The organism is Morganella psychrotolerans (genome assembly GCF_965118875.1).
Lineage (GTDB): Bacteria > Pseudomonadota > Gammaproteobacteria > Enterobacterales > Enterobacteriaceae > Morganella > Morganella psychrotolerans_C.
This window is the reverse complement of record NZ_CBCPJD010000010.1, coordinates 173,014-230,684: the sequence shown is the minus strand read 5'-3', so window position 1 is coordinate 230,684 and position 57,671 is coordinate 173,014. Positions and strand designations below refer to the sequence as shown.

The following is a 57,671-nucleotide window of genomic DNA, read 5'->3' as shown; positions in this document are numbered from 1 at the left end:
TTGATTTGTAAGGGCTTAGAATGCAAAAACGGACCTCCGTGGAGGTCCGTTGATATGAATTTGGTGCCCGGACGCGGAATCGAACCACGGACACGGGGATTTTCAATCCCCTGCTCTACCGACTGAGCTATCCGGGCAACGGGGCGCATTAAACCGTATTCCGTGGTTTGCGTCAATGCCTTTTTGCCAAAAAAACATAAAAAAAGTGCGTGTGTTCTCTTTTTATGCAAAAGGTGCGCAGATATTATCCGCGCAACGCATAAATCAGCTGAGCGCTCCGTTTTTACGGCAGCGGGCGATGGTCAGTACATCTTCTGCCAGCCGCCGGGCCGTGGCGATATCATCCTGACTGCGCGATATCAGCAGTTTACTCAGGCAGCCTTCCAGAATCAGCTCTAACTGGCGTGCGACCATTTCACAGTCATCAATATCCAGCTCTCTGAGCAGCTCCAGCGTGAATGCAAAAGCACTTTGTTTCTGTTGGCAGGATAATTGGTGAATCGGGTGTTCAGCGTCAGGAAAGGCACTGCATGCAGCGATAAACAGGCAGCCGGGGAAGCGGTTTTCCCTGACCCGCTCTGCCAGTGCGGTATAACGCGCCAGCAGTTTATCTTCTCCGGATATGGATTCATCCAGCAGAACGCGGCGCTGCCAGATATCAATCTGGTTGCCATGATAACGCAGGCAGTCATAAACCAGATCGTTATGGGTCGGCCAAAAAATACGCAGGCGGGCGGTATCGGTGTTCAGGCTTTGAATCAGAGTGATTTCCGGCATCAGTATGCCGTGGGTTTCCAGCAGACTTAGTGCCTGGTTGAGGACTTCTTCGCGTTGCACAGCAAGCTCTCCCTTTAAAGATAGCAATACTTTTCAGAATAACGTGAGAGCCCGTGAAAGGCGAGAGAGCGGTGAAAATAAAATCAGGATGATCCGCCCGGACAGGGCGGATCATAAGAGGAAACGTTATAACACAAGGCTGCCTAACAGAAAGCCGAAGCAGACTGACAGGGTTACGCCAATAGTTCCCGGGATAAAGAACGGGTGGTTAAAGACCAGTTTACCGATACGTGTGGTACCGGTGTCATCCATCTGAACCGCTGCAACCAGAGTCGGGTAAGTCGGCAGGATAAATAAACCGGAAACGGCTGAGAATGATGCAATGGCGGTCAGTGGGGTGACTCCCAGCGCAAGCGCCATCGGCATGAGTGCTTTGGCCGTTGCTGCCTGTGAATACAACAATGCAGAGCAGAAGAAGAAAATAACGGCCAGCAGCCACGGATGTCCGGCGATTAAATCGCCTGCGGTCAGTTTGATCCAGTCCATATTGGCCTGAACAAACGTATCACCCAACCAGGCGACCCCGAGAATACAGATACAGGCGCTCATCCCGGCCTTAAAGGTGCTGGAATTGAGGATAACATCTGTTTCTACTTTACAAAGCAGTGTGATAAGTGTGGCGACACTGAGCATGATGATCAGAATCGCATTGGTTGTTGTCATGATTGGCTCTGACACCAGCCCGACACCTTTGCTGTTAATGATAGCGAAGGCCACAACAGACAGTACACCCAGCAGGAACAGAAACACGGAGAGTTTGGCGGCAGGCTTAATCGCCACTTTCTCACGGCGGTTCTGTTCAACCACACCTTCTGCAAGACGTTTCTGAAAGACAGGGTCATTTGCCAGTTTGTCATCAAACAACCAGGAAACGATAAACGACATCAGAATGATAGCGACAAAGGTCGACGGGATAAGGATCAGCAGCAGATGCAGATAACTTACACCCATAGGTTCCACAACAGATGCCATATAAACGACTGCCGCAGAGATAGGTGATGCGGTGATCCCTATCTGGGCTGCGACGACAGCGGTGGAGAGCGGACGGCAGGGCTTGATTCCCTGCTCTTTGGCGACTTCAGTAATAACCGGCAGGGTTGCCAGAGAAATATTTCCGGTTCCGGCAAACAGTGTCAGAAAATACGTAACAATGGGTGCGAGAATGGTGATGTAGCGTGGATTACGACGCAGCAGTTTTTCAGTTTGCTGAACCAGATAATCCAATCCGCCTGCAACTTGCATGGCAGATATTGCAGCGATAACAGCCATTATAATGGAGATCACGTCAAACGGGATACTGCCCGGTTTAACGCCGATGGCGGCGAGGGCAAGAACACCCAGACCACCGGCGAAACCGATGCCTATCCCGCCGAGGCGGGCACCAAGATAGATGGCCAGCAGTACGATAATAAATTCGATAGCCAGCATAATTGCTCCTGTAAAATCCCGGAAAGTAAATGTTAATTTTTTGTGCAGGGGAATAAAAGAGCACGTTACCTTGCGATGACGTGCTCTCTGTTTCTATATCTGTCTTATTATTATGGGTATATTAGTCATCAAAACGTTTTGCTTTATAAGCTGGGTTTTTTAAGTTCTCAATAGAGAAAATATCGTCCAGTTCCGCTTCTGTCAGCAGTCCGCGCTCTAATACAACTTCACGTACACTCTTACCGGTTTCTGCGCAAATCTTACCGACGATATCCCCGTTATGGTGACCGATGAACGGGTTCAGATAAGTGACGATACCGATGGAGTTGAACACATAAGCTTCACAAATTTCTTTGTTTGCTGTGATACCGGAAATGCATTTTTCACCCAGGTTACGGCAGGCATTATTCATCAGGGAGATGGATTCAAACATCGCCTGACCGATAGCCGGTTCCATCACGTTCAACTGTAACTGACCGGCTTCAGCCGCCATCGTTACACAGATATCGTTTCCGATAACTTTGAAACAAGCCTGATTAACCACTTCAGGGATAACCGGGTTCACTTTTGCCGGCATGATAGATGAGCCAGCCTGCATTTCAGGCAGATTGATCTCTTTCAGACCCGTACGCGGACCAGAGGAGAGCAGGCGCAGGTCATTACAGATTTTGGACAGCTTCACTGCCAGACGTTTCAGGGCGCTGTGCAGCATGACATAAGCACCGCAGTCTGAAGTGGCTTCAATTAAATCTTCTGCCGGTACACATGGCAGACCGGTAACTTCCGCTAATTTTTCAACCGCCAGTTTCTGATAACCCGGCGCGGTATTCAGTGCAGTACCAATTGCGGTTGCGCCGAGGTTCACTTCCAGCACGAGTTGCGCGGTGTAATGCAGGTTTTTTACTTCTTCTTTCATCAAAATGGCATAGGCGCGGAATTCCTGACCTAATGTCATCGGAACCGCATCCTGCAACTGTGTGCGACCCATTTTTAAAATATCTTTGAATTCAGTTGCTTTGGCGTCAAACTCACCTTTCAGATACTCAACTGATTTAATCAGATTAGTGATTGAGTTATAAACTGCGATACGAAAGCCGGTAGGATAAGCATCGTTTGTGGATTGCGCTTTGTTCAGATGGTCATTCGGGTTGAGAAATTCATATTCCCCTTTTTTATGACCCATCAGCTCAAGACCGATGTTTGCCAGAACTTCATTTGTATTCATGTTCAGTGAGGTGCCGGCACCGCCCTGGAATACATCTACCGGGAACTGATCCATGCATTTGCCGTTGATAAGCATCTCGTCACAGGCTTTAATAATCGTATCGGCAATCGCACGCGGGATAGTGTGCAGCTCTTTGTTCGCCATGGCAGCGGCTTTTTTCACCATCACCATTCCACGGATAAATTCAGGAACATCATTGATTGTACGGTCGCTGATATAGAAATTTTCGATAGCCCGCAGTGTGTGGACACCATAGTACACGTCGTCCGGCACTTCACGTTTGCCCAGCAGGTCTTCTTCGATACGAAAATTATTTGACATGAGAACCTTCTTTGGTTGAATGGTTGCCTTACTTAATAATCAAGGCAGCAATTATATTAATTTTTCCGATATTAATAGCGCGTATCACTCGGTTTTATGAATTCGTAATGATGATATGCTGAAATTAAGTTGAATCCTTTTAGCCAGATCACTTATTAACTGAAATATTTCCAACGTTATTACTTTTATGTGCGATAACTCACAAATGTTATGTGAGATTATCGCGGCTGCGACGCTTGAAAAATAATGAAATGACCCCATCATTATGTACAACTATTATGAAAAATCGAATTTATCGTACGTCTCTCAGAGGTAGCTCACAAAGGCTGATAAAGAGACGTTTTTTACATCACAGGGCACCTTAATAAGGAAGACGTTATGCGTTGGTTCCCCCTCATTCTGATTTGTCTGCTTATCTACATAGAAGCCGTCATTTTTGTTTACGTTGCATCGGGAATTGGTGTGTTCATGACACTGGTTCTTGTAGTATTGACTTCCTGTTTCGGGGTTTCTCTGGTTCGCAACAAGGGTATGCGTAATCTGAGCCTGATTCAGCAAAAAATTCAGGCAGGTGAAAGCCCGGCGGCAGAGATGATCAAGAGCGTTTCTCTGGTGCTTGCGGGTATCCTGCTGGTGCTTCCCGGGTTTTTTACTGATTTCTTAGGATTGTTGCTTTTGTTGTCACCGGTACAGCGATTCCTGGTTTCCCGTGTGCTGCCGTACATTAAAGTATATCAGCCGCGTACAGGGCCGTTCTCCGGTTCTGCCGCAAATCAGGGGAATATTTATGAAGGTGAGTTTGAGCATCGTCGTGACCATCCGTCACAGAGTCTCAATCAGCCGTCAGTACCCGGTAATGATGACAACCCGAAGGACAAACTCTGATTTTTTGACTGGTTTCGGTAAAGATGACTAAATTTATCTTTTTTTCGTCCTTACCCCCTTGAACTTGCCGGTGACTGACCCCATTTGCTGAATCATGGCAATGATAATTTAGTATCCGGCCTGAACCTTTAATCCACGTTATTTGATATGGACTTTTTATAGGAGATCTATCAATGAAAATTCGTCCTTTGCACGACCGTGTTATTGTTAAACGTAAAGACGCCGAAGCGAAATCTGCAGGCGGAATTGTCCTGACCGGCACAGCGGCAGGTAAATCCACCCGTGGTGAAATCCTTGCGGTAGGTAACGGTCGTATCCTGGAAAACGGCGAAATGAAACCACTCGACGTTAAAGTCGGTGATATCGTGATTTTCAATGATGGTTACGGCGTAAAAGCTGAAAAAATTGATAATGAAGAAGTGCTGATTATGTCTGAAAGTGACATCCTGGCGATTGTCGAAGCGTAATCATACCGTACTGAGTGTATTCAGATCTTCTTAAACCATAAAGCATTCGAAGGAATAGAAATAATGGCAGCTAAAGACGTAAAATTCGGTAACGACGCACGTATCAAAATGCTCCGTGGTGTCAATGTTCTGGCAGACGCGGTAAAAGTTACCTTAGGCCCGAAAGGCCGTAACGTTGTATTAGACAAATCGTTCGGCGCGCCGGTTATTACAAAAGACGGTGTGTCTGTTGCACGTGAAATCGAACTGGAAGATAAATTCGAGAACATGGGCGCACAGATGGTGAAAGAAGTTGCCTCTAAAGCGAATGACGCTGCGGGTGACGGTACCACCACTGCTACTGTTCTTGCACAGTCTATCATTACTGAAGGGCTGAAAGCCGTCGCTGCGGGCATGAACCCGATGGATCTGAAACGCGGTATCGATAAAGCCGTTATCGCAGCCGTTGCAGAACTGAAAAATATTTCTGTACCATGCTCTGATACTAAAGCTATCGCACAGGTAGGTACCATCTCTGCAAACGCAGATGAAACTGTCGGCAGACTGATTGCTGAAGCAATGGATAAAGTCGGCAAAGAAGGCGTTATCACTGTTGAAGAAGGCACCGGCCTGGAAGATGAGCTGGATGTTGTTGAAGGTATGCAGTTTGATCGCGGTTACCTTTCTCCGTATTTCATCAACAAACCGGAAACCGGTTCTGTTGAATTAGAAAACCCGTACATCCTGCTGGTTGATAAAAAAATCTCTAACATCCGTGAGCTGCTGCCGGTTCTGGAAGGCGTTGCGAAAGCAAGCAAACCACTGATGATTATTGCAGAAGATGTTGAAGGTGAAGCACTGGCAACGCTGGTAGTCAATACCATGCGCGGTATCGTGAAAGTTGCTGCGGTGAAAGCACCGGGCTTCGGCGACCGTCGTAAAGCGATGTTACAGGATATCGGTACGCTGACTAACGCAACTGTCATCTCTGAAGAGATTGGCATGGAGCTGGAAAAAGCAACGCTGGAAGATCTGGGTCAGGCGAAACGCATCGTTATTAACAAAGATACCACCACTATCATCGATGGTATCGGTGACGAAGAGACTATCGCTGCCCGCGTTGGTCAGATCCGTCAGCAGATTGAAGATTCAACCTCAGATTACGACCGCGAAAAACTCCAGGAGCGCGTAGCGAAACTGGCAGGTGGCGTAGCTGTTATCAAAGTCGGTGCAGCAACTGAAGTTGAAATGAAAGAAAAACGTGCCCGTGTTGATGATGCTCTGCATGCAACCCGTGCAGCAGTTGAAGAAGGTGTTGTTGCCGGTGGTGGTACTGCACTGGTTCGCGCTGCAAGCAAACTGCTTGAACTGACAGGTGATAACGAAGATCAGAACGTGGGTATCCGTGTTGCGCTGCGCGCGATGGAAGCACCTATGCGTCAGATCGTTGAAAACGCCGGTGAAGAGCCTTCTGTTGTTGTGAACAACGTGAAGAAAGCAGATCAGGATAACTACGGTTATAACGCTGCTACTGAAGAGTACGGCGATATGATCGCAATGGGTATCCTGGATCCGACTAAAGTAACCCGTTCTGCACTGCAGTTCGCAGGTTCTATTGCCGGTCTGATGATCACCACTGAAGCGATGATCACTGAAGCACCTAAAGACGATAAAATGGATTTAGGCGGTGGTGGTATGGGCGGCATGGGTGGAATGGGCGGCATGATGTAATCATGTAGTCTGAACACTATTGCTTCCAAAGAAAGCCTGTAACCTCATTGGTTACAGGCTTTTTTGTGCGTGTTAATTATGGGTGTATTTCATAATATCCCACTGTTTATCCAAATTATGAGGTATTATCGGAAGGTATTGCTGCTGAAAATGGAGATTGCCGGATATGCTGGATTTTCTGAAGAATTATGACAACTTAACCGTCAGTGAAAAAAAAGTATTAAAATATCTTACGGAAAATATCACCGATATTCCCTGGCTGAATATTAATGAATTAGTCGCCAAAACGTTTGTATCCAAAACGGTGATTATCAATTTATCCCAGAAATTAGGCTTTAGCGGGTTTAAAGAACTCAAGTTCCAGATTAATAATCACATCCTCTCACAAAACAAAGAAGATAAAAAAAAGCCGGCGTCCTATAAAAAACAACTCGAAAATAATATCCAGAAAACCTTCACATTGATTAATGAAGATCAGATCCGGGACTGTGCGAAAATATTGCATGGCTCACGGAATATTTTTCTTGTGGCACGGGGAACCAGTAAAGCGGTAGGTTATTACCTTGAGCATCTGTTGTTTTCTCTCGGGTTACACTGCTTTTTTATTAATGATTATAACCTTTCTGAGTCCTTTACCCGCCTTGTCAGCAAAGACGATACCGTGATTTTAATTTCCCTTTCCGGTGGCACCAAAAAGATTATCGAAACTGCGAAAATCGTCCAGCTAAAAGATGCTCATATCATTAGTATGACCGCCTTCCATACCAATGAGCTGACTACGTATGCGAATAATTCACTTTTTTGTTTTTCTGACAGTTATGACACTAAGCGGGATGACTCAAAGTCCAGAACGGGATTTTTTATTTTGGTGGACTTATTAATTAATGAACTGGAAAGTTTGCTGTAAATAAAATAATTAATTATTTAGCTTAAGTTGGTCTAATGGTTTTAATTCAACTATTTTTTCTATTTTTAAAATAACCATTCATTTAAATAATTATTAATATGTTTATTGAAAAATAAAAATTACTATGATTTTTAAACTGTTATTGTTTTTAAATGACCCGGGTCATAATTTAAGACCTGAGATAATATTTAAAACCGCACCATCATTTCATTTAAAAAATACAGTGCTAGTATCCGGATAACATCAATATTCTTCGTCATAAGGAAATAGTATGGCTAAAAGAAAGTTCGGGGACTCAATTCAGCGCTTTGGCCGGACGCTGCTCCTGCCAATCGGGGTTCTTGCTCCGATCGGTATGATACTGGGGATCAGTGGTGCGTTAGTACAAACCTACATGATCGCCCGGTTCCCTTTCCTCGGCAATGAAACGGTTAACGCACTGCTTGTCAGCATCCGCTCTATTGCGGGGGTTATTTTTGACAACATTCCATTGCTCTTTGCTATGGGGGTTGCCTACGGTATGAGTCAGCGGGATAAGGGGATCGCTGTCTTTGCCTCTGTGGTGGGCTATCTGTCGTTGATTATCACCATGAATATCTGGCTGGTGCTTACGGGTAAACTGGCAGATCCTGCTGTTATGGGGCAGGTCGGGCAAATTAAGGTTCTGGGGATCCAAACTTTAAATATCAGTGCCGCAGGGGGGATAATCACCGGTTTAATTGCTGCATGGGCAACAGACAAATTCTATAACCTTGAACTGCCGACTGCCTTTGCTTTCTTCTCCGGTAAAAAGTCCGTTTCCATCATCATGGTAGGTCTGATGATCATGGTCGGCGCGACATTACCGTTTATCTGGGAAGTCCTGGTTCAGGGGTTAATGAAGCTCTCTGCCGTATTCCTTAGCCCTGTAGGCCCGTTCTTTACTGCGGGTGGTGAGCGTCTGTTTATTCCGTTCGGTTTGCACCATGTCTGGAACGTATTATTCAGATTTACCGAAGCAGGTGGTACGTATGTGATTGACGGACAAACCTTTGTCGGTGTTGTTCCGGCCTTAACTGAAGTGTTATTCAAACAAGGTCCCGGCACTGAATACTGGGCAATGATGCCAAGCCTGACACGTTTCATGGCTCAGCAGCAAATGCTGGTCACGTTGTTCCTGTTCCCGGCAATCGCATTAGCTATTTATAAAACATCGAAGGCAGAAAACCGTGTTGAAGTTAAATCAATGCTGGTGACTATGGTACTGACTGCGATGCTTGGTAACGTCACGGAGCCGCTTGAATTTACCTTCGTGTTTATTGCACCACTGCTGTATTTAATCTATGCCATTATCGTGGGTATTGGTGCTGTATTACTGTCATTCGCTGGTGTCGCTATCGGTTATATCCGGGGTACGGTATTTGACTTCACTATCTTTGGTCTGCTGTACGAGCGCACTAACTGGATATTCTTAGTCCTTATCGGTACTGGTTTGGCACTCGTGACTTTCTTCATCTTCCGTTGGGCGATTCTCCGGTTTGATATCAAAACACCGGGCCGTGAAGAGTCAAGTAACCTGAAAAACACGTTAATTAAAGAAAAACGCTATGGAGAAATCGCAGAGCTCCTCATTGAAGCCTTAGGCGGTAAACAAAATATCCATAACGTAGATAACTGTATTACCCGTATGCGTATTGATGTCGCAGAAGTGAATAAAATTGATAAAAATTTAATGGCGGAATCAGGATGTACTGCATTCTTCTTTCCATCGGCAAACCACGTCCATGTTGTTTACGGACCGAAGGTTGAATTTGTTCGCAATGCTGTTGATGAAGCAATGAAGAAATAAAAGGATATATGATGAGAGCTTTATATGATTCCAAAAGTAAAACCATCGATGATCGCGGCATAAAAGCGCTGCTGTCGGATGAAGCCAAATACAAAACCTGGCTGATGTTTGAATCCGTATTAGCTCAGGCGCAGGCAGAACTGGGATTTATTCCCCTGTCAGCCGCCGGTGAAATTAAAGAAAAGGCCGTCATTGAGAATATTGACTTCGAAGAGATGAACCGTATTTATCAGAAAATCGGTCATGGTTTTGTTCCTTTCTTAAAAGTGTTAGTGAACGCTTGCTCTGAAGAGAGTGGTAAGTATATCCATTACGGTATTACCACTCAAAATATTCAGCAGAGCTCGCAGCTGTACATGATGAAGACAGTCCATAATAAATTTATGCTGCTGTTAAGTGAAATCATTGAAAACTTATCGGGTCTTGCAGAGAAAACCAAACACATGGTGATGGCGGGCAGAACTCACGGACGCCACGCCATTCCTATCACTTACGGTTATAAAGTATCTGTGTGGATCAGCGATTTTATCGACTGCTGCCAGCGCATGAAAGAGTGTGAAAAGCGGGTATTCACTATCATGATGGGCGGTGCAGTTGGTGCATTTAACACCATGCCGGGCGTTGGCCCGGAAGTACAAAAGCGTGTTGCTGAACTGACGGGCATGTATGCGATGGAAGTGCCGTCACGGAATCTGAGTACGCATAAATTGGAGTACATGGCGAACCTGGCACTGATGGCAAACATCTGCCATAAAATCGGTGAGGAAGTTTACAGCACGACACTGGAAGAAATTGCCGAAGTATCTGAAGGCTTTACGAAAGGTACTGTGGGCAGCAGCACTATGCCGCACAAAATTAACCCGAAACTGGCTAAAGGGATTATCGCGAACTCTCAGAAGCTGTATTCACTGCCGGGTATCGGGATGTATTCTGCGGTCAGGCCGTATGAAGGTGACAGCAGCTCCTATATGTTATTTGACGGGCTGATTGAGGAAGCACTCGAACTGACCACAGAAATTCTGTTAAGAACGGAAGAACTCACCAGAACTATCGTGCCTCATGAAGAGAGAATGTTATACAACGTAATGAGAAACAAAGGGTTAGATAATACTGAATATGTGATGATGAAGATGGCTGAGAAGCTGGGTAAAGATAAGGCGCATTCATTGCTGTATGAAGAAGCTATCAAAACCGCAGCAGACGGTGAGGACTTCTACACAAACCTGATTAAAAACGAAACTATTGCAGCGGCATTCAGCAATGAAGAGATCAGGTCGATGTTAGATCCGCGTGCTTACATTGGTCTGTCTGTTGAAATTGCAGAAAAAGAAGCAAAACGCGGTTTAGCCGCAGCTCAGGAAGTTAAAAAATACTATAAATAATGTATTGTGCCGATTCAGGGAAAAACGAGCCGGTGTTCTGAATAAACTCAGAATACCGGCTTTTTCATGCGTAATTTACAGATGCGTGAGATAAGCCGGTAATTTTTGGTGATTAGTTTTTGAAGTCATTGCAACAAAGTGGTTAAATTGATTGTATAGATTTTTTCCAACCGTGAATGAGGAAAACCATGCGGATTAAAATGTTACCCGGTGCCCTGGCACTGTTATTACTGGCAGGCTGTACGACAACAACTGATATCAGTGCTGCAGGATCCCAGGTCCGCTTTTCCGAAGAGCAACCGGGCGCTGAGTGTCAGAAATTAGGTGAAGTGACCGGTGTGCAAAGCAACTGGATGACCGGTGTCGGTAATGAAAGCAGCTCCATGCGCGGTGCAGCAAACGATTTACGTAATAAAGCTGCCGCACTGGGCGGGAATGTTATTTACGGTATCGGCAGCCCGTCAGAGTCTGCGATTGTGTCCAGTCTGATTCCGGTGGATAGCAAGCTTACTGGCCAGGTTTACAAGTGTCCCTGATTACGCGTCATCCTTCGGCCTGTAGCGGCGTTGGCTGCGTTCATCCATCCGGGTCACATACTTGTGTATGTTCCCCGGATGTCTTTACTTGCCGCCTTGCTACAGACTGAATGATTTAGCGTAATCGTCCGGATAGTTGCCTGAATACACATAAAACCGCCGTTAATGTAACCGGCGGTTTTTTTATATCTGAATTTTGGTACAAGTGACGGGTAAAGAAAACAGAAAGCGTGCTAGCCATGGGTGGCGGGTCTGAGTGCATATGGATGTGTTTACAGCGACTTTCTGTTTTTGCCCGTTACCGGTGTGGTCACCGTAATCCCCGGTTATATGGACATATGTTATTTAGCCAATCTTAACCGCAGCCGTGGCAATAAATGTCGGCAGATAGTTGTCGATGACAAAGCGCGGGTTTGGCTGCCAGTCTTCATAAAAATCAGTCAGATGAAAACCAGCTTTTAATTGTCCGCCGATCAGGTCGGTTAATGAATGTCCGAATACAAAAGCTTCCTGCCGCGCTTGTTTCTGTGCAATTTGTTCCTGCGTTAAGATGTCATATTCAGAGAACGGCATCTTATAAACGGGTTTAATCATGCCTTTTTCGTAATATTTAACATCACGATCGCCGACAAACACTACAGAATTGAAGAAGCTTGCTAATAAAGCACCGCCCGGTTTCAGCACACGGCAGCATTCGTGCCAGACCGGGTTTACATCCGGAATATACAGATTGGAAACAGGGTGAAATACACAATCAAACGATTCATCAGCAAACAGGCTGAGATGACGCATATCCCCCTGCACGGTACTGAGTGTCAGCCCGTCGCGCAGCGCAACCTGTCTGTCATGCTCCAGTTGTTTATCTGAAAGATCAAATACCGTCACCACCGCGCCGGCTGCTGCCAGAACAGGTGCCTGCTGACCGCCTGCGGAAGCAAGGCAGAGAATACGCTTATCTTTCACATCTCCGAGCCACTGTTTCGGCAGAGCCTGCGGGGTAAGATGTACATCCCAGCGTCCTTCTTTTGCTGCAGTGATCAGCTCAGCACTGACCGGCGTTGACCATGCTTGTTGTTGCTCCGCTTGTTTGTCCCAGGCAGTTTGGTTTGAGGTTAAAAAATCCGTCATAATTTGTACTCAAAAATACATAATGAACGTAATTTAACCTGCACTCAATAAGCTGTAAATTTTTTTTTGTCATTTACAGTTTTAATGGTATTTATACTTAATTCTGGCGAAGCTGAAGATCAACCGGTGTTTTGCTGGGCTCGCCGCCGATTTCACGCGTCAGGCGCGGCACCAGATAACCGGACACGCGGGGAAGAAGGTCACGCATTATCTGCCGGGCTTCATCGTCACTGATCAGAAAATGTGCCGCACCCTGTACTTTATCCAGCACATGCAGATAGTAAGGCAGAATACCGGCATCGAAGAGTGCATTGCTGAGATCGGCGAGAATACCGGCATCATCATTAATACCACGCAGTAAAACCCCCTGATTCAGTAGTGTGACGCCTTTTTCCCGTAACTGATGCATTTTTTTCTTTAATACATCATCAATTTCATTCGCGTGATTGATATGTGTGACTAAAATTATCTGTAACCGGGAGTCGTGCAAACGGGCAGTCAGTGCGTCCGTGATGCGCTCAGGGATAACGACCGGCAGTCGGCTGTGAATACGCAGACGCAGAATATGCGGGATAGCTTCAAGTTGTGTGAGCAACCAGTCCAGCTCATTATCTTTTGCCATCAGCGGATCACCACCGGAAAAAATGATTTCATTGAGTTCGGGATGGTTAGCGATATAATCGAGCGCCTGTTGCCAGTTATGTCTGGTGCCCTTATTGTCTTCATACGGAAAGTGACGACGGAAGCAGTAGCGGCAGTTGACCGCACACCCGCCTTTTACTAAAAGCAGCGCCCGGTTGTGATATTTATGCAGTAACCCCGGAACAACGTTGTGTTGTTCATCCAGCGGATCTTCAGAAAACCCGGGTGTCAGGTCAAACTCAGCCCTGTGCGTCATGGTCTGAAGCAGTAGCGGATCCTGCGGATTGCCTTTTTCCATCTTTGCGATGAACGGGCGGGGAACGCGCAGTGCAAATAACCGGCGGGCATCAAGGCCGGCACGCCAGTTTTCATCCTGTTCCAGACCCAGAATTTCCAGTAATTCGGTTGGATTAGTGACAGAATCAGCAAGTTGTTGTAGCCAGACTTCTCGGGCAAGTGGTTTTTGGGTTACAATATCGACCATTTTTTTGGCTATGCCATTTATTTAAAATTAGAGGATTTCCATGGCTACTTATAGTACCAACGATTTTCGCCAAGGTCTTAAAATTATGTTCGACGGCGAACCTTGTGTGGTTGTCGAGAGTGAGTTTGTTAAACCGGGTAAAGGCCAGGCATTCGCCCGTGTGCGTCTGCGTAAGCTGCTGACCAACCGCCTGCTGGAAAAAACGTTCAAATCAACAGACTCAGCCGAAGGCGCTGATGTCATGGATATGAACCTGACTTACCTGTACAACGACGGTGAGTTCTGGCATTTCATGAACAATGAAACCTTTGAACAACTGGCTGCGGACGAAAAAGCGGTGGGCGATAACGCCAAATGGCTGATCGACCAGGCTGAATGTATCGTTACGCTGTGGAACGGTCGTCCTATCTCTGTTACTCCGCCGAACTTTGTTGAACTGGAAATCGTTGAAACGGACCCGGGTCTGAAAGGCGATACAGCGGGTACCGGTGGTAAACCGGCAACACTGAGCAGTGGTGCTGTGGTTAAAGTTCCTCTGTTCGTGCAGATTGGTGAAGTGATCAAAGTTGACACCCGTTCAGGTGAATACGTTTCCCGCGTAAAATAAGATTGTGATACCGAATTACAAAACCGCCGCTGATTCAGCGGCGGTTTTTTTTATCTGGATTTACCACTGCGGCGATTCAGTAATACTGGTACTGATAGTAAGTGGCATATTCCATTGTCTTTTCATCACCGCCGTTTGAATTAATCGTTTTATTCTTTTCTGTCAGGCAATTACCGTGAGTATCACGCTCTTCACAGATACGGGCAAATGTTTTCAGTCCGCCATCAGGGCGTTGTTGTACGACGGTTTCACTCTCACGTTGCCCTTTGTCGTTGTAGCGGTAATCTGTTGTGTTCAGGTTCTGATCATCGGTTATCTGAATGAGTTGCCCCACATCATTATAGTGATACAGGTAAATAATATTGTTGCCGGAAACCTGAGTGGCTAGTGTGGTAATTCTTCCGTCTTTACGGGTGATATGGGTTTCATCCGTTACAGTGCCATCGGCGTCCCGGTCAGTTGTGCGAAAGCTGACAATCTGATTTAGTTTATCTTTGGTAAAAACACGCTCTGAAAGCATATTGGTTTTCTGACCGTGTTTATCTGTCTCATAGTGGTTTGTCATCAGATCCGGCGTGGACGAATCAATGGTTGCCCTGATCGTGGTGGTTACACCGGGCATATAAACCGTATCAATCTTTTGTTCATAGCGGGTGAGTTTACCGCAGGATGATAACTCAAAGTCTGTCGTATTATTGTGAGCGGTTCCGACAGGAAGACTGCTTTTGACACTGACGGATTTTACCGGACCCACAATAATCTTCTGAGTTATCAGCGCGATATTATCGGTATTAACACGGCGTTGTTCACTGGTGCAATTTTCAGCGCCATGAACCGTCGCAATAGTAAAAGGGAACAGGGGAATAAGCAGATATTTTTTCATTGTAATCATGTAGTGTATTTTTACCGGGATATCAGCCTGACAGGTTTTCAGTAAAATATGAAGCAGATGAAGTAGCAGATGAAGTAAAAGAAGCAATAAAAAAGCCGGTATATGAATGTTCATATACCGGCAGAATAAAGAATATACCCTTATTCATTCAAACTGCAGATTCGTTGGCCGCATCTTGAATGACGTTGGATATACTCAGATAAGGCTCAGCGGAAACAAAGATTATTTTTGTTATTGATACCGCCGTCAGCAGAGGTAAATCCGGTACAGCCGAGAATACTGTCAAACAATTCATAATGGAAAAATGTCCGTGCCCGGCTGTTTTCCTTCAGATTATCAAACAGACTTTTATTGTTTTTTATGTAAGTGTCTGACATCCAAACAATAAATGGTACTTTAAACTGTTCATCCGGTGCGATATGGCGCGGTGTGCCGTGCAGACGGGTACCTTCTCCGCCTCCCAGCGACTCGCCGTGATCTGAGGTATAAAATACAATGGCATTTTTGTCTTTTAATTTTTCTGTCAGATTGTGCAGGACATAATCTGTATATAAAATAGAATTATCATAGGCATTTATTTCTTCTTCACTGCTGCATTCCGTTTCAGTATCCAGACATTCAGGTAAAAACTTCCGGAATTCCGGTGGATAGCGTTTTGAGTAGAAGTGATGAGAGCCTTTGGTATGCAGAATAATTAAATTCATTCCATTTTTACGGCGTGAAATAACGTCATCGGCTTCATTGAGCAATAACTCATCATAAATAGATTTGCCGGATGAACTGTGTTTTGAGGTGATCATTTCGCGGATCAGATAATTGTCCAGATCGAGTTTGTTATAAAACCAGACCTCACTCTGCATTGAAAATAACTCTGAGGTAAACCCGAGGTGTTTCATAACAGAAAAGACATTGTTTTCAGTTAATGTCCGCTGTTCATTATCTTTCACGCCGCCTTCACGCACAAACATACAGCGCAGGGAGAGCTTTGTGGAGGTGTCGCAGGATTGCCCTTCAAAGGCAATAACGTTTGGATCTGCGGCGAGCAGCGGGGTGGTTTCACGCTCATAACCCAGCAGTTGCATGTGATCCCAGCGTGCGGTTTCACCAATCACAAATACCACATACAAATCTTTATTTTGTGGTGCTGCGGTATAGGTGAACTCTTTCGCCGGGTCAAAAATATTGCTTTCATTAAACGTATCGTCATATTTGACAATCGCAAACTGGAATAAAGGAATAATCCAGTTAGAGGGTAAATAAGAATAACCGAGCCCGCCGCCATAGCTGGCAATATCAATATTTTTTTCTTCTTCTATTACTTTCTGATGGCGATCTGCGGTTTTAATATAGGTAAAGACGACTGCCGGAATAATAACAAAGGTTATCAGAATGAGCAGCCATTTGCGTTTTTTGTTTTGAATGACAGTCTTTTTTGCGGACCAGATAAGGATTAGTGCGGGCAGGGACAGCAGGGCAAACCAGAGATAGAACTGATTATTCACCGCTTCCTGTGATAAATCGACATCTGTTGTCAGGGTGGAAATTAAAATACCGTAGCCGATAACCACATCATAAAATGTAATGTAATAACTGCAGGCGACACTGATCAGGATAATGAGGCTACTGAGGATTTTAAAACTCAGCAGGCCGGTTGCAGCGATCAGTCTGAATAAGAAAAAGCTGAACAGAATATTAACGATGACTTCTGCAATGACATAAAACAACCCATTGCTGCCGGACAGTAATAACTGACTGTCAGCGCGGGAAAAATAGACAGCGTAGTTCAGAAAAAAACCGAGAAAAATGGCGAGGATAACAGAAATCGTGAGGTCGCTTCTTACTGCGTTTGACAATGGTCGCATGGGCATCGGGTATATCGCTTAATCGCTAAAGAGATTTAGAGGTAGCATCAGTTACTTAGTTCAATATTTCTACGCCAATCATTTCATGTTTTTTATCTCCTGTCATTTTTGACACGGGCGGTCACCGGCATTTTTCATCGTCATTAGTGTCGATTCGACAGCATTTCCACTAAAAATAAACACCTAATCTATTGATAATAGTCTCATTTTAATAATGGCACGAAAAATGCTTAATGAGTGCATCAATCTTTATGACTCGTCTGATTTTATTGGAGGGTGAGGCGAATGAATCGCTTTGTTATTGCCGACCCACAACTCTGTATCGGATGTAACACTTGCATGGCGGCCTGTTCTGAGACGCATAAACAGCAAGGATTACAAACACATCCGCGACTGACTGTGGTAAAAATTGGGGAACTGACTGCGCCGATGCTTTGTCGCCAGTGTGATGATGCCCCGTGTGCCCGTGTGTGTCCGGTGAATGCCATCACACATGAAAATGACATGATCGTGCTGAATGAAAGTCTGTGTATCGGCTGCAAACTGTGTGGTCTGGTCTGTCCGTTCGGGGCAATTACCCCGTCAGGCAGCAAACCTGTCGATATGCCGGATTTCTTCGAACAGTATGTGCCGGAAGAGATGCTGCTGGATGTACCTGACAGCCTGCCGACCATGAACCCGTTCCTGGCGTGGAATGCCGGTATCCGCAATGTTGCAGTGAAATGCGATATGTGTGATTTCAGCGAAGACGGCCCGGCGTGTGTGAAAGTCTGTCCGACCGATGCCCTCCATATTGTTGAAGAGAATCAGCTGGAAAGCGAAAGCGTGAAACGCCGTACGGCATCTGTCGATGCTATGCCGCCGGAATTCGACGTTTTTGTCTCACGACAGGAGAATCCATAATGACATCGCTTGAACTGCTATTGTGGTCGGTTTCCCTGTATACCGCAGGGGGTTTTATTTCACTGCTGTTTAAACAGCAGGAAAAAATGGCGATTTATGTGGCTGGTATCACTGCCATTATCGGCGGTATTCTTGGTTTATTCAGCGCCATCCCGGTACTGATGAGCGGCGAAACACTGACCTGGTTTGCTCAGGGTCCGTTCCCGTTCGCTCATTTTGTTGTTCGTCTCGACGGACTCGCCGCCTTTATGGTGATGGTGATCTCACTGCTTGTGACGGTCAGCGCCTTATATTCCCTTAATTATGTGCAGGAATATATCGGGCGTGGTGCATGGAGCATGGGGTTCTTCCTGAACCTGTTTATTGCGTCCATGGTCGCCCTTGTCGTGATGGATAACGCATTCTACTTCATTATTTTATTTGAAATGATGTCGCTGGCGTCATGGTTCCTCGTGATAGCCGATCAGGATGAAAAATCAATCCGCGCCGGTCTGCTCTACTTCTTTATTGCGCACGCCGGTTCTGTGCTGATTATGATCGCCTTCTTCCTGATGTGGCGTGAAAGCGGCAGTCTGGATTTCGATTCTTTCCGTCAGCTCACACTTTCTCCTGCTATGGCATCGGTTGTGTTCCTGCTGGGTTTCTTCGGCTTCGGTGCAAAAGCGGGTATGTTGCCGCTGCACAGCTGGCTGCCACAGGCTCACCCGGCGGCACCGTCTCATGCATCTGCACTGATGTCCGGTGTGATGGTGAAAATCGGTATCTTCGGGATCATCAAAGTCGGTATTGACCTGCTGGGTGCGACTCAGGGCTGGTGGGGAATTGTTGTGCTGGCCTTTGGTGCAGTATCGTCTGTACTCGGCGTAATGTATGCGCTGGCGGAGCATGATATCAAACGTCTGCTGGCATGGCATACCGTGGAAAATATCGGGATCATCCTGATGGGCGTGGGTGTTGGTATGGTCGGTATGGCAAATGATATGCCGGTACTGGCAACCATTGGTCTGCTCGGGGCTATCTATCACTTACTGAACCACGCGGTATTTAAAGGATTACTGTTCCTTGGTGCCGGTGCGGTTATTTACCGCGTTCATACCCGTGATATGGATAAAATGGGCGGTCTGGCAAAACTGATGCCGCTGACAGCCACTGCATTCTTAATCGGTTGTATGGCTATTTCTGCATTACCACCGCTCAACGGCTTTGTCAGTGAGTGGTACACCTATCAGTCACTGTTCTCTATGAGTCATGACGGTACATTCATCATGCGTATCAGTGGTCCGATCGCGATTGTCATGCTGGCAATCACCGGGGCATTAGCTGCCATGTGTTTCGTGAAAGTGTATGGCGTCAGTTTCTGCGGCGGTCCGCGCAGTGAACAGGCAACGCATGCCCGCGAAGTGCCGTGGACAATGACGACAGCAATGTTAATCCTGGCGGCGGTATGTGTGCTTCTGGGTGTGGGTGCAAGCGTGATTGCGCCGGTGCTGGCAAAAGTGGCGATGTCACTGACCACAGCAACGGATGTGACCGTTGTTCAGGGCGCGATGCTGATACCGGACAGTGCATCTCAGGCGATGATTTCACCGGTAATGACCTTTGTTCTGCTGCTGGGGCTGCCGGTTATCCCGCTGGTTATCTATCTTGTCTTTAAAGGCAAACAGATGGATGCGCGCCGTAAAGGTGACGCGTGGGCGTGTGGTTATGCCTGGGAGCAGGATATGTCTGTCTCTGCCGGCGGATTTACTCAGCCGCTGCGCTCTATGTTTGCGCCACTTTACCGTATGCGTAAACAGCTTGATCCTTCCGCCCGTCTGGCGCGCGCCTTAGAGGTGACGACAGCCGGTGCCGCGAAAGTTGAGCCATTCTGGGATGAACGGATCATTTATCCGCTGGTCCGCGGTATTAACCGCTTTGCCAAACGCATTCAATGCCTCCAGGGCGGGGACTTCAGACTTTATTGTCTCTATGTCGTCGCGGCTCTGGTGGTCTTGCTTGTCGTGATTGCGGCGTAAGGAGAGAAACCATGTCGATTCAGGAAACACCAACATTGATGACGGGGTTCTTTGCAGTAGTTCAGGCGATTGCCCTGCTGCTGTTTACGCCGCTGTTTACCGGCATATCCCGTCAAATCCGCGCAAAAATGCACTCCCGTCAGGGACCGGGCATTATGCAGGATTACCGTGACCTCATTAAATTATTCAAACGTCAGTCTGTGGCACCACGTGATTCAGGCGCGATCTTCCGTGTTATGCCGTATGTGTTGCTCAGCAGTATGTTGCTGCTGGCAATGGCATTACCGGTAGTGACCTCCACATCACTGTTCAGTGGTGCGGGTGACATCATTATCGTGCTCTATATTTTTGCGCTGTTCCGTTTTTTCTTCTCATTGTCCGGTCTGGATACCGGCAGCCCGTTCGCCGGTATTGGTGCCAGCCGTGAGCTGACCCTCGGCGTATTAGTAGAGCCGACATTGTTTCTCGGTCTGCTGGTGGTTGCGCTGATCGCCGGTTCAACCAACATCGGCACAATCAGTGCGGTGATGAGTGAAGGCTGGATCTCACCAACAGCTACATTCCTGGCATTGATTGCCTGTGGATTTGCGACCTTTATCGAAATGGGGAAAATCCCGTTTGACGTCGCGGAAGCAGAGCAGGAATTGCAGGAAGGACCACTGACCGAGTATTCCGGTTCCGGTCTGGCAATGGTGAAGTGGGGGATTGGTCTGAAACAGGTGGTGGTTGCTGTTCTGTTTCTGTCTATTTTCTTCCCGTTCGGTAGTGCTGGTGTGATAACCGCAGGTAGTTTGCTGCTTGCTCTGGTTCTGATGCTGGTGAAACTGCTGGTGATTTTCGTTCTGGCATCGCTGGTCGAAAATAGTCTGGCCCGTGGTCGTTTTTTACTGACGCATCATGTGACCTGGTTAGGATTCGGCGTTGCGGCGCTCGGGTTCGTGTTCTATCTCACCGGTCTGTAAGGAGCGACAAGCATGTTAGAAAATATTGCACTGGCGACCCTGATTATTCCGTTTATCGGGGCGTTGCTGGTCAGTTTCCTGCCGACGCGCATGGCTCCGTGGCTGAGTACATTAGTCGCGCTGCTGGCGTCTCTCGGTACGGCAGCTCTCGGCTGGATTTATCTCGACGGCGGTAAGGTTGCCACAACTATTGAACTGGTTCAGGCCGGTGATGTGGCGCTGTTTGGTTTCACCATTGATGGTGTAAGTACCCTGATCGCCTTCGCGGTGGTCTTCCTCGGCTTCCTGATTTGCCTGTATTCCACCGGTTACCTGACAGAAGGCAACCGCGAGCACGCACACGGACCAACCCGCCGTTATTACGCCTTCCTGCTGATTTTTATCGGTGCGATGGCAGGTGTGGTGTTGTCCTCCACGATTTTAGGACAGTTATTGTTCTTTGAAATCACCGGGGGCTGTTCCTGGGCACTGATTGGTTATTATCAGACAGAAAAAGCGCAGCGTTCTGCGATGAAAGCCCTGCTGATAACCCACGTCGGTTCACTCGGTTTGTTCATGGCGGCAGCAACACTGTTTATCAGTACCGGTACTTTCGCACTGAGCGCGATTGGTCAGCTGAATGAAGCGCAGAGCCTGATTGTCTTCGGCGGGATTTTATTCGCGGCATGGGGTAAATCAGCACAGTTACCATTACAAGCCTGGTTACCGGATGCGATGGAAGCACCAACGCCGGTGAGTGCGTATCTGCACGCCGCGTCGATGGTGAAAGTCGGGGTGTATATCTTTGCCCGCGGCATTATGTCGTCAGACCATGTGCCGGAAATTATCGGCTGGGTCGGCGTTGTAATGGCTGTTATCACCATGATTTATGGTTTCATGATGTATCTGCCGCAGAAAGATATGAAACGTCTGCTGGCGTGGTCAACCATCACGCAACTGGCGTATATCTTCCTGGCACTGTCTCTGTCTATCTTCGGCTCTAAAGAAGCATTCGACGGCGGTATCGCGTACATCTTTAACCATGCGTTTGCAAAAAGCCTGTTCTTCCTGGTCGCCGGTGCGCTCAGCTACAGCTGCGGTACCCGTATGCTGCCGCGTTTGCGCGGTCTGGCAAAGCGCTATCCGTTACTGGGTGCGGGTTTTTGTGTGGCAGCGCTGGCGATTGCCGGTGTACCGCCGCTTAATGGTTTCTTCAGTAAATTTCCTATCTTCGCGGCAGGCTTCGCGTTATCTGAACAGTTCTGGATCTTCGCACCAATCATGGTGCTGGTGTTGATCGAATCTGTTGCCAGTTTCGCCTGGCTGCTCTACTGGTTCGGGAAAGTCGTACCGGGTGAGCCAAGTGAAGATGTGGCCAATGGCGCGCCTGTGCCGTGGGCGATGCAGTGGGTTATCGGCCTGCTGATCATCATGTCCTTCGGCTCAAGTGTTATTGCCGTCAGCTGGCTCAGTTAAGGGAGAGAAAGTATGACTGGTTCAATTATTGTGAATAACCTGGCGGGGCTGATGATGATCACCTCGCTGCTGGTCATCGGTGCGAAGCGCCCGGTGGCCTCCTGCTGGTTCTATGCACTTCAGTCTCTGGTGCTGGTGGCGATTTTCGCCACCCTGTCACAAACTCTGGATGCACCGCAACTGGCAATGTGGGCAGGTACTGCGTTCGCGACAAAAGTTGTTCTCGTGCCGCTGATTATGGGCTACGCGTTCCGTAAATTGTCAGATCCGACAGCGGACGGCGGGGTGATAAGCCCGGCGGTTCTGATGCTGGCAGCCGCCGTGATTGTGGTGCTGTGCTGGTTTGTGGTCGAGCCGGTGAAACTGCCGATGGTCGCGGATCTGAAACCGGCATTAGCCGTTTCGCTGGGACACTTCATGCTGGGGCTTCTGTGTATCGTGACACAGAAAAATATCCTCAAGCAGGCGTTCGGTTACTGCCTGATGGAGAATGGTTCGCACCTGACACTGGCTCTGCTGGCGTATAAAGCGCCGGAGCTGGTGGAGATCGGTATCGCGACGGACGCCATTTTTGCTGTGATTATCATGGCGGTTCTGGCACGTAAAATCTATCGCACGCTCAACACACTGAACGTGGATCAACTGACCGCGCTGAAGGGGTGATGAGATGAGCCAAACTATGTTGTTAACGTTATTAATGGCAACGCCGCTGGTGATTTCACTGCTGGCGTTTATCTGCCGCGCACTGGGCGGCGGCGCAAAAGCCGCTGTCACCCTGGTGCATACTGTGGGTATCGCGCTGCTGCTCGTATTTTCTCTGTGGATGGTTTACACCATTGGTGAGGAAGGTGATCTGCTGATGGCAGAGCGCTGGATCCATCTGGACAGCCTGTCCGGGTTATTCCTGGCGATCCTGGGTATTGTCGGCTTCCTGACAGGGCTTTACTCCATCGGCTACATGAATCACGAAGTGGCTGACGGCGAGATTAGTGTAGGAACACTCTGTAATTATTATGGATTTTTCCATCTGTTCCTGTTCACCATGCTGCTGGTTATCACCAGTAACAACCTGATCCTGATGTGGGCGGCGGTTGAAGCCACGACTCTCAGCTCTGCATTCCTGGTGGGGATTTACGGACAGCGCTCTTCTCTTGAAGCTGCGTGGAAATATATCATTATCTGTAGTGTGGGTGTGGCATTTGGTCTGTTCGGTACCATTCTGGTTTATGCAAACGCCGCAAGCGTAATGCCTGATCCGGAACTGGCTATCTTCTGGACTGAAGTGCTGAAATATACTTCACTGCTTGATCCGACTCTGATGCAACTGGCATTTGTATTTGTGCTGATTGGTTTCGGTACAAAAACCGGGCTGTTCCCTATGCATGCCTGGCTGCCGGATGCGCACAGTGAAGCACCAAGTCCGGTATCAGCGCTGCTCTCTGCGGTTCTGCTCAACTGCGCACTGCTGATTATCGTGCGCTACTACATCATTATCACCTCTGCGATTGGCGGGGAATTCACACAAACACTGCTGCTGGTCTTCGGGCTGCTTTCTGTGGCGGTTGCTGCGTTCTTTATCCTTATCCAACGGGATATGAAACGTCTGCTGGCGTATTCCAGTGTGGAAAATATGGGGCTTATCGCCGTGGCTCTGGGTATCGGTGGTCCGTTAGGTGTGCTGGCAGCGCTGCTGCACACGCTGAACCACAGCTTAGGCAAAACCCTGCTGTTCTGTGGTTCAGGTAACGTTTTACTGAAATACGGCACCCGTGATATCAGTGTTGTCAAAGGTATGCTGCGTACCATGCCGTTTACCGCGGTCGTCTTTGCCGGTGGTGCGCTGGCGCTGGGCGGTATGCCACCGTTTAACGTCTTCCTGAGTGAGTTTATGGTGGTGGTTGCCGGTCTGGCTGCTGATCATTTTTGGCTGACGCTGCTCCTTTTGATCCTGCTCACTATCGTTCTCGGCGGGTTGGTTAGAATGGTATCGAAAACCTTATTCGGCGCACAGCCTGACTGTGTATCGCGCGGCGAATTAGGGCTCCTGACGACATTGCCGATGGCCATCCTCATTGTACTGATGCTGGTGATGGGCACCCACATCCCGCAGCCGGTAAGCCGTCTGCTCGAAAATGCCGCCACAATTGTCCTGAAGGACAGTTCATTACCAGGCACAGAATTAACCACCCCGGACTACCGCTGGCCGTGGGGTGTTGATACAACATCCATATCATCGCAGGAGAAATAACGTGAGCTATCAGAATTATACAGATACCCTTCATGGCGTTCGTAAAGGCGCGGGCTATCTGGCACAGGTCCGCGAGAAATTTCCCCATGCGGTGCTGGAAGAAGAGTGGCAGACAGCAAACCAGCTGACTATCACCATCAAAACTGAAATGCTGCCGGAAGTGGTTGAGTTTCTGTACTACGGCTGCGGTGGCTGGCTGCCGGTTCTGTGGGGCAACGATGAGCGCCCGCTGAACGGACAGTTTGCGGTTTATTACGCGCTCTCCATGGAAGAAGGCGAAAAATGCTGGGTGACCGTAAAGGCGTATGTCAGCCCGATCACTCAGGAATTCCCGTCTGTAACACCGCGTGTACCTGCTGCGGTGTGGGGCGAGCGTGAAATCCGTGACATGTACGGGCTGCGCCCGGTTGGTTTGCCGGATGAGCGTCGTCTGGTGCTGCCGGATGACTGGCCGGATGATCTTTATCCGCTGCGCAAAGACACGATGGATTACCGTCAGCGTCCTGCACCAACCACAGATACGGAAACGTACCAGTTTATTAATGACAGTAAAGTCGACAGCCGCATTGTTCCTATTGGTCCGCTGCATATCACGTCTGATGAACCGGGGCATTTCCGCCTGTTTGTTGATGGTGAGCGGATTGTGGATGCGGACTACCGTATGTTCTATGTCCACCGTGGTATGGAAAAACTGGCTGAAACCCGCATGGGATATAATGAAGTCACGTTTTTATCCGACCGTGTCTGCGGTATCTGTGGTTTCACCCACAGTGTTGCGTACACATCTTCTGTTGAAAATGCCCTGGGTATCTATGTGCCACCGCGTGCGCACTCTATCCGTACCGTGTTACTGGAAGTGGAACGTCTGCACAGTCACTTACTGAACATCGGTTTAGCCAGTCACTTTACCGGTTTTGATACCGGGTTTATGCAGTTCTTCCGTGTGCGTGAAAAATCCATGACCATGGCTGAATTACTGACCGGTGCCCGTAAAACTTACGGAACTAACCTGATCGGCGGTGTGCGTCGCGATTTCCTTAAAGAGCAGCGTATAAAAACGATTCAGCTGGTACGCGAGATGCGTGCTGATGTCACGCAACTTGTAGATATGCTGCTGAGCACACCGAATATGGAACAGCGTACCGTGGGTGTGGGGATACTTGATCCGAAAATTGCCCGTGATTACAGCCCGGTAGGACCAATGATCCGCGCCAGTGGCTTTAAACGTGATGTGCGTTTTGATCACCCGTTTGCGGATTACGGCAATCTGCCGAAAACTCTGTTTACCATGGATGGCTGTGATGTTTACTCACGCGTTATGGTGCGGGTGAAAGAGGTTCTGGATTCTCTGGCGATGATTGAATATGCGCTGGATAATATGCCGGAAGGTCCGATCCTGACAGAAGGCTTTACGTATCAGCCACATAAATTTGCGCTGGGTTACACCGAAGCACCACGCGGTGAAGATATACACTGGAGCATGCTGGGTGATAACCAGAAACTGTTCCGCTGGCGCTGCCGTGCGGCAACCTATGCCAACTGGCCGGTACTGCGCTATATGCTTCAGGGAAATACCGTTTCCGATGCACCATTAATTATCGGCAGCCTGGATCCTTGCTACTCCTGTACTGACCGTGTGACGCTGGTTGATGTGAAAAAACGCAAAGCAAAAACCGTGGCGTATAAAGAGATTGAGCAATACAGCATCACCCGTAAAAATTCACCGCTGCTGTAAGCCGGAGGGAATATCATGTTTAAATTATTTAAAACCCTCCGCAATGCGGGGACAGCAACAGTCAAATATCCGTTTAAACCACTGGAAGTCGCGCACGGCTTCCGCGGTAAACCGGAATATAACCCGGAGCAGTGTATTGCCTGCGGCTCCTGTATTTCAGCATGTCCCGCGAATGCGCTGACGATGGAAACCGATCTGGCAAGTGGTGAGCGCCGCTGGCAGTTGTTCCTCGGGCGCTGCATTTATTGTGCGCGTTGTGAGGAAGTGTGTCCGACCCGGGCCATTCATCTGACGGAAGAGTTTGAAACGGCAGTGATGAACAAAGCAGATCTCTATATGAAAGGGACATTTCGCTTACAACATTGCCGCCAGTGCGGGGAAGCGTTTGCACCGAAAAAATCGGTGGATTACGCGATGGCGCTGATGGTGGCGTCAGGTGTTGAAGAGAGCGGAATTGAAGCATTGCGGCCGATGTATGAAACCTGTCCTTCGTGTAAGCAGAAAAATAACCTGCGCAACAATGATCGCCAGAACTTCCGTCTGCATATTGAGGGAGCAAAATCATGAGTTTGCCGGAAATCCCAGTCAATCATTATGTCAGCAAACCTGTTCAGATAGATGAGCAGGTAGCGAAATTAAAAAGTACATTACTGAAAGATATCAAGCGCTCTGCGTATGTTTACCGCGTGGACTGCGGCGGATGTAACGGGTGTGAAATTGAAATTTTCTCAGCAATAACCCCTGTGTTTGATGCGGAACGTTTCGGGATCAAAGTCGTCGCGTCCCCGCGTCACGCTGATATCTTACTGTTTACCGGCGCGGTTACCCGCGCCATGCGGATGCCTGCGCTGCGTGCCTATGATTCAGCACCGGATCCGAAGATTTGTATCTCTTACGGTGCCTGTGGCTGCGGCGGTGGCATCTTCCATGACCTGTATTGTGTCTGGGGCGGCAGTGAACACATTGTGCCGATCGATGTCTGGATCCCGGGCTGCCCGCCGACACCGGCGGCGACAATCTATGGTTTTGCGGTGGCACTCGGTCTGCTTAATCAGAAACTGAAAGCGCAGGATCATGTTGAAGCGGAAGGCGAACGGGTTGAATTATTGCTGCCGTCAATTCCGCTGGCAACCCGCGTGATGATCGAGCGCGAAGCTCGCCGTCAGGCGGGGTATTTTCAGGGACGTGAAATCAGTGATCGTTTCCTGACCCTGCTGGAAAATGCGACACCGGAACAGGTGAAAAGCACCATGCAGGTCTGGCTGGATGAAGAACAGGATCCGCGCCTGCGCGAGATAGTGAATCGTCTGGTAACCGTATTACAACAAGGAGGCATTCATGCCTGAACAGACACCCAATCACGCGGACACGGACGGAAAAGTCATCTTCTGGTCACTGAGACAAAAATTTGTCGACACAGATGATGATGTTCCTGAAGAGGCTCAGCAGGTGATGTATTACTCACTGGCAATCGGCCATCATGTTGGCATGATTGATTGTCTGAACACAGAGCTGACCTGCCCGCTGAGTGGTTATCAATCCTGGGTTAATGCGCTTCCCGAAGGGGAGGCGCGTCGTAAACTTCAGGGATTGATTACTTTTGGTGAAATAAATATCGATGCCTCGCACACCAATATGCTGGCGTTGGCACTTGACCCGCTTCTGAAAGATCACAACCCGGACTTTCGTGAATGGAGCGCCACGCTTATCCGCCTGTTAGGGGAAATTGAGCGCGAACCGGCCATTTACCTGATAGTGAAGCGACGCCCATGAGTGAAATAACTGCAAAAAATGTCATGCTGGCTGTCGGAAACAGCATGATGGGTGATGATGCCGCAGGTCCGATGCTGTATGACCTGATGCAGGAAAACCCGGTTGATGGCTGGATTGCTATTAACGGCGGCAGCGCACCGGAAAATGTGGCGCATCAGGTGCGCGCACTGAAACCGGAACGTCTGTTGATCGTCGATGCTGCGGATATCGGTCTGAACCCCGGGGAAATCCGTATTATTGATCCGGATGATATCGCTGAAATGTTCATCATGAGCACGCACAATCTGCCGCTGAATTTTCTGATTGATCAACTGAAAGAAGATATCGATGAGGTTATCTTTCTCGGTATTCAACCGGATTTGGTTGCTTTTTATATGCCGGTAAATGAGAAAGTGACCATTGCTGTTCAGCAGGTTTATGATGCACTGCCGGGGTGGCAGGATCTCGGTGGATTCACCTTGTTTGAAGGTGAGGAAGATGACAGCGAAGTAATATAATCACGTTTATTATTAATAAAGACCGCTGTGATCAGAGATGATCAGGCGGTTTTTTTTATAGTTTAATTTACCTGAATGCAGAAATCAGGGTTGAAATCAGATATCTTCCGGCAGGGCTTTTTTTTATGGTACAGGGGATCTTTTTCTTCTGCTGACGAGACGTAATATCATGAAAAAATTAGTTGTTATTATCCCGCTTGCCCTGCTGCTGTCTGCTTGTGCAACCAAGCAATACCCGCAAACCCCGGCTGTTACTAAAGAAGAATCGGCACTGTTGCATTGTGATTCACTTAAACTTGAAATTGCAAAAGCGCGCAGTATTCAGGAAGACGTTGAAAAAACCGGTGAATTTAACGGGAAAACCGTGCTGGGTTTCCTGGGGGATTTCGGGATTGGTAACGGGATAGCAAAAGGAGAGGCGCGGGACAAAGTCTCCGCACGTTTGGGTCAATTGATGCGTCAGCAGGAAAATAATTGCCGCTGATGTATTGCTCCGGCTGATAAATAAAAATACCGCAAAGATTTGCGGTATTTTTGTATGTCAAATCCGTCGGCTGTATCAGCAGCACTTCGGTCCGCCTTTGCTGCCGTAGCGGGCATCCTGGCGATCACGAAAAAACTCTTCATAGGTCATCGGTGTCTGATCAGGATGGGTATTTTTAATATGCTGTACGTAATTATCGTAATCGGGTACGCCAATCATCATTTTAGCGGTCTGCCCGAGATAACGTCCTGCTTTTGCGAGAGTATCAAACATAATTATGACCCTGAAACTGTCTTGCGGATGGAAAACCGGCGGTTGCCCGCCGGTATCAGTACAACAAGTATACCAGAGTTTAGTGCGCAGATTTGCTGTTTGCCACTAAATCGAGGTAGTTTTCCGGCATTGGCTCATAAGGTGTTTCATTATCGGTTGGTTTATCTGATTTCAGTGCTTTGAGCGCGGTCTTCACAGAGAAGATGGCAAGCACCACGACTACAACCATAAAGAACATCGTCAGACCGGCATCCAGACGGTTGTTAAACACCAGCTGTGACAGTTGTGACTCAGTGTATTGCACCGGGATATTCCCGCTGTCAATCATTGCCTTGAATTTATTCGCGACAGCAAGGAAGCCGACACGGGCGTCTTCGCTGAACACTTTTTCCCATCCGGCAACCATGGTACAGATTAACAGCCAGGTCATCGGCACCAGTGCAACCCAGGCGTAAGCCTGGCGTTTCATCTTAAACAGCACCACAGCACAGAGCATCAGTGCCATACCTGCCAGCATCTGGTTGGCAATACCAAACAGCGGCCACAGGGTATTAATGCCACCGAGCGGATCGACCACCCCCTGATGCAGGAAGTAACCCCAAGCCAGCACACACAGCGCGGTAGCGGTCAGGTTTGCCGGTAGTGAGTCAGTTCGTTTCAGTGCCGGGGAAATCACGCCGAGCAGATCCTGCAACATAAAGCGGGCAGAACGTGTTCCTGCATCGACAGCCGTCAGGATAAACAGGGCTTCAAACAGAATGGCGAAGTGATACCAGAAAGATACATCCATCAGCCCGCCGAGCGCACCGTGCAGAATATACGCCATACCGACCGCGAGTGTCGGCGCGCCCCCTGCGCGGGAGATAATGCTCTGTTCGCCGACCTCATTGGCGATATTGGTTAAAGTTTCAGGGGTTATCTGGAAGCCCCAGCTGCTCACCACACTGGCAGCAGATGCGACCACATCAGTAGTTCCCGGCGGTGCCAGCATTGCCATCGGGCTGTTCATGGCGAAGTATACGCCCGGGTCTATCACACAGGCGGCGACCAGCGCCATAATGGCAACAAATGATTCCATCAGCATGCCGCCGTAGCCGATAAAACAAGCCTGGTTTTCATTGGCGAGCATTTTCGGTGTAGTACCGGAGGCAATCAGCGCATGGAAGCCGGATACGGCACCACAGGCGATAGTGATAAACAGGAACGGGAAGAGATCGCCTGCCCAGACCGGACCTGTGCCATCAATAAATTTAGTCAGCGCAGGCATTTCCAGCATCGGGCGCATGATTAAAATACCGATTGCCAGACCGATAATAGTACCGATTTTCAGGAAGGTAGACAGATAATCACGCGGTGCCAGCAGTAACCAGACCGGCAGAACTGCCGCGACAAAACCATAGCCGACCAGCATCCAGGTCAGCTGAACACCGTTATAATCAAAATACGGCGCCCAGACCGGGCTTTCTGCCACCCATCCGCCGGAAATAATGGCAAATATCAGGAAAACCAGCCCGATAACAGAAACTTCTCCGACGCGGCCGGGCCGGATATAGCGGGTGTAAATTCCCATAAAAAAGGCGAGAGGGATAGTAAAGGCGACGGTGTAGGTTCCCCACGGGCTGTGGGTCAGGGCTTTCACCACAATCATCGCCAGAACAGCAAGGATAATCACCATGATCATAAAACAGGCGATCAGGGCGATAACACCGGCGACATTGCCCATTTCCTCTTTAACCAGCTCTCCGAGGGATCGCCCGTTGCGGCGGGTAGATACAAACAGCACCATGAAATCCTGTACTGCACCGGCTAATACCACACCGGCCAGCAGCCAGAGCATACCGGGAAGATAGCCCATCTGCGCTGCGAGAACCGGACCAACCAGCGGACCTGCACCAGCAATGGCAGCAAAATGGTGACCAAACAGGACTTTTTTATCTGTCGGTACATAATCAAGCCCGTCATTATTTTTAAACGCGGGCGTCATGCGGGTCGCATCAACTTTTAATACTTTTTCAGCAATAAAAATTCCGTAGTACCGGTATGCCACCAGATAGATGCAGACAGCCGCGACCACAATCCAGAGTGCATTGATTTGCTCACCCCGGTTCAGCGCGATATATCCGAGGGCAAAGGCACCGACAATCGCGAGCAGAAAGCCCGTGAGTTGTTTGAACGCTTTCATAATTTCACCTGTCAGAATGAGTAAAGAGGCGTAGTTTCAGTTTGTTATTATCAAATTGTACTGCAGAGGAATATCATTAATTCTGCTTAGTTCCCATCGTTCCGCTCGCGTTTGTGTTAATTTATTTCAATAATGTTAGATTAATCACTGTTAGCGTAATGTAGCGTGTTTGTGGTTTCAGATAGATGATAAGCGTGCGGGATAAGTCCCGATATTCAGAGGGGATATCCCCTCTGAACCTGACCTGTATTAATTGTGTTTTACTGTGGTGATTATGACATTCGTTTTAGTATGTCCATGACATCAGTAATATCCTGTTCAGGATATGACGTTGTAACATCGGTTTTGAAATCAAATGAACGATGAACGATATCTTCAATATTTATTGAATCGGAAGGGGCCATAAGGGATGCGTGTTTTTTCTTTTCTGCCATATGGAGTACCTGCGTTCTGGTCTCTTCTCTGATGGCATTGAAATTGAGAGGTGTTTCGGTATATTTGTCACATAACAATGTATTGTAAATATTTTCAGTCAGAGCATAGTATATATCTGAGCGAATCTTCCCTGTCATAATTGTTGTTAATTTATCATGATTGTTAAGTATCTCTTTTTTATAATCTGAGTATTTTTCAATTAATTCTTTTGTTTCATCATTGCTTAATTCTTTTTTTATATAATTACCTAATTCTTTTTTCAAATCTTCAGACATATTTGGCATTTTTTTGGTAAAATCATGGCTTAACTGTTGTTTTATCCCGGGTTCATTAATTTTGCCAGTCAGGCTGCTGTTCAGCTTAAGAACAGACGGCGTAGAGCAATTAATCCCCGGTTTTTCCAGTACTTTATTTCCGAGGTGTTTTTCTTTTACTACATCAATGATTTTATCCAATTCCTCTGGTGTTGTTACAATTTTTTTCTCTGCGTACATCAGGTCAACTTCACGCTTAATAATATTTACCGGTATAATACTTTTTTCCTGATTAAGCCATTTTTTTACACCTTCATTTATTTCTTTCTGTTTTTCCTCTATTTTTTCTAAGCTATTTTTAGTGCCAAGAATAGAAATCTCTGATTTGTAAACAAAGGATAATATTTGCTTACTGAGTTTCTTGGTGTCAACTTCAATATTTACGTAGTTACCTTTGAATTTTACATTCGTATTTTGGAGAGCACTTAACCGGTTCAGTAATTTATTCATAAAAGGTATTTTTAACATATCCTTCAGGTTATTATCTTCCTGTATTATCTTTTGTGTGCCGGGTAATCTGTTAACTAAGTTCATATTCATTCTTTCCCTTTGTATGTAAAGTAAATTATTTTATTTTCAATGAAAATTATTTCTTTAATAAAAAGAAGATAGCAAGTGGTTGTTGTTATAATTCGTGGCTATATCTCTATAATAAAATTAATTTTTTATATGAGTCAGATATGAAAGTAATATCCGGATTATTTGTCATAATGAGATTATGATCACACTAATCAGGAAACAGAGATGCCGGATTTATCCTTATTCCACCGTACCGCCATGATGCTGTTGCGCTATATCGGGCTTGATGCCCCGCATCCCACCGCAGATCAACATACATTTATGTTAACAATTGATAGCCGTTATTCATTATCACTGTCAGTGATTGATGCAACAGAGTGGTATTTGTCTGCCAATATCGGGAAAGTACCACATATTACGCAAAGTAATGAATTGCTGCAAAAAGCTATGAAGCTGAATAGCTTAACGAAACTTTCCGGGCAACCGGTGATTTCTCTGAATGAGAAAAATGAGTGGGTGATCTGGAGCCGTCTGCCACTTCAGGGAGCAGAAGACAATCATATCATTGAGTTATTTGAATATATTCTGAAATCCGCAGATTACCTGCCGGATCTTCATTAACGACAGAGGGAGTTATTATGCCTGTTCAGGAAGTACAGACACATCAGGTACCTGCACATATTGAAAATGATTTGTACGGCACCGTTGGTGCGGACAGTCAGTCATCTTATGTCAGTTCATCAGGGATTAAATCCATCTTATTAAATGCGTGGAATGCTGTTAAATCTGCCTTTTCGGGAATGCTGTCTTCATTTGGCAGCCATCTCTGCAGACAGCAGGGAAGTGACAAACCGGGCAGAGAGATAACGCATGAGATGTCTTCTTTCGGGGAGAATATCTATGAAGAATTGGATAACTACCGGGTAGTCGGTCATGAAACTGAAACAGCAGAGGTGGACGACCCTGCAAACCATATTTATGAAGATTTGGATAACTACCGGGCAGCAGGTCATGAAACTGAAACAGCAGAGGTGGACGATCCTGCAAATCATATTTATGAAGATTTGGATAATTACAGGGCTTCAGGCAGTATAACTGACTATGAAAACAAGGAGTCTGCCTGTGGATCTTCGGGGGAAGACATTTATGCTGAGCCGTACAGCCCTCTGACAGCAGGCAGCACACCGGCAAACGACCCGCGGGGAGAGAGTGATTATGATACTCCGTGGAAATCGGAGCCTGATGCTACGCTGAAACCACAGTCTGCTGAGCAGTTACAGCAGCGTATAATGAGAGAGAGACTGAATACACTGTAATTTTACCAGTCAGTCTGCCCGGCTTTTCGCGGGCAGACTGACGGTGATATGATTCAGACTGCTTTTCTGTGTGTCAGCATCGACACCAACCGTTTACCGAACACCGTCAGAATCAGCCCCGCCATAATAAAGCCAAGACCAGCGAACTGCATCATGGTGATGGTTTCACCCAGCAACAGCGCACTGCTGGCAATCCCCGCAAACGGTACCAGTAAGGCAAACGGAGTGACCCGCCAGGTTTCATAACGGCCTAATAAACGGCTCCATAATGTGTAACCGACAAAGGTGGATAGATAGGCAAGATACATAATCGCGCCCACAGTCAGCAGGCTGATATGCGAGATACTGCTGATAATCGCGTCTGCACCTTCAACATACAGTGACATCAGAAGAAACGGGATAATTGGCACCAGTGCGCTCCATGCCACCAGGGATATTCCGTTACAGTCCGGCGTTTCTTTCATAATCAGTCGGTTGCAGATATTACCGCATGCCCAGGAAAAACCGCCTGCCAGCGTCATCATCAGCGCCATAAAAGGAATGTCCGTCAGGCTGCCGGAATCGCCGCCTTTTGCCAGCACAGTCAGACCAACAACCGCGACAATAATACCAATCACCTGGCTGAATTTAAGTGACTCTTTGAGGATCAACCCGCCGAGCACGATAGTGAAAAAGACCTGAGACTGGAGTACGACAGAGGCAATACCAGCCGGCATTCCGGCTTTTACGGCACTGAATAAAAACGCAAACTGACCGAAGCAGATTGTCAGACCGTAGATAACCAGGCGATTGAAGGCAATTTTCGGGCGCGGAATAAAAAATACCGCAGGGATCGCCACAAACAGAAAGCGCAACATACCGAGGAATAATGGCGGAATACCGGTTACCCCTACTTTAATGACCACGAAATTCACCCCCCAAATCACGGCAACCAGCAGGGCGATTAAAATATCATTAACTTTCATATCAGGTATTTATCTCTCTTTTATTATTTTGATAATACACGGAGCCACGCGCATTATCAGGCGGGAAAGAGCAGCAAAATTAAGTCATTATCATTGTAGAGCAGCGCCCCGGAACCGATATCGACAATCAGGGCGAAATTATTCATAAACTGTTATGAAATACGGGAAAAAAACGGCGTGCGGATGATTGATCACCATCATCATACACTTCTTTATCACAGTTATAATTCATCATGCAATTGTAAAGTTCCTGCCGATGTCAGTGTCATCACCTGATAGCGGTGATCAAAGTTCGACATTTTTGACGAGTTCGTCCGTACCGTCGCCCGTCACAGTCACTAATTATAAAAATAATATAAAAATATTCAATGGGTTAAAGAAATTCAGTTTAAATCTGAAAATTGGCATAAACCCTGCATGATTGGTGGCGATAAGGCGGTATTTATCCGCTAAGATACGATATAGGAGCAATGTTGATGGAAAAAATCATCACCGTCTGCCCGTATTGCGCCTCAGGTTGTAAAATTAACCTGAAGGTGGAGAACGGGAAGATCATTGGCGCGGAGGGCGCAAATGGTCACACTAATGAAGGAGAGCTCTGCCTGAAAGGGTATTACGGCTGGGACTTCATTCATGACACCAAGATCTTAACCCCCCGCTTAAAGAGTCCGATGATCCGCCGTGAACGCGGTGGCAAACTGGAACCGGTTTCCTGGGAAGAGGCGATTGAGTTTGCCAGTTCCCGTCTGTTGGATATTAAAGCGAAGTACGGCCCGAAAGCTATTATGACTACCGGGTCATCCCGTGGTCCGGGTAATGAAGCTAACTTTGTGATGCAAAAATTCGTACGTGCAGCGATCGGTAGTAATAATATCGACTGCTGTGCGCGTGTCTGACACGGCCCTTCGGTTGCAGGTCTGCAGCGTTCGGTCGGTAATGGCGCAATGAGTAATTCAATCGTTGAGATTGAAGATACCAAATGTATTTTTGTTTTCGGTTACAATGCCGCAGACTCACACCCTATCGTCGCCCGTCGTATTCTTAAAGCGAAAGAGAAAGGTGCTCAGATTATTGTTTGTGATCCGCGTTATATTGAAACTGCGCGTATTGCAGATATTCACTTACCTCTGAAAAACGGCTCTAACATTGCGCTTATCAATGCATTTGCGCATGTCATTATCGAAGAGAATCTGCAAGATAAAGCCTTTATCGATGCACATACAGAGCAATTCGATACGTATCGCGAGTTAGTTGCGCCATATACGCCGGAATCAGTGGAAGCGACAACCGGTCTTAAAGCCGATGATATCCGCAGAACTGCCCGCATGTATGCGAAAGCTGAAAATGCTGTCATTCTGTGGGGTATGGGTGTTACGCAGTTTTATCAGGGTGTGGAAACTGTCCGCGCACTGACCAGTCTGGCGTTACTGACCGGTAACATGGGTAAACCGCATGTCGGTGTCGGCCCTGTCCGTGGTCAGAATAACGTTCAGGGTGCCTGTGATATGGTCGCACTGCCGAATACACTGCCGGGTTATCAGTATGTGGAAGATAAAGCATCACTGGAGAAATTCGCCAAATTCTGGGGCATTGATAAAATGCCGGAAGAATTAGGTATTCCGTTAAGTGAAGTTCCGCACTTTATTGATGAAGGCGTGCTGAAAGCACACTACGTGATGGGTGAAGATCCGCTTCAGACTGAGCCGGATCTGGCAACTATCCGTCGTACCTTCGACAAACTGGATCTGCTGATAGTCCAGGATATCTTTATGACCAAAACGGCGGCAATTGCTGACGTTATTTTTCCTGCCACATCCTGGGGTGAGCATGAAGGTGTTTATACCGCAGCGGATCGCGGCTTCCAGCGCTTCTATAAAGCGGTTGAGCCGGTCGGTGATGTGAAAAAAGACTGGGAAATTATCAGTCTGATGTCCACCGCGATGGGTTACCCGATGCACTACAACAACACCAAAGAGATTTGGGATGAGTTACGTGAACTCTGCCCTATCTATTATGGTGCGACGTACGAGAAAATGGCAGATCTCGCGTATATCCAGTGGCCGTGCCGCGACGTTGATGACAGTGACCAGGGGACAGAATACCTGTATGACGGCGGGCAGTTTGATACCCCGAACGGCAAAGGGCAGTTCTATACCTGTGACTGGCATCCGCCGATTGACAAGCTGAGTGATGAATATCCGATGGTACTGGCAACAGTCCGCGAAGTCGGTCACTACTCTTGTCGTTCAATGACCGGTAACTGTAAAGCACTGGCTGCCCTGGCAGATGAACCTGGTTTTGTTCAGATCAATACTGCGGATGCGAAAGAGCTGGGTATTAAAGATCAGGAACTGGTTTGGGTGTCATCCCGTCAGGGTAAAGTTATCACCCGTGCGAACGTCAACGATCGTCCTAACAAAGGGGCGATTTACATGACTTACCAGTGGTGGATTGGTGCGTGTAATGAGCTGGTGGCAGAAAACCTCAGCCCGATTACCAAAACACCGGAATATAAATACTGTGCGGTTCGCATTGAACCTATTGCGGATCAGCATAAGGCTGAACATTATGTTGTTCAGGAATATACCGCTATTAAACGCCGTCTGCGTGAAGCAGCGGAAGGGTGTTAATTCCGTCATCGTAATATGATAAAAAAACCAGCGTTCAGAAATGACCGCTGGTTTTTTATTTTCTATAATTTAATTATTAAACTAACAATTAAACGGCATTAATTCAGTTTCTGATTTCTGGTAACAATATCGTGCATAAAGAATAAATGAACATATTGAGACAGGTGTTTTGTTTAATTGCGAAATGCTTTTTCTTGAGACGCATTCTTATTTAGAAAGTCATTATGAAAATAAATATCAGATTAATGATTATCTTCTTCAAATATATCCTGTACGGAAATACCTAACCGTTGCATGCGGGATAATAACGTAGTGCGTTTCAGTCCCAGACGCGTTGCTGCTCCCCGCGCCCCTGCGACCACACCATTGGTGGCTTTCAGCGCATCAATAATCCGATCCCGCTCTTCATCATCATTTTCCGGTGCGGTGGTCTGCATCCGTTTTTCCAGTGAACTTGGTGTTTCAAGCGCCGTTTTCAGGCGGGAAAGCTTTGGGATATTAAGCTCATGGAGCTGAATGTTCAGTGTGTTACCGCGCGTGAGGATAACCGCCCGCTCAATCACATTTTCCAGCTCGCGCACATTGCCGGGCCACGGATAACGGGCCAGTTTCTCCAGTGAATCGCGGGGAATACAGTCAATTTTCCGGTTCATCCGCTGTGCAATTTTTTGTGTGAACCAAGTCGCCAGCAACGGAATATCTTCAGGGCGGTCCCGCAGCGGCGGGATCCAGATAGGAAACACATTCAGGCGATAGTAGAGATCTTCACGAAACTCACGGTCATCCGTCATCGATTTCAGGTTACGGTTCGTGGCGGCAATCAGACGGACATCGACCGGGATAACCTTATTACCGCCAATCCGTTCAATTTCCCGCTCCTGTAACACCCGCAGCAATTTTGGCTGGAGATCCAACGGCATATCACCGATTTCATCCAGGAACAGAGTGCTTTTATCTGCCATTTCAAAGCGGCCGATATGGGTTGTGGCAGCCCCGGTAAACGCCCCTTTATCATGCCCGAACAGGTCGCTTTCCAGCAGCCCGGACGGGATGGCCGCACAGTTCATTTTAATCATACTGCGGTGATGGCGGGCGCTCAGACGATGGATTGCCCGGGCGATAAGTTCCTTCCCGGTGCCGGTTTCACCGAGGATAAGCACGGTGCTGTCACTGTTGGCAACCAGATCCACCTGCTCAAGAATGTTGCGCATTGCATCACTCTGGAAAATGATTTCACTGAAGCTTTCATTATTATGAATCTGTTCATTCAGCCACAGATTTTCATGTTTCAGACTGTCTTTCAGACGGGTAATTTCCCCGTAAGCCGCCGCATTATCGACAGCAATCGCAAACCGGGCTGCAATTTGTTTAAGCAAATTACAGCTGTCATCCGTGAAAACAGTATTGTTTTCATGGGATAACACCAAAACACCAAGTGGTTTATGGTTAAAGGCCAGGGGGAGCAGCAGTGTTTCTGACATTCCCTGGGCACAGACATGCTGATATAACGGATCTTGTGTTCCGCTGTTGAGTGTCAGCCGCATAGGCTGATTGCTGTCAAGCACCTGCGCCAGATCAGGGTGCAGCTCATTCAGATGATACAGTGTTTTCTCAACCGGCTTGGAACGCTGATAATAACTTGAATAACAAAGGTATACAGCAGAACTGTAGTTGTCACACAGTGCAATACTTATCTGGCTCAGTCCGAAAAACCGGTGAATTTCACGGGATACTTCAGCAACTAATCCATCCATCTCCAGATGGGACAGGACAGAATTTGTGATATCAACCAATATTCTGTACTGGTCACGTTCATGGCGTATGTGTTCGGTCTTTTCAGTATTGTCCACAACGTCTCCGCTCGTCTTCGTCTTCATCATTCCTGATCGGACGGTTTGCTCTTAAAAATAATCCTGCTCTGAATAGTTATAGGTATAAATAAGTTTCAGAGAGGTAATAACCATTATTGTAATGACTCTATAAAAAAAGAATATCGTTGTCTGATTTAAGTTTGATCCAATCCCCTATTTTTCTTCGGGGTGAAAACTTAATATATTATGACACATAACGATAAAGAAATTATCGTCAAAAATGTCGAATCGTGTGACGACTATTTTTAGTATGGTACGCAGTTCGACAGTACTATTTATTAATACGCTGATTTCACTGGTTTTTAAAAAAAATGCAGAACTGGCACGATGCATGCTTATTTCCTGATTATTCTAATCAGAAGATGGCTGCACCGGGAATGCTGGGTGTGGGGTCGTCGTGTATCATTCAGGAGAGTATGATGAACCGTTTCATCATTGCAGACCCAAAAAAATGTATTGGCTGTCACACCTGTGAAGTCGCTTGTGTCGTTGCCCACCAAGAGCAGGAAACCGGTATTGAAACCATGGTTCAGGATGGTTTTTTCCCCCGTATCCATGTGATGAAAGGGTACACTATCAGTACGGCGGTTGTATGCCGTCAGTGTGAAGATGCACCATGTGCCAATGTTTGCCCGAACGGCGCTATCAGTCGTAAAGATGATTTTGTTTATGTCGATCAGTCAAAATGTATCGGCTGTAAAACCTGTGTTATTGCCTGTCCTTACGGCACAATGGAAGTGATCAGCCGTCCGGTTGCGCAGATGGCCACTGCACTGAATACTATCGCTCAGTATCGTGCTGAAGCCCATAAGTGTGATCTTTGTAATACACGTGCGGGCGGCCCTGCGTGTGTGGAAGTATGTCCGACACAAGCATTGATCGTTGTTGACCGTAATCGTATGGATGAGATTGTAAAAGAGCGTCGCCGGCGTGCAGCATTTGAAATGCCGGCTGATCTGATGTCCTGAGGCCCGGCTGATGCATGAAGTTACGTTATGTCAGAATGCGCTTGATATTATTGAACAGCAGGCAAAACAGAGCGGGGCGCAGCGCGTTACCGGCGTCTGGCTTGAACTGAGTACAGTGTCCTGCATTGAAAAGGACGCACTGCATTTTTGTTTTGATATCGTTTGCCGTGATTCGGTGGCGGAAGGTGCTGAGCTGCATGTTACCATTGTACCGGCACAAGCCTGGTGCCGTGATTGTCAGAAGGCCGTCAGTGTGCCCGGGTTAAGTACCGGATGTCCGCATTGCGGCAGCCATAATCTTCAGGTAGACAGCAGCGACGCCATGCAGGTGAAGCAAATCGAAATTGAATAGTCCCGTAAGGGCATTTTAGCAAATCAGGAGCCGGTTATGTGTTTAGGTATTCCCGGGCAAATTGTCACTGTAGGTGAATCTGCGACAGACAATGCGCAAGTTGAAGTATGTGGTGTCAGACGGGATGTGAATATCGCGCTGGTTTGTGAAGGTGAAACGGCAGCTATGCTGGGCAAATGGGTATTAGTGCATGTTGGTTTTGCAATGAGCATTATTGATGAACAGGAAGCCCGCGATACACTGGATGCCTTGCTCGCAATGGAAAGTGTTGAAGAAGATGTTTCTTATTTTCTGCGTGGTAACGCATAGAGTTTCTGATATTTTTTCGATTTTTATAAAAAAAACACCCGAAACATCATCGGGTGTTTTTTTTATATTACTATGATTTTATTGGTTAATATTTGCACGTAATGGTCGCTGCGTTTAAATATAAGCAGTATTAATATTTGATGTTTGTGTTTATAGAGTAAAATACTTTTCATCGCGAATTAAATAACCATTTAGAACTTTGTTTCTTTATATTTACGGGGCTATAATACGCCACACTACATTACTTATGTAGCGAAACAAAAAGTGGCGATAAGCATATTATCGCAGTACTTTAATACGGATATATCAAATTATATTGCCCGGGAAGGGCGTAAAGGATTAAAAATGAAAGAATTAAACTTCGTTGAAGTTAATGCAGTTTCTGGTGCCGGCCGTCTTCAGGACGCTATGACTTCATTTGGTGGCCGTATCGGTACTAAATTTGGCGGGGAAAAAGGTGCAGCACTGGTTTCTGGTTTGGGTAACAAACTGGGCGGCCGTGTTGAAACTGCTCTGAAAGGTATCCCTGTTGTTGGTAAACTGATCGGTAAATTATTAGGTTAATTACCGCTTTTTTTATGAACAAAAAAATAACAAAAGTTAGTCATGTATTTTTGAAAACGTCTGTTTGTATAAACGTTAATTTCTATTTCTGAACAGATCCTGTCAGAAAAGAACAATCTGATTTTTGTTATGTATAAACCCGCATATATGCGGGTTTTTTGTTTTTTTCTTATCGCACAATTATCTGGTTTGTGCTAAAAACTAATTATAAAATTAAATAGTAGTGATATTGAAAACCTGTGATTTAACCCGGTAGTATGTAACTTCATTATATGTTCACGAAGTTTTCATTCCGGTATCAATGCGGTTATCGGTTATTTACCGGACAATAAAATCAACCTGATGGCAGACAGTAAGGATATACCCTTGTTCATTCAAACTTCAGGCTCATTGGCTGCATCCTGAATGACGTTGGGTATAGATTCTGAATTATCTGAGCGGGATGGTACTCGCATTCAATACCGTGTTTATGGTTTCATGGTTTCTGAGAGATAAAACCGAGGATAAGTATATGGTTCAGGCGACGCTGCTGTCAGGGATTATTCAGGCTTTAATGAAGCATCAGGGGCGGGCACAGCGGGATCCGCATTATCCGGGCTGGCATGCGGCACCTGTCTGCGGTTTGATGAATGATCCTAACGGGTTTATTTATCATAAAGGTCGCTGGCATCTGTTTTATCAATGGAATCCTTTTGGCTGTGAACATGAGAAAAAATGCTGGGGACACTGGCACTCAGAAGATTTGGTTCACTGGACTCATGCACCGGTTGCGTTGTTACCTTCCGGAAATAATGATTCCGGCGGGTGTTTTTCCGGAAGTGCCGCAGATAACGAAGGCACCCTGACGCTTTGTTATACCGGCAATATTGAATACAGCGACGGCTCACGAGCGGCCAGGCAGTGTCTGGCACGGGAGAAACCTGACGGCGGATTTGAAAAATACGGACCGGTACTCGGGCTGCCCGAAGGATATAGTGGTGATGTGCGGGATCCGAAAATCTGGCGGCATAATAACCGCTGGTATATGGTGCTGGGCGCCCGCGATAATAATGATAAAGGCAGAGTGTTGCTGTATGACGCCGCAGAATTAGGTGACTGGACGCTGCGTGGTATTCTGGCAGGCAGTCATTATGGTGGCCTGGGTGATGCGGGATATATGTGGGAGTGCCCGGATCTGTTCAAATTGAACAGTGAATGGGTTTTATTATGTTGCCCGCAGGGAATGCCCCGTGACGCAACCCGTTTTCTTAACACCTATCCGAGCGCTTACCTGGTCGGGCAGTTTGATTATGAAAGCAAAATTTATAATCATAAGCCGCAGATAAATGAGGTGGATGCAGGGTTTGAGTTTTACGCGCCGCAGACATCACTGGCAGAAGATGGCCGCCGTATCATGATTGGCTGGATGGGCGTGCCTGATGGTGAGGAAATGTTGCAGCCGACGATAAAAAATGGCTGGATCCATCAGATGACCTGTCCGCGTGAATTATCATTGCGCAAAGGGCATTTGTATCAGCAACCGGTTGCCGAGCTTAAACAACTGCGCGGCGCTGGCGGGCAATGGTCAGGTGAGGCGGATAATGCACTGGAACTGAATGCCAGACGCCTGGAAGTTATTATCAAACTGACCGGACCGCTTATCCTCAATTTCAGCAAACAACTGATTTTTTCCTATGACGGACAGGAAATCCGTTTATCACGCCGCAGTCTGATAAGCGGAGTTTGGCTGCATCGTTACTGGCAGGGTGAAGTGACACAACTCCACATTTTCACTGATCATTCCAGTGTTGAGATTTTTATCAATGATGGTGTTGCGGTGATGAGTAACCGTTATTTTCCTGTACAGCCCGCCACACTGAGTTTCCGCGGGCTTTCTCATGTTCAGCTCAGCTATTGGCAACTGAATATGGCAGAAGTGGCATAATTATTATGCAGTAAATAATGATGCAGTAAAAAGACCGGCTCAAAAGAGCCGGTCTTTTTTATCAGGCAGTTACCGTGATTACAGGGTAAACACACCAATCACAGCCATCACACTGAGGATCGTGGCTAAACCATAAAACACCCAGCGTCCGGCAGGGACGTGGATTTTCAGGTCATGCATACAGTGATGGAGACGGTGAAGCGCACACCAGATTGGCAGGATAATCATCAGCAGCAGGAATACTTTACCGATGAAGCTCTGACAAAATGCCAGAACCCGCCCGTAATTAAGCGCACCATGTGCAATATCAAACGGCAGCATAAAGGCCAGCAGCACAATAACGGCAGGTGCGACAATCGCACTCCACATACCGCCCGCACCAAACAAACCCCAGAAAACAGGTTCTTGTGAGCGTTTCGGATTTGGATTAATCATTTTCGGCTTCCTTCCTTATCACAGCAGTGCAACGGCGAGAATAGCGGCGTTCACAATGATGGTAACCACCCAAAGCCCGCGTACAACCGGCTCCGGTCCCATTTTTTCATTTTTAATGACAATGTTGACAGCCTTGGGTGCCAGCTGAAACCAGGTGACAGTGTGCAGCAGTGTACCGGCAAGTGTCAGGATATTGATTAACACCACAACCGGGTTTTGCAGCAGATGGACATAACCTGCCCAGTCAGCGGGACCACCTTTCAGGCAGTAAACACCGTACATCACCAGCAGGCTGAACCACAGCTGAACAATCGCTGTACCTTCCCGCACCATGTAAAAACGGTAAAAACCGAGCTTATTCCACCATGTCGGTGTCATTTCACGCACATAAGGTTTACGTTTGGTCGTCATTTCTCTCTTCCTTATTGTGGTTTCAGACGGGCAATAATAAAGTCTTCCGCACTGGCGACTTTCCCCTGCTGAATTGCTGCCGCCGGATCCACATGTTTCGGACAAACTTCAGAGCAGTAGCCCACGAATGTACAGCTCCACACCCCGTTATCACCATTGATTTGCGCCATGCGCTCTTTTTTACCGTGGTCACGGCTGTCAGTGTTGTAACGTTGAGCAAGCGCCAGGACACCCGGCCCGAGAAATTCCGGGTTCAGCCCGAACTGCGGACAGGCGGCGTAGCACAGACCACAGTTAATACAGCCTGAGAACTGATGGTATTTCGCCATCTGTGCCGGTGTCTGATTATTCGGTCCTTCAGACGGCTTGCGATCATTGCCGAGAATGTAGGGCTTAATCGCTTCCAGACTCTCAATAAAGTGAGTCATATCGACCACCAGATCGCGCTCGACCGGGAAATTCCCCAGGGCGTCAATTTGCATACCTGCCGGATATTCGCGCAGGAACGTTTTGCAGGCGAGTTTCGGTACTTTATTGACCATCATGCCGCAGGAGCCGCAGATAGCCATGCGGCATGACCAGCGGTATGAGAGGTCAGGAGCCAGGTTATCTTTGATATAGCCCAGCGCATCAAGCAGTGAAGTCTGCTCATCGTAAGGCACCTGATACGTCACATTATGCGGCTCACTATCCGTTTCCGGGTTATAGCGCATCACGGACATTTTCAGCATTTTCATCTCAGCCATTGACGTTTTCCTTCTCTTTATTCGCCTGTTCAGCCGCAGCAGCTTCGCCGCCGTAAACGCGTTTTGCCGGCGCGGATTTGGTGATTTTCACATCACTGTATTCCAGGTGCGGCGAGCCATCCGGATTATGGAAAGCGAGGGTATGTTTCAGGAAGTTGACGTCATCACGCTCTGTACAGCCTTCATCCAGACGCTGGTGGGCGCCACGGGACTCTTTGCGGTTAAGCGCCGAGTGCGCCATACATTCCGCCACATCCAGACCAAATCCTAACTCAATGGTATACAGCAGATCAGTATTGAAAACACTGGAATGATCGGTGATTTCGACCCGTTTAAAACGCTCTTTCAGCTCCGCCAGTTTATCGACAGTTTTCTGCATCAGTTCCGGCGTCCGGTAGATACCGCAGCCTTCTTCCATGGACTCGCCCATTTCATCGCGCAGTTTCGCCCAGTTTTCTGTGCCCTTCTGGTTCATCAGCGCTTTCAGATTGTTTTCGATATCCGCTGTGCGGGCGTCGATAGCATTACTGTTGGCGGAGTGAGTTTCCTGTGCGTGTTTTGCCGCTTGTTCCCCGGCCAGACGACCAAAGACCACCAGCTCTGCCAGTGAGTTTGAACCAAGGCGGTTAGCCCCGTGCAGACCGACAGACGAACATTCACCGACCGCAAACAGCCCTTTGATCCGGGTTTCACAATGCTGATCAGTTTCGATGCCGCCCATAGTATAGTGCGCGGTCGGACGAACCGGGATAGGCTCTTTTACCGGGTCCACACCTACGTAAGCTTTTGACAATTCACAGATAAAAGGCAGGCGCTCAAGCAGTTTTTTCTCACCGAGATGGCGAAGATCCAGATAAACCACATCACCACGGTTTGTTTTCACGGTGCGGCCTTTGCGCCACTCATGCCAGAATGCCTGGGACACTTTATCGCGCGGTCCGAGTTCCATATATTTGTTTTCAGGATGGCCGAGCGGGGTTTCCGGTCCCATGCCGTAATCCTGTAAATAGCGGTAACCATCTTTATTGACCAGTATCCCGCCTTCACCACGGCAGCCTTCTGTCATCAGAATGCCTGAGCCCGGCAGACCGGTCGGGTGATACTGGACAAACTCCATATCCCGCAGCGGAACACCGTGACGGAAGGCCATTCCCATACCATCGCCGGTCACAATGCCGCCATTGGTGTTATAACGGTAAACGCGTCCGGCACCGCCGGTTGCCATAATGATTGAGTTGGCGCGGATCTGAACTTTCGTGCCTTCCATCATATTGAGTGCCACCAGACCACGCGCCCGGCCTTCATCTACAATAATATCGAGGACAAAATGCTCATCAAAACGCTGGATCTGCGGGTATTTCAGCGAGGTCTGATACAGCGTATGCAGCATGTGGAAGCCGGTTTTATCGGCGGCAAACCAGGTCCGCTCTATTTTCATCCCGCCGAAGCGGCGGACATCCACGGAGCCATCTTCTTTGCGGCTCCACGGGCAGCCCCACAGTTCCAGCTGCGTCATCTCAGCCGGACAATGCTCAACAAAATACTCAACTACATCCTGCTCACATAACCAGTCGCCCCCGGATACCGTATCATTGAAATGATAATCATAGGAATCATGGGATTGCGTCACAGCCGCAGAGCCACCTTCTGCGGCAACGGTATGGCTGCGCATCGGGTAGACTTTTGAGATCAGAGCAATTTTCAGGTGCGGGTTGGCTTCAGCGGCAGCAATTGCTGCCCGTAACCCGGCACCACCAGCCCCGATAATTGCGATATCGGCATTAAAGGTTTGCACTGTGCTTCTCCATTGTTCAGGTAAATCGAAAGTTAAAATGTAAAAAAAAATCTAAAACGAATATTTAAAATTGTTATCAGTAACCGAATCCTTTCAGTTGATTGGAATGCCAATCATTCGCGGTTACAAATCTGTAATAAAAATGATGTCTTATCTAAAGTATAACGAATAGCGGATCGTTTAAATTTGATGTAACCAAGGGTTTTCAACGCTAATTGAACGTTTTTTGGGATGATTACCTTGTAACTTAGCGTGATAACTCGAGTAATTATTTACTTGTATATTATTTTGTTTATTTTACGTTAAGACGAATATATAGAGTAAACAGATAATTAGCGCTAAAAGCATAGCGCATATTATTAGCTTAACAATAAATAAATGGCAGCAGTGTGAGTCGGCATGAAAATATCTGCTAAATCAGTCAGTTTTCGGGTATTTCACCCGCAGAAACATCAGGAGAAATAACGTATGTTACAAATATGTGATGTCCGTCACGACTGTGGATTATTTCGCTCCGATTATGTGCTTTTGTTTTCGTTTTTGTTCATTATCAATCATGGCGTTGCAAAAACAGGCTAAGCTATCTCTATAATAAAAGGAATGTGACTGAGAGGAACCCCATGTCTGATTCACCTGTCAATGAAACCGATGTCATTATTATCGGTGGCGGGGCAACCGGTGCCGGGATGGCTCGGGACTGTGCCCGGCGCGGTTTGCGTACATTATTGCTGGAGCGGTTTGATATTGCGACCGGTGCGACCGGTCGTAACCACGGTCTGTTGCACAGCGGTGCGCGTTATGCTGTGACCGATCCTGAATCCGCCCGTGAGTGTATTGCGGAAAACCGTATTTTACGGCGGATTGCACGTCACTGTGTCGAGGACACCGGCGGGCTGTTTATTACGCTGCCGGAGGATTCTCCTGAGTATCAGAACACATTTATGGATGCCTGCCGTGAAGCGGGCATTGATACACTACAGATGTCGCCGGAAGAGGCGCTGCGTTTTGAGCCATCGGTTAACCCTGCATTGCTCGGTGCGGTTAAAGTGCCGGACGGCACGGTTGATCCGTTTCGTCTGACAGCCGCCAATATGCTGGATGCCCGCGAACATGGTGCGCAGGTGCTGACGTACCACGAAGTGATGAGTATTCTGCGCCACGGCGATCAGGTAATTGGCGTGGAGGTTTATGATCATCATGAACAGCGCCGTTATCCGCTGTATGCCAATGTGGTGGTAAATGCTGCGGGGATCTGGGGGCAGCGCATTGCGGAGTACGCAGATTTGCGCATTAACATGCTGCCAGCCAAAGGATCGCTGCTGATCCTCGGGCACCGTATCAACCAGCGTGTGATCAACCGCTGCCGTAAACCGAGTGATGCCGATATCCTGGTGCCGGGAGATACCATTTCGCTTATCGGCACCACGTCAGTTCACATTCCTTATGATGATATCGACAACATGATTGTCACGGCAGATGAAGTGGATACGCTGATCCGCGAAGGGTCGCGCCTGGCACCGGCAATGGCACAGGCACGTATTCTGCGTGCATACGCAGGTGTCCGCCCGCTGGTGGCTGCAGATGATGATCCGACCGGGCGCAATATCAGCCGCGGCATCGTATTGCTTGACCACGAAAAACGCGACGGACTGCGCGGCTTTATGACGATCACCGGCGGCAAGCTGATGACATATCGCCTGATGGCAGAATGGGCGACAAATATGGTGTGCGAAAAACTGGGACACTCCGCGCTCTGCTCAACAGCCGATGAACCGCTGCCGGGCTCTGCACAGTCGGCAGAGCAAACGCTGCGTAAAGTTATTTCTCTGCCGGCACCGTTGCGCGGCTCTGCGGTTTATCGTCACGGCGACCGTGCCGCACAATTGCCGCACACAACGCGCCTCGATAAAAGCCTGGTGTGTGAATGTGAAGCCGTCACCGCAGGTGAAGTGCGCTATGCAGTGGAAAGTCTGACAGTGAAGAACCTGCTTGATTTGCGCCGCCGTACCCGTGTGGGAATGGGAACCTGTCAGGGCGAGCTGTGTGCCTGTCGTGCGGCGGGTTTACTGACGCAGCTGAATGTCACCACCGCGGAAAAATCGGAAACAGAACTGATGCATTTTCTCAATGAGCGCTGGAAAGGGGTTCGCCCGATAGCATGGGGAAATGCACTGCGTGAAAGTGAATTCACCAGTTGGGTTTATCAGGGGCTTTGCGGCCTGGAAACCGGCGGAGATGAAGGGCAGGGAGAACAGTATGAAATATGATGTGGTGATAGCGGGCAGCGGGCTGGCAGGATTGACCTGTGGTGTAAAACTGGCGGAAAGCGGACTGAGCTGCGCCATTATCAGTGCCGGACAAAGCGCGCTGCATTTCTCCTCAGCGTCACTGGATCTTCTCTCGGCACTGCCGGACGGGCAGCCGGTGACAGAGCCTTTCTCAGCACTGGCAGAGCTGGCGCGCCAGGCACCGTCTCATCCTTACAGTGTGATGGGTGAATGCGGGGTTCGCCGGGCAATAAGTCAGGCGATGGAGCTGCTGCAACAGGATGAACTGCAATTACAGGGGCGGGCAGAGAAAAATCACTGGCGTTTAACCCCGATGGGACAATGGCGCATGAGCTGGCTCAGCCCTGCGGTCGTGCCTGTTTTACAGGAAAAAAACAGCGCAGATCTGCCGCCTCTGGCTATTGTCGGGATCACCGGGTTTCTTGATTTTCAGGCAGAAATGACGGCGGCGGCACTTACCCGTTCAGGGCATCCGGCGCAGGCTTATACTATTCATCTGCCGTGCCTGGATAAGCTGCGTAATAATCCGAGTGAATTCCGCTCTGTTAATATTGCCCGCCTGCTGGATATCCCGCAGAACCGGCAGGAGCTGGCAGATGAACTGAAACAGTGCGGGATAGCAGAGCAGGCGCTGGTGTTACCCGCCTGCTTTGGTCTGGACGACCGGGATGCGGTAGAATTTCTTCAACAACAACTCGGTAAAACCGTGTATCAGTTGCCGACGCTACCGCCCTCTCTGTTGGGGATCAGGTTACATCAGGCGCTGCTGAACCGTTTTCGCCGCGCAGGTGGTTTTGTTATGCCGGGCGATACGGTGATTGCCGCACGCCGCGAAGGCTCGCGGATAACACAGTTATTCAGCCGCAATCACGGCGATATTCCGTTACAGGCAGATCAGTTTGTTCTGGCTTCCGGCAGTTTCTTCAGTAATGGATTGGCGAGTGACATTGACCATATCTATGAGCCGTTGCTCAATCTGCGTTTAACGGAAACTCTGCCGCGCAATGCATGGACATCGGCGGATCTGTTTGCGCGTCAGCGCTATATGGAAGCGGGTGTGGCGGTTGATGCACATCTTCACCCGGCGGATGATAACGGCGCAATTAGCAATCTTTATGCGATCGGTGCGGTACTGGGTGGTTATAACCCGTTACAGGAAGGATGCGGTGCCGGGGTATCACTGGCGACAGCCATGTATGCCGCAGAGCAGATCCTGACACAGGTGGCGGCGGACAAAAAAGTAATGCATGAAACGGAGGTGAATGCATGAGCGCGGGACAAACACTGTTTGAAAACTGCATCAAATGCACAGTGTGCACAACCTACTGTCCGGTGGCAAAAGTTAATCCCGATTATCCGGGGCCAAAACAAGCCGGTCCTGACGGGGAACGGCTGCGCCTGAAAGATTCGATGCTGTATGACGATGCGCTGACACTCTGTACCAACTGTAAGCGCTGTGAAGTGGCGTGTCCGTCTGATGTAAAAATCGGTGATATTATTGCGCGCGCAAAGCTGAAGTATCATCCGTCACGCCCGAAAATCCGTGATGCGATTTTAAGCCATACAGATCTGATGGGATCGCTCTCCTCGCCGTTTGCGCCGGTTGTTAATACTATTACCGGACTGAAACCGGTGCGTAAATTGCTGGATGCCGCGCTGAAAATTGACCACCGCCGCGAACTGCCGAAATACTCGTTCGGAACCTTCCGCCGCTGGTACAAAAAACAGCAGGCGGTGCAGGATAAATTCAGTGAGCAGGTCGCGTATTTCCATGGTTGTTATGTGAATTATAACCATCCGCAGCTCGGTAAAGATTTAATCCGTGTTTTTAACAGCATGGGGATTGGCGTGCAGTTGCTGGAGCGGGAAAAATGCTGTGGCGTGGCACTGATCGCCAATGGCTTTGAAAAACAGGCAAAAAAACAGGCAGCCGTGAATGTGGAATCGCTCACTAAAGCCATTGTTGAACAAAATATGCCGGTTATTGCGACGTCATCGACCTGTGCATTCACACTACGGGATGAGTATCCGCATATTCTGGATGTGGATACTGCGCCGCTGCGCGATAATATTGAACTGGTGACGCGTTACCTTTACCGGCTGATGCAGCAAGGGCGTAAGCCCGCGCTGCGTCATACGCCGCTGAGAGTGGGATATCACACGCCATGTCACATGGAAAAAATGGGCTGGACGGCGTATTCCCTCGAACTTATCCGCTCAATCCCCGGCGTGGAACTGATTGTGCTGGATTCACAATGTTGTGGTATTGCAGGGACTTACGGTTTCAAAAAAGAAAATTATGAAACCTCGCAGGCCATTGGTTCGCCACTTTTCCGCCAGATAGAAGAGTGCGGCATTGATATGGTGATCAGTGACTGTGAAACCTGCAAATGGCAGATCGAAATGTCCACCAGTAAAAAATGTGAGCATCCGATCTCCCTGCTGGCGCGGGCATTGGCATAAATATCAGATAACAGGAACCGGCTGCGGCCGGTTTTTTTTACCGCAGTGCATAGAGTATAAACCGCATTTTCTATTCATATTATTCTCTTTTTCGGTGTTAGCATCCCGGTGACTTTTTAAAAATCATAAAGATACTGAAAATAATATGCATCGCGTAACAAAGAGTACAGTCACAAATTCCATCACAAAAGCCATCTGATTTATATGATGTTGAATAAATTACAGGTGATATGTCAGTTTTTGATGCCAAAATCGGCGTTTAGTTATTGTCACTCAATCAGTCGTTTTTGTGACAAACCATGTTATTGTCGGGCGTGGGGAAAATCTGGGTTCCGGCGTAGAACCCCGGTTTATTGCCATGTGTATTTTATACCCAATTGGCCGAGGTAAAATGTTTGGCGATTGTTGCTACCGGATGTAATACCTGCATTTTTCGTATATCCCCAAGTGCTTGGTTCAACGGCAAATCCGCTCCATAAGGTTAGTTTTGGCGTTAAGTCATAAAATACCTGAGTACCGATACGGTAACCATCTTTGACCTTTTGAGTCGTGCGTTGATTACTGTCATAGTTGTGCTCGTTTAAGTAATAACGGAAATATGGCACCACACTCCAATCTTGATTCAGCGTGATTGGGAAATAACCACGGATTTGGTTTTGTTCCCATGTTTTATTGAAGTTTTTATCCCAGGTCCAGTCAGTGTACATGTAAAGTTTAGCAGTAGCGGAATCATTTACTTTATATACAATACCGTGCTCTGATTCCCACTCATAGCTATTTGGTGCATGGAAATTATCGTAATGATAGAACGCATCCCAGAAGTTAAACGCCCATTTATCATTGAAATTATAAGTGCCGGCAGGCATTAACCAAAACAAGGTATTGGATGGGCGTGCTTGTGAATCAGGGGCTGAGTCATTGGATTCTTTACGGTAAGTGACGTTCAAATTAAATTGCCCGATATCACCGGAATACATTTCCCGGGTTGCCCCTATTTGTGTCCGGTTCCGAATAAATGAATCTTTTGATGTTGAAAAATTATGGTTATAGCTTCTCAATGACTCCTTATGTTCGAGAAAAAAACGCCATTTAGAGTCTGGGTTTGATAAAAACAATTGCCCAACCATGGTTGTTTTATCATAAATTTTACGACCACTGGTGTTGTAGTGTCCTTCGAATTTTTCTAATTCCATATAAACATTGGAAGAAATTCGCCAATAATCATTATTAACTTGATCAGCTGCAAACGCTGTAGCCATAAATCCAGTTGCAGTAATGAGAAGTAAGCCATTTAATGAAGTTTTCATAGTCATCCTTTAATTATATAATTTTATATTCCAAATCACTTGTACGTTGGCTGCACTTCCCCTCAGTAATACTCAATTTTTGGGTGTAAAAAGCCATCTTCTTTATTGAATAGATAGAGAGGACGATTATTTTTATTAATTAGTTAGCAGTGTTGTAAGTTTCACCGTGACCATAAGGGAACAAGACTTTGCTTCCTTGTGGGTTTTTGATGTTAACCGGCAGTAAGCCTTTTGGTGGATTTAGCGGTTGTGCGTGGTTGTTTGCAAATAGGGTACGTAATCCACTGCGGATATTTGTCTCTAACGAGTTACGGTTGTTATTGGTGATATCAAAACCGGTAATACCGTATATAGCGATATTTGCTTTTACATTTTTTAGGTAAGCAATGTCATAGGGGTTACGGGAAGCTATCACCACTAAAGGTGTCTTAGTTTTATTAGATTCATCAATGATTAGTTGAGCATTTACCGGGTTATTTTTTAGGTTGTAAGTGGTCAGTAACACTAAATCCTGGTTTTTTATTAATGTTTCAACTTCATTTTTAGTCAGCGTATTTTCATTGAGTTTAATCATATGTTCATTGCTTTGAATCTTAACCCCTGTTTCTTCTGCAATATCATTTAAGTGTTTTTGAATCAGAGTATTACGCGGTTTTTCATCGGAAATAATTAAGATTCGGTTCTGTGGTTTCAGTACAAAAGGAAGAATATCTTCATTTTTAATCAGTGTAATTGCTTGCTCAGAGACCATATTCTCGAGATCTTTATGACCCTCAGAGGCAACGACTTGCAAGGCAACATTCACATCTACCGGCTGCGCCGTAATTTCTTGCTGAAGTTTTTTCAGTACCACGCGTTTTGCTGATTCATCAATTCGTTTCTTCAGCTCAGGATTTTTCCCGGCCTGTGATTCTAAATGGCGATACATATTGTCAAGGCTGGTCACTGCTTCGTTATTCCACATTTTAATTGGCATGAGAACAATGTCAGAGCCTGCGAGTAGTGAGGTTTCAACAGCCCAATTCATATCAAAATTATCCGCAATTGCGCCCATATCCATCGCATCTGTGATAATCAAGCCATCATATTTGAGTTCTCCACGTAAAATATCGTACAAAATCGGCTTGGAGAGTGTGGCGGGAGTTCCCACCTCTTTGCCTGTTAATGTTTTGATTTTTCGGTTATCAAGCGCAGGCACAATAATATGTGCTGTCATGACAGCATCAGCACCGTGAGATAACGCGTATTTAAATGGTGGGAGTTCTGTTGAGCGCCATGTTTTAGCGTCTGAATTTACCACAGGTAAGTCAACGTGTGAGTCAGAGGAAACATTGCCATGACCGGGAAAATGCTTTAGTGAAGTCAGTAAATTATATTTGTGGATACCTTTAATATAATAGGTAGAGAGATTTTCCACCAAAAGTTTATTATCGGAGTAAGAACGAACACCAATCACTGGGTTATTTTGATTGTTATTAACATCAACGACTGGGCCAAAGTTGATATTGAATCCTAAACTTGATAATTCGTAGCCGTGGATCATTCCTGTTAATTCAGCCAATGCGGGATTACGGGTTGCTCCCAGAGCCATGTTACCCGGCATTTCTGTACCAACGTGTAAACGTGTCACATAACCGCCTTCTTGGTCAATTCCAATAAATAACGGTAGATTACTACGAGAAGACTGTAATTGGTTGATAAGAGCGACGGTTTGCGGTGTATTAATTAAATTTTCACGAAATAGAATAACAGATCCTAAATGATACTGATTGATGACTTTAGATACTTCGTCATTCATGGCTAAAAATGGTACAGGCTCACCATTTTGGTCTTTGTTCCAATGCCTAAAATCTAACATAAACAGCTGGCCTATTTTTTCAGCTTCAGACATATTTTTTACAATTTCTTCAGCAGATTTTTGTTTATCTTTCCATAAATTAGTTAACTGTGCTTGTGTCATGGGGGCAGCTACTGACAATGTACTAAATATACAGACAGAAAGTAAGGCAAGTTTTTTCATTTTATTATTCTCCATTTATTTTTAAGAGATAATAAGTAGTCAAGGTTGTTTATAATGTGAGAAAAATCACGATTGACAGTATTCTTTATTTATAAGCGACAGGAATAGCATGTGATAATATAACAAAGCAATCTCGCTTATTAGCATGATTTATAAAAAAATAATTTTTAGAATGCTCGGTTATTTGCTGGAATAATTTAATTTTAGTGTTATTCCATTATGTGATCTGTGCTGAAAATACCGGTGGATAAATTACTCCTTTAATTTGTCGTGTAAGGTGTAATCTATATGTCCTATAAATTAATATGTATTAAATGATGTTTTATGCTCAATGAAAAATATAAAAATAACCCTAAATACGTTTTCAGGATCAAATCGATATTTATTTAAAAAGTACAATAAAAATCCCCCGTTATTTTATCGGGGGATTGTGTCGAATAAATAGGCTTTTACTCACCATACTTCAGGATGCCCGTCTATCTTTGCTTATCGCCCACAGGCATCCCGAACTAACTTACATAATCAATTAATAAAGCCAGTCACGACCCATGCGATCGGCTGCCATGATGGCGGCGTAAACCTGGTCTGAATCGACTTCAAATGGCATATTGTAGATGGTTTCGTTGTCGGCACAGCTCAGTTCGGCAACCGCCATCACTTTTTCTTCCAGTTCAGGACCGATGCTGTCCACACCCAGCTCTTCCAGTGTAATTGGCAGGCCGACCTGTACGCAGAACTCCAGAACCATCTCCAGCTCTTCTGCCGGGGCATTTTCCAGCACTAACTGAACGAGTGTACCGAAGGCGACTTTCTCACCGTGATACATATGGTGGCACTCTTCCAGCGCGGTAAACCCGTTATGGATAGCGTGCGCTGCCGCAAGACCGGCACTTTCAAAGCCCAGCCCGCTGAGCAGGGTATTGGCTTCAATAATATTTTCCACCGCTTTGGTGCTGACACCGGCTTCCACCGCCAGTTTGGCTTTGATGCCGTCACTGAGCAGCGTATCGAAACAGAGTCCGGCAAGAGACAATGCCGCCAGTGTTGTACCGCCGCCTGCCATAGTCATTTTACCGGCTGTACTGCATGCGCGGGCTTCAAAATAGGTCGCCAGAGCATCACCCATACCGGCAACCAACAGGCGGGCAGGGGCGCGGGCAATAATATTGGTATCCATCACAACCACATTCGGGTTCTGCGGATAGAACAGGTAGCTGTCAAACGCACCGAGTTCATTATAAATAACGGACAGTGCGCTGGTCGGCGCATCCGTGGAGGCGATAGTCGGGGCAATAATCACCGGCACCTTTGCAAAATGCGCAACCGCTTTTGCGGTATCCAGTGTTTTACCACCGCCAACACCCAGTACTGCCTGGCATTTATGGTTTTTCGCCAGTTTGGTCAGGCGCTCGATCTCTTCATGAGTACATTCGCCCCCGAAGATTTCAACGACACCGGAAACTTCATATTCGCTCAGGCTTTCATTTACGATTTCGCCTACCAGTCCGTGGACAAATTTATCAGCAATCACCAACGTTTTTTCTGCTAGTGGTCTGATGTATTTACCCACATGGTAAAGCGCGTCCGGACCCTGAATGTATTTGGCCGGAGATTGGATCACTTTTAACATACTCAAACTCCTGAATGCATCGCGTTATGGTGTCTGTGAGGGATTATTCCGTCTGAATCAGACTATCAGTTACAACAACGGATATGTGAGACCTGACGCACTGTAATGGCCGGGAGTATCGCAGCAGATGGGGAAAATGTGATACATATCCTACATCCTGAATGACGTTGGGTACAGCCGACAGCGCAGAGTGAGGATAGTCACCCTGCGTGTCAGAAAAATGACAGGTTAGTGATGCGCGGGCAGTGAATCGTCGTCTTTCTGTTCGAAAAATGAGCGCAGGATAATATTGAGCAGCACGCCGTAGGCCGGCAGGAAAAAGAGCATGCAAATGGTCACTTTAAAGCTGTAATCCACCAGCGCGATTTCTACCCAGTTTTCCGCCATAAACGGATCTGTACTGCGCCAGAAAGCGATAAAGAAAAAGGCGAGCGTATCAATCAGATTGCCGACAAACATCGCAGCAGCAGGCGCAACATACCAGCGATGGTTCTGACGCAGGCGGTTGAATACACGCACATCAAGAATTTGCCCGAGGGCATAAGCCATAAAGCTGGCGGCGGCAATACGTGCCACAAACAGATTAAAGTGTGTCAGCGCTTCAAATCCCTGCCACTCTCCCTGAAAGAACAGAGCCGAGACAACATAGGAAATAGCCAGTGCCGGTATCATCACTGATGTGATAATTCGTCGCGCCAATGGTGCGCCGTAGATCCGCACTGTCAGGTCAGTTGCCAGGAA

At 47.3% G+C, this 57,671-nt stretch carries 51 protein-coding genes and 1 tRNA gene (1 of these 52 running past the window's edge); 31 read left to right on the top strand and 21 right to left on the bottom strand.

Annotation, left to right across the window (positions count from 1 at the left end):
- Positions 1–61: 61 nt before the first annotated feature.
- The 4 genes from ACMHKJ_RS12070 to aspA all read right to left on the bottom strand — a co-directional run bounded on the left by ACMHKJ_RS12070 (position 62) and on the right by aspA (position 3,811).
- Positions 62–137 (bottom strand) — tRNA-Phe (locus ACMHKJ_RS12070).
- Positions 138–264: 127 nt separating this feature from the next.
- Positions 265–837, bottom strand: a complete 573-nt coding sequence (gene dicD, locus ACMHKJ_RS12065) for a division control transcriptional repressor DicD (protein WP_413494215.1) — start codon at positions 835–837, stop codon at positions 265–267.
- A gap of 126 nt (positions 838–963) precedes the next feature.
- Positions 964–2,265 carry an anaerobic C4-dicarboxylate transporter gene (locus tag ACMHKJ_RS12060; RefSeq protein ID WP_413494213.1) on the bottom strand — a complete coding sequence of 434 codons (1,302 nt, stop codon included), beginning with the start codon at positions 2,263–2,265 and terminating at the stop codon, positions 964–966.
- Positions 2,266–2,386: 121 nt separating this feature from the next.
- A complete protein-coding gene (gene aspA / locus ACMHKJ_RS12055) occupies positions 2,387–3,811 on the bottom strand; it encodes an aspartate ammonia-lyase (protein WP_067366603.1) in 1,425 nt (474 codons plus the stop codon).
- A 378-nt stretch (positions 3,812–4,189) separates the two neighbouring features.
- Between aspA and ACMHKJ_RS12050 the strand changes: the two genes are divergently transcribed.
- The 7 genes from ACMHKJ_RS12050 to ACMHKJ_RS12020 all read left to right on the top strand — a co-directional run bounded on the left by ACMHKJ_RS12050 (position 4,190) and on the right by ACMHKJ_RS12020 (position 11,526).
- Positions 4,190–4,696 carry an FxsA family protein gene (locus ACMHKJ_RS12050; RefSeq protein WP_413494211.1) on the top strand — a complete coding sequence of 169 codons (507 nt, stop codon included), beginning with the start codon at positions 4,190–4,192 and terminating at the stop codon, positions 4,694–4,696.
- 173 nt (positions 4,697–4,869) lie between these two features.
- On the top strand, positions 4,870–5,163 hold the full coding sequence (locus ACMHKJ_RS12045; RefSeq protein ID WP_067366609.1) for a co-chaperone GroES: 294 nt from the start codon (positions 4,870–4,872) through the stop codon (positions 5,161–5,163).
- A 63-nt stretch (positions 5,164–5,226) separates the two neighbouring features.
- Positions 5,227–6,873: a chaperonin GroEL gene (groL, locus tag ACMHKJ_RS12040; protein ID WP_067366612.1), complete on the top strand. Its 1,647-nt coding sequence runs from the start codon at positions 5,227–5,229 to the stop codon at positions 6,871–6,873.
- Between the two features lie 166 nt (positions 6,874–7,039).
- Positions 7,040–7,780: a MurR/RpiR family transcriptional regulator gene (locus tag ACMHKJ_RS12035; RefSeq protein ID WP_413494208.1), complete on the top strand. Its 741-nt coding sequence runs from the start codon at positions 7,040–7,042 to the stop codon at positions 7,778–7,780.
- Positions 7,781–8,051: 271 nt separating this feature from the next.
- Positions 8,052–9,608, top strand: a complete 1,557-nt coding sequence (locus ACMHKJ_RS12030; RefSeq protein ID WP_413494207.1) for a PTS transporter subunit EIIC — start codon at positions 8,052–8,054, stop codon at positions 9,606–9,608.
- An 11-nt stretch (positions 9,609–9,619) separates the two neighbouring features.
- On the top strand, positions 9,620–10,990 hold the full coding sequence (locus ACMHKJ_RS12025; protein ID WP_413494237.1) for a class-II fumarase/aspartase family protein: 1,371 nt from the start codon (positions 9,620–9,622) through the stop codon (positions 10,988–10,990).
- Between the two features lie 188 nt (positions 10,991–11,178).
- Positions 11,179–11,526, top strand: a complete 348-nt coding sequence (locus tag ACMHKJ_RS12020) for a DUF4156 domain-containing protein (RefSeq protein ID WP_067401166.1) — start codon at positions 11,179–11,181, stop codon at positions 11,524–11,526.
- A 345-nt stretch (positions 11,527–11,871) separates the two neighbouring features.
- Here ACMHKJ_RS12020 and ACMHKJ_RS12015 read toward each other — a convergent pair whose 3' ends face one another.
- The gene (locus ACMHKJ_RS12015) at positions 11,872–12,654 is read right to left on the bottom strand and encodes a class I SAM-dependent methyltransferase (protein WP_413494205.1); all 783 of its coding nucleotides are present in this window, start codon (positions 12,652–12,654) and stop codon (positions 11,872–11,874) included.
- Positions 12,655–12,751: 97 nt separating this feature from the next.
- Positions 12,752–13,780, bottom strand: a complete 1,029-nt coding sequence (gene epmB / locus ACMHKJ_RS12010) for an EF-P beta-lysylation protein EpmB (protein WP_413494204.1) — start codon at positions 13,778–13,780, stop codon at positions 12,752–12,754.
- Positions 13,781–13,820: 40 nt separating this feature from the next.
- Between epmB and efp the strand changes: the two genes are divergently transcribed.
- Positions 13,821–14,387 (top strand): elongation factor P, encoded by a 567-nt coding sequence (gene efp / locus ACMHKJ_RS12005; protein WP_067401172.1) that lies wholly within the window; start codon positions 13,821–13,823, stop codon positions 14,385–14,387.
- 76 nt (positions 14,388–14,463) lie between these two features.
- On the opposite strand, the gene ACMHKJ_RS12000 is transcribed toward efp, so the two are convergent.
- The gene (locus ACMHKJ_RS12000; protein ID WP_413494203.1) at positions 14,464–15,279 is read right to left on the bottom strand and encodes a hypothetical protein; all 816 of its coding nucleotides are present in this window, start codon (positions 15,277–15,279) and stop codon (positions 14,464–14,466) included.
- A 206-nt stretch (positions 15,280–15,485) separates the two neighbouring features.
- Entirely contained in the window at positions 15,486–17,141 is a 1,656-nt protein-coding gene (eptB, locus tag ACMHKJ_RS11995; protein ID WP_413494201.1) for a kdo(2)-lipid A phosphoethanolamine 7''-transferase, read from the bottom strand.
- A 285-nt stretch (positions 17,142–17,426) separates the two neighbouring features.
- On the opposite strand from eptB, the gene ACMHKJ_RS11990 reads away from it, so the two are divergent.
- The 12 genes from ACMHKJ_RS11990 (at position 17,427) to ACMHKJ_RS11935 (ending at position 29,213) form a co-directional block, all read left to right on the top strand.
- Positions 17,427–18,044 (top strand): 4Fe-4S dicluster domain-containing protein, encoded by a 618-nt coding sequence (locus tag ACMHKJ_RS11990; protein WP_413494199.1) that lies wholly within the window; start codon positions 17,427–17,429, stop codon positions 18,042–18,044.
- The gene (hyfB, locus tag ACMHKJ_RS11985; protein WP_413494197.1) at positions 18,044–20,059 is read left to right on the top strand and encodes a hydrogenase 4 subunit B; all 2,016 of its coding nucleotides are present in this window, start codon (positions 18,044–18,046) and stop codon (positions 20,057–20,059) included. The genes ACMHKJ_RS11990 and hyfB overlap by 1 nt, the downstream gene beginning before the upstream one ends.
- A gap of 11 nt (positions 20,060–20,070) precedes the next feature.
- Positions 20,071–21,021 carry a respiratory chain complex I subunit 1 family protein gene (locus ACMHKJ_RS11980; protein WP_413494196.1) on the top strand — a complete coding sequence of 317 codons (951 nt, stop codon included), beginning with the start codon at positions 20,071–20,073 and terminating at the stop codon, positions 21,019–21,021.
- Positions 21,022–21,033: 12 nt separating this feature from the next.
- Positions 21,034–22,476, top strand: coding sequence for a hydrogenase 4 subunit D (locus ACMHKJ_RS11975; protein WP_413494194.1), 1,443 nt, complete (start codon positions 21,034–21,036; stop codon positions 22,474–22,476).
- A 12-nt stretch (positions 22,477–22,488) separates the two neighbouring features.
- Positions 22,489–23,139, top strand: coding sequence for a hydrogenase 4 membrane subunit (gene hyfE / locus ACMHKJ_RS11970; RefSeq protein WP_067366645.1), 651 nt, complete (start codon positions 22,489–22,491; stop codon positions 23,137–23,139).
- A gap of 4 nt (positions 23,140–23,143) precedes the next feature.
- Positions 23,144–24,724 (top strand): hydrogenase 4 subunit F, encoded by a 1,581-nt coding sequence (locus tag ACMHKJ_RS11965; RefSeq protein WP_413494192.1) that lies wholly within the window; start codon positions 23,144–23,146, stop codon positions 24,722–24,724.
- Position 24,725: 1 nt separating this feature from the next.
- Positions 24,726–26,459, top strand: coding sequence for a hydrogenase large subunit (locus tag ACMHKJ_RS11960; protein ID WP_413494190.1), 1,734 nt, complete (start codon positions 24,726–24,728; stop codon positions 26,457–26,459).
- A 15-nt stretch (positions 26,460–26,474) separates the two neighbouring features.
- Positions 26,475–27,026, top strand: coding sequence for a hydrogenase 4 subunit H (hyfH, locus tag ACMHKJ_RS11955; protein ID WP_413494189.1), 552 nt, complete (start codon positions 26,475–26,477; stop codon positions 27,024–27,026).
- Positions 27,023–27,805, top strand: a complete 783-nt coding sequence (locus tag ACMHKJ_RS11950) for an NADH-quinone oxidoreductase subunit B family protein (RefSeq protein ID WP_067366658.1) — start codon at positions 27,023–27,025, stop codon at positions 27,803–27,805. Before hyfH ends, ACMHKJ_RS11950 begins: the two co-directional genes overlap by 4 nt.
- On the top strand, positions 27,798–28,232 hold the full coding sequence (locus ACMHKJ_RS11945) for a formate hydrogenlyase maturation HycH family protein (protein WP_413494187.1): 435 nt from the start codon (positions 27,798–27,800) through the stop codon (positions 28,230–28,232). The genes ACMHKJ_RS11950 and ACMHKJ_RS11945 overlap by 8 nt, the downstream gene beginning before the upstream one ends.
- Complete coding sequence (hycI, locus tag ACMHKJ_RS11940) at positions 28,229–28,729, top strand: hydrogenase maturation peptidase HycI (RefSeq protein ID WP_413494185.1); 501 nt, start codon at positions 28,229–28,231, stop codon at positions 28,727–28,729. Before ACMHKJ_RS11945 ends, hycI begins: the two co-directional genes overlap by 4 nt.
- Before the next feature lie 169 nt (positions 28,730–28,898).
- The gene (locus ACMHKJ_RS11935; RefSeq protein WP_413494183.1) at positions 28,899–29,213 is read left to right on the top strand and encodes a hypothetical protein; all 315 of its coding nucleotides are present in this window, start codon (positions 28,899–28,901) and stop codon (positions 29,211–29,213) included.
- Positions 29,214–29,288: 75 nt separating this feature from the next.
- Here the strand turns inward: ACMHKJ_RS11935 and ACMHKJ_RS11930 are convergent, their stop codons facing one another.
- The 3 genes from ACMHKJ_RS11930 to ACMHKJ_RS11920 all read right to left on the bottom strand — a co-directional run bounded on the left by ACMHKJ_RS11930 (position 29,289) and on the right by ACMHKJ_RS11920 (position 32,957).
- Positions 29,289–29,486, bottom strand: coding sequence for a YbdD/YjiX family protein (locus ACMHKJ_RS11930; RefSeq protein ID WP_067366670.1), 198 nt, complete (start codon positions 29,484–29,486; stop codon positions 29,289–29,291).
- A 79-nt stretch (positions 29,487–29,565) separates the two neighbouring features.
- Positions 29,566–31,668 (bottom strand): pyruvate/proton symporter CstA, encoded by a 2,103-nt coding sequence (gene cstA / locus ACMHKJ_RS11925; RefSeq protein WP_413494182.1) that lies wholly within the window; start codon positions 31,666–31,668, stop codon positions 29,566–29,568.
- A gap of 272 nt (positions 31,669–31,940) precedes the next feature.
- On the bottom strand, positions 31,941–32,957 hold the full coding sequence (locus ACMHKJ_RS11920) for a hypothetical protein (RefSeq protein ID WP_413494180.1): 1,017 nt from the start codon (positions 32,955–32,957) through the stop codon (positions 31,941–31,943).
- 204 nt (positions 32,958–33,161) lie between these two features.
- Between ACMHKJ_RS11920 and ACMHKJ_RS11915 the strand changes: the two genes are divergently transcribed.
- Entirely contained in the window at positions 33,162–33,557 is a 396-nt protein-coding gene (locus ACMHKJ_RS11915) for a type III secretion system chaperone (RefSeq protein ID WP_413494179.1), read from the top strand.
- 17 nt (positions 33,558–33,574) lie between these two features.
- A complete protein-coding gene (locus tag ACMHKJ_RS11910; RefSeq protein ID WP_413494177.1) occupies positions 33,575–34,252 on the top strand; it encodes a hypothetical protein in 678 nt (225 codons plus the stop codon).
- Between the two features lie 53 nt (positions 34,253–34,305).
- Here the strand turns inward: ACMHKJ_RS11910 and ACMHKJ_RS11905 are convergent, their stop codons facing one another.
- Positions 34,306–35,217, bottom strand: a complete 912-nt coding sequence (locus ACMHKJ_RS11905) for an EamA family transporter (RefSeq protein ID WP_413494175.1) — start codon at positions 35,215–35,217, stop codon at positions 34,306–34,308.
- A gap of 476 nt (positions 35,218–35,693) precedes the next feature.
- On the opposite strand from ACMHKJ_RS11905, the gene fdhF reads away from it, so the two are divergent.
- Positions 35,694–37,847, top strand: a complete 2,154-nt coding sequence (fdhF, locus tag ACMHKJ_RS11900; RefSeq protein ID WP_413494174.1) for a formate dehydrogenase subunit alpha — start codon at positions 35,694–35,696, stop codon at positions 37,845–37,847.
- Between the two features lie 242 nt (positions 37,848–38,089).
- Here fdhF and ACMHKJ_RS11895 read toward each other — a convergent pair whose 3' ends face one another.
- Positions 38,090–39,724 carry a sigma 54-interacting transcriptional regulator gene (locus tag ACMHKJ_RS11895; protein ID WP_082970734.1) on the bottom strand — a complete coding sequence of 545 codons (1,635 nt, stop codon included), beginning with the start codon at positions 39,722–39,724 and terminating at the stop codon, positions 38,090–38,092.
- Positions 39,725–40,137: 413 nt separating this feature from the next.
- On the opposite strand from ACMHKJ_RS11895, the gene hydN reads away from it, so the two are divergent.
- From hydN to ACMHKJ_RS11870, 5 genes are all read left to right on the top strand, one after another.
- Positions 40,138–40,686: an electron transport protein HydN gene (gene hydN, locus ACMHKJ_RS11890; RefSeq protein WP_413494235.1), complete on the top strand. Its 549-nt coding sequence runs from the start codon at positions 40,138–40,140 to the stop codon at positions 40,684–40,686.
- A gap of 10 nt (positions 40,687–40,696) precedes the next feature.
- On the top strand, positions 40,697–41,038 hold the full coding sequence (hypA, locus tag ACMHKJ_RS11885; RefSeq protein ID WP_413494171.1) for a hydrogenase maturation nickel metallochaperone HypA: 342 nt from the start codon (positions 40,697–40,699) through the stop codon (positions 41,036–41,038).
- Positions 41,039–41,074: 36 nt separating this feature from the next.
- Complete coding sequence (gene hybG / locus ACMHKJ_RS11880) at positions 41,075–41,347, top strand: hydrogenase maturation factor HybG (RefSeq protein ID WP_067366708.1); 273 nt, start codon at positions 41,075–41,077, stop codon at positions 41,345–41,347.
- A 345-nt stretch (positions 41,348–41,692) separates the two neighbouring features.
- On the top strand, positions 41,693–41,911 hold the full coding sequence (locus tag ACMHKJ_RS11875; protein WP_413494169.1) for a hypothetical protein: 219 nt from the start codon (positions 41,693–41,695) through the stop codon (positions 41,909–41,911).
- A 511-nt stretch (positions 41,912–42,422) separates the two neighbouring features.
- A complete protein-coding gene (locus tag ACMHKJ_RS11870) occupies positions 42,423–43,835 on the top strand; it encodes a sucrose-6-phosphate hydrolase (RefSeq protein WP_413494168.1) in 1,413 nt (470 codons plus the stop codon).
- Positions 43,836–43,913: 78 nt separating this feature from the next.
- Here the strand turns inward: ACMHKJ_RS11870 and frdD are convergent, their stop codons facing one another.
- The 4 genes from frdD to frdA are packed head-to-tail and all read right to left on the bottom strand — an operon-like array spanning position 43,914 to position 47,222.
- The gene (frdD, locus tag ACMHKJ_RS11865) at positions 43,914–44,270 is read right to left on the bottom strand and encodes a fumarate reductase subunit FrdD (protein WP_067366714.1); all 357 of its coding nucleotides are present in this window, start codon (positions 44,268–44,270) and stop codon (positions 43,914–43,916) included.
- Positions 44,271–44,288: 18 nt separating this feature from the next.
- Positions 44,289–44,681, bottom strand: coding sequence for a fumarate reductase subunit FrdC (gene frdC / locus ACMHKJ_RS11860; RefSeq protein WP_413494166.1), 393 nt, complete (start codon positions 44,679–44,681; stop codon positions 44,289–44,291).
- A gap of 11 nt (positions 44,682–44,692) precedes the next feature.
- A complete protein-coding gene (locus ACMHKJ_RS11855) occupies positions 44,693–45,427 on the bottom strand; it encodes a succinate dehydrogenase/fumarate reductase iron-sulfur subunit (RefSeq protein ID WP_413494164.1) in 735 nt (244 codons plus the stop codon).
- Positions 45,420–47,222, bottom strand: coding sequence for a fumarate reductase (quinol) flavoprotein subunit (gene frdA, locus ACMHKJ_RS11850; protein ID WP_413494162.1), 1,803 nt, complete (start codon positions 47,220–47,222; stop codon positions 45,420–45,422). Before frdA ends, ACMHKJ_RS11855 begins: the two co-directional genes overlap by 8 nt.
- A gap of 620 nt (positions 47,223–47,842) precedes the next feature.
- Between frdA and glpA the strand changes: the two genes are divergently transcribed.
- From glpA to glpC, 3 genes are read left to right on the top strand one after another with little or no spacing between them, the layout of a single operon-like run.
- The gene (gene glpA, locus ACMHKJ_RS11845) at positions 47,843–49,489 is read left to right on the top strand and encodes an anaerobic glycerol-3-phosphate dehydrogenase subunit A (protein ID WP_413494160.1); all 1,647 of its coding nucleotides are present in this window, start codon (positions 47,843–47,845) and stop codon (positions 49,487–49,489) included.
- Positions 49,479–50,780 (top strand): glycerol-3-phosphate dehydrogenase subunit GlpB, encoded by a 1,302-nt coding sequence (gene glpB, locus ACMHKJ_RS11840; RefSeq protein WP_413494158.1) that lies wholly within the window; start codon positions 49,479–49,481, stop codon positions 50,778–50,780. The genes glpA and glpB overlap by 11 nt, the downstream gene beginning before the upstream one ends.
- Positions 50,777–51,973, top strand: a complete 1,197-nt coding sequence (glpC, locus tag ACMHKJ_RS11835) for an anaerobic glycerol-3-phosphate dehydrogenase subunit GlpC (protein ID WP_413494156.1) — start codon at positions 50,777–50,779, stop codon at positions 51,971–51,973. The genes glpB and glpC overlap by 4 nt, the downstream gene beginning before the upstream one ends.
- A 350-nt stretch (positions 51,974–52,323) precedes the next feature.
- On the opposite strand, the gene ACMHKJ_RS11830 is transcribed toward glpC, so the two are convergent.
- The 4 genes from ACMHKJ_RS11830 to ACMHKJ_RS11815 form a co-directional block, all read right to left on the bottom strand.
- Entirely contained in the window at positions 52,324–53,280 is a 957-nt protein-coding gene (locus ACMHKJ_RS11830) for an OmpG family monomeric porin (protein WP_413494154.1), read from the bottom strand.
- A gap of 139 nt (positions 53,281–53,419) precedes the next feature.
- Positions 53,420–55,300 (bottom strand): glycoside hydrolase family 3 protein, encoded by a 1,881-nt coding sequence (locus ACMHKJ_RS11825; protein WP_413494153.1) that lies wholly within the window; start codon positions 55,298–55,300, stop codon positions 53,420–53,422.
- Between the two features lie 526 nt (positions 55,301–55,826).
- A complete protein-coding gene (locus ACMHKJ_RS11820; RefSeq protein ID WP_413494150.1) occupies positions 55,827–56,930 on the bottom strand; it encodes a glycerol dehydrogenase in 1,104 nt (367 codons plus the stop codon).
- Between the two features lie 228 nt (positions 56,931–57,158).
- On the bottom strand, positions 57,159–57,671 hold the 3' portion of the coding sequence (locus ACMHKJ_RS11815; protein ID WP_413494149.1) for a 7-cyano-7-deazaguanine/7-aminomethyl-7-deazaguanine transporter. Its footprint extends 156 nt past the window's final position; 513 of the gene's 669 nt are visible here — the last part of the coding sequence; its start codon lies beyond the right edge, outside the window — the gene reads right to left on this strand; its stop codon occupies positions 57,159–57,161.

Bases quoted from the DNA above. Each gene is read 5' to 3' on its own strand.
- ACMHKJ_RS12060 (WP_413494213.1), bottom strand. From the start codon at position 2,265: ATGCTGGCTATCGAATTTATTATCGTACTGCTGGCCATCTATCTTGGT.
- aspA (WP_067366603.1), bottom strand. From the start codon at position 3,811: ATGTCAAATAATTTTCGTATCGAAGAAGACCTGCTGGGCAAACGTGAA.
- ACMHKJ_RS12050 (WP_413494211.1), top strand. From the start codon at position 4,190: ATGCGTTGGTTCCCCCTCATTCTGATTTGTCTGCTTATCTACATAGAA.
- ACMHKJ_RS12045 (WP_067366609.1), top strand. From the start codon at position 4,870: ATGAAAATTCGTCCTTTGCACGACCGTGTTATTGTTAAACGTAAAGAC.
- groL (WP_067366612.1), top strand. From the start codon at position 5,227: ATGGCAGCTAAAGACGTAAAATTCGGTAACGACGCACGTATCAAAATG.
- ACMHKJ_RS12035 (WP_413494208.1), top strand. From the start codon at position 7,040: ATGCTGGATTTTCTGAAGAATTATGACAACTTAACCGTCAGTGAAAAA.
- ACMHKJ_RS12030 (WP_413494207.1), top strand. From the start codon at position 8,052: ATGGCTAAAAGAAAGTTCGGGGACTCAATTCAGCGCTTTGGCCGGACG.
- ACMHKJ_RS12025 (WP_413494237.1), top strand. From the start codon at position 9,620: ATGAGAGCTTTATATGATTCCAAAAGTAAAACCATCGATGATCGCGGC.
- ACMHKJ_RS12020 (WP_067401166.1), top strand. From the start codon at position 11,179: ATGCGGATTAAAATGTTACCCGGTGCCCTGGCACTGTTATTACTGGCA.
- ACMHKJ_RS12015 (WP_413494205.1), bottom strand. From the start codon at position 12,654: ATGACGGATTTTTTAACCTCAAACCAAACTGCCTGGGACAAACAAGCG.
- epmB (WP_413494204.1), bottom strand. From the start codon at position 13,780: ATGGTCGATATTGTAACCCAAAAACCACTTGCCCGAGAAGTCTGGCTA.
- efp (WP_067401172.1), top strand. From the start codon at position 13,821: ATGGCTACTTATAGTACCAACGATTTTCGCCAAGGTCTTAAAATTATG.
- ACMHKJ_RS12000 (WP_413494203.1), bottom strand. From the start codon at position 15,279: ATGATTACAATGAAAAAATATCTGCTTATTCCCCTGTTCCCTTTTACT.
- eptB (WP_413494201.1), bottom strand. From the start codon at position 17,141: ATGCGACCATTGTCAAACGCAGTAAGAAGCGACCTCACGATTTCTGTT.
- ACMHKJ_RS11990 (WP_413494199.1), top strand. From the start codon at position 17,427: ATGAATCGCTTTGTTATTGCCGACCCACAACTCTGTATCGGATGTAAC.
- hyfB (WP_413494197.1), top strand. From the start codon at position 18,044: ATGACATCGCTTGAACTGCTATTGTGGTCGGTTTCCCTGTATACCGCA.
- ACMHKJ_RS11980 (WP_413494196.1), top strand. From the start codon at position 20,071: ATGTCGATTCAGGAAACACCAACATTGATGACGGGGTTCTTTGCAGTA.
- ACMHKJ_RS11975 (WP_413494194.1), top strand. From the start codon at position 21,034: ATGTTAGAAAATATTGCACTGGCGACCCTGATTATTCCGTTTATCGGG.
- hyfE (WP_067366645.1), top strand. From the start codon at position 22,489: ATGACTGGTTCAATTATTGTGAATAACCTGGCGGGGCTGATGATGATC.
- ACMHKJ_RS11965 (WP_413494192.1), top strand. From the start codon at position 23,144: ATGAGCCAAACTATGTTGTTAACGTTATTAATGGCAACGCCGCTGGTG.
- hyfH (WP_413494189.1), top strand. From the start codon at position 26,475: ATGTTTAAATTATTTAAAACCCTCCGCAATGCGGGGACAGCAACAGTC.
- ACMHKJ_RS11950 (WP_067366658.1), top strand. From the start codon at position 27,023: ATGAGTTTGCCGGAAATCCCAGTCAATCATTATGTCAGCAAACCTGTT.
- ACMHKJ_RS11945 (WP_413494187.1), top strand. From the start codon at position 27,798: ATGCCTGAACAGACACCCAATCACGCGGACACGGACGGAAAAGTCATC.
- hycI (WP_413494185.1), top strand. From the start codon at position 28,229: ATGAGTGAAATAACTGCAAAAAATGTCATGCTGGCTGTCGGAAACAGC.
- ACMHKJ_RS11935 (WP_413494183.1), top strand. From the start codon at position 28,899: ATGAAAAAATTAGTTGTTATTATCCCGCTTGCCCTGCTGCTGTCTGCT.
- ACMHKJ_RS11930 (WP_067366670.1), bottom strand. From the start codon at position 29,486: ATGTTTGATACTCTCGCAAAAGCAGGACGTTATCTCGGGCAGACCGCT.
- cstA (WP_413494182.1), bottom strand. From the start codon at position 31,668: ATGAAAGCGTTCAAACAACTCACGGGCTTTCTGCTCGCGATTGTCGGT.
- ACMHKJ_RS11920 (WP_413494180.1), bottom strand. From the start codon at position 32,957: ATGAATATGAACTTAGTTAACAGATTACCCGGCACACAAAAGATAATA.
- ACMHKJ_RS11915 (WP_413494179.1), top strand. From the start codon at position 33,162: ATGCCGGATTTATCCTTATTCCACCGTACCGCCATGATGCTGTTGCGC.
- ACMHKJ_RS11910 (WP_413494177.1), top strand. From the start codon at position 33,575: ATGCCTGTTCAGGAAGTACAGACACATCAGGTACCTGCACATATTGAA.
- ACMHKJ_RS11905 (WP_413494175.1), bottom strand. From the start codon at position 35,217: ATGAAAGTTAATGATATTTTAATCGCCCTGCTGGTTGCCGTGATTTGG.
- ACMHKJ_RS11895 (WP_082970734.1), bottom strand. From the start codon at position 39,724: ATGAAGACGAAGACGAGCGGAGACGTTGTGGACAATACTGAAAAGACC.
- hydN (WP_413494235.1), top strand. From the start codon at position 40,138: ATGAACCGTTTCATCATTGCAGACCCAAAAAAATGTATTGGCTGTCAC.
- hypA (WP_413494171.1), top strand. From the start codon at position 40,697: ATGCATGAAGTTACGTTATGTCAGAATGCGCTTGATATTATTGAACAG.
- hybG (WP_067366708.1), top strand. From the start codon at position 41,075: ATGTGTTTAGGTATTCCCGGGCAAATTGTCACTGTAGGTGAATCTGCG.
- ACMHKJ_RS11875 (WP_413494169.1), top strand. From the start codon at position 41,693: ATGAAAGAATTAAACTTCGTTGAAGTTAATGCAGTTTCTGGTGCCGGC.
- ACMHKJ_RS11870 (WP_413494168.1), top strand. From the start codon at position 42,423: ATGGTTCAGGCGACGCTGCTGTCAGGGATTATTCAGGCTTTAATGAAG.
- frdD (WP_067366714.1), bottom strand. From the start codon at position 44,270: ATGATTAATCCAAATCCGAAACGCTCACAAGAACCTGTTTTCTGGGGT.
- frdC (WP_413494166.1), bottom strand. From the start codon at position 44,681: ATGACGACCAAACGTAAACCTTATGTGCGTGAAATGACACCGACATGG.
- ACMHKJ_RS11855 (WP_413494164.1), bottom strand. From the start codon at position 45,427: ATGGCTGAGATGAAAATGCTGAAAATGTCCGTGATGCGCTATAACCCG.
- glpA (WP_413494160.1), top strand. From the start codon at position 47,843: ATGTCTGATTCACCTGTCAATGAAACCGATGTCATTATTATCGGTGGC.
- glpB (WP_413494158.1), top strand. From the start codon at position 49,479: ATGAAATATGATGTGGTGATAGCGGGCAGCGGGCTGGCAGGATTGACC.
- glpC (WP_413494156.1), top strand. From the start codon at position 50,777: ATGAGCGCGGGACAAACACTGTTTGAAAACTGCATCAAATGCACAGTG.
- ACMHKJ_RS11830 (WP_413494154.1), bottom strand. From the start codon at position 53,280: ATGAAAACTTCATTAAATGGCTTACTTCTCATTACTGCAACTGGATTT.
- ACMHKJ_RS11825 (WP_413494153.1), bottom strand. From the start codon at position 55,300: ATGAAAAAACTTGCCTTACTTTCTGTCTGTATATTTAGTACATTGTCA.
- ACMHKJ_RS11820 (WP_413494150.1), bottom strand. From the start codon at position 56,930: ATGTTAAAAGTGATCCAATCTCCGGCCAAATACATTCAGGGTCCGGAC.